This window comes from Micromonospora sp. NPDC049275, from assembly GCF_043197115.1.
In the GTDB taxonomy this organism is placed as follows: domain Bacteria; phylum Actinomycetota; class Actinomycetes; order Mycobacteriales; family Micromonosporaceae; genus Micromonospora.
This window is the reverse complement of sequence record NZ_JBICSN010000005.1, coordinates 427,953-475,077: the sequence shown is the minus strand read 5'-3', so window position 1 is coordinate 475,077 and position 47,125 is coordinate 427,953. Positions and strand designations below refer to the sequence as shown.

Genomic DNA, 47,125 nt, shown 5'->3' with positions numbered 1-47,125 from the left:
GGCGCGCCCCCCCCCCCCCCCCCCCCCCCCCGCCGCGGCCCGCCCCCCCCGCGCCCCCGCCCCCCCCCGCCCCCGCCCCCCCCCCCCCGCGGGGGGGGCGGGGGGGCCCCCCCCCCCCCCCCCCCCGCCCGCAGCACGTCGACGTGCAGGGTGATCCGGGCCGCCTGGCCGAACGACTCCCAGATGTGCCGGGTCATGCTTGTCGGATAGACAGGCCCGATGTACGGCGCCAGCACCGGCTCGTCGTGCACCACGTACGGCCGGCCGGACAGGTCCACCGCGGCCCGCACCAGCACCTCGTCCATCGGGACGGTCGCCGACCCGTACCGCCGGATGCCGGCCTTGTCGCCCAGCGCCTCGTCGAACGCGGCGCCCAGCGCGAGCGCCGTGTCCTCCATCGTGTGGTGCGCGTCGATCTCCAGGTCACCCACCGTACGCACGGTCAGGTCGTAGCCGCCGTGGCGGGCGATCTGGTTGAGCATGTGGTCGTAGAAGCCCACGCCGGTGCTGATCTCGGCGGCGCCGGTGCCGTCGAGATCGATCTCGACGAGGACCTTGGTCTCCTTGGTGATCCGCTCCACCCGGGCGGTCCGGCTCATGACAGTGTCTCCATCGCAGAAAGGAAGGCGTCGGTCTCGGCGGGGGTGCCGGCGGTCACCCGCAGCCAGCCGGGCAGACCGACGTCGCGGACCAGCACCCCCTGCTCCAGCAGGGCGCGCCAGGCGCCGCTCTGGTCGCCGCCGACCTCGAACAGCACGAAGTTCGCGTCGCTGTCGGCCACCCGCAGGCCGCGTCCGCGCAGCGTCGCGACGATCCGGTCCCGCTGTGCCATGATCGCGCTCACCGTACCCAGCAGAGCATCCCGGTGGGCGAGTGCCGCGCGGGCGGCGGCCTGGGTCAGTGCCGACAGGTGGTACGGAAGGCGGACCAGCTGCACCGCCCGCACCACCGCCGGGTCGGCGGCCAGGTAGCCCAGCCGGCCACCGGCGAAGCCGAACGCCTTGCTCATCGTGCGCGTGACCACCAGCCGCGGGTGACCGGGGAGCACCGCGAGGGCGCTTACCGTGCCCGGCCGGGCGAACTCGGCGTACGCCTCGTCGACGACCACCATGCCGGGCGCGACGTCGAGCACCGCGGCGACCACCGCCGGGGCCAGGGCCGTGCCGGTGGGGTTGTTCGGCGAGCAGAGGAAGACCACGTCGGGCCGGTGCGCGCGGACCTGAGCGACCGCCTCCTCGGCGGTCAACCCGAAGTCGACGCCGCGTTCGGCGGGCACCCACCGGGTGCCGGTGCCGAGGGCCAGCAGCGGGTGCATCGAGTACGCCGGCACGAAACCCAGCGCGGTGCGTCCCGGCCCGCCGAACGCCTGCAACAACTGCTGCTGGATCTCGTTGGAGCCGTTGGCCGCCCAGACGTGCTCGACGGTAAGGCCGTACCCCAGATAGTCGGCCAGGTCGGTGCGCAGCGCCACCGCGTCCCGGTCCGGATAGCGGTTCAGGTCGCGCAGCTCGGCCGCGAGCGCCTTGCCGATCGCGTCGACGACCGGCTCCGGCACCGGGTAGGAGTTCTCGTTGGTGTTGAGCCGCACCGCCACGTCGAGCTGCGGCGCCCCGTACGGCGACAGCCCGCGCAGGTCGTCGCGGATCGGCAGGTCGTCGAGCGAGGTCACGCCAACCCTCCCGGGAAGCGGGCCTGCACGGCCTGGCCGTGCGCCGGCAGGTCCTCCACGTTCGCCAGGGTGACCACGTGGGGGGCCACCTCGCGCAGCGCGGCCTCCGTGTACTCGATGAGGTGCACACCACGCAGGAACGACTGCACGGACAGCCCGGACGAGTGCCGGGCGCAGCCGCCGGTGGGCAGCACGTGGTTAGAGCCGGCGCAGTAGTCACCGAGCGACACCGGCGACCAGGCGCCCACGAAGATCGCCCCGGCGTTGCGCACCCGCAGCGCCCACTCCCGCGCGTCGACCGTCTGGATCTCCAGGTGCTCGGCCGCGTACGCGTCGACCACCCGCAGCCCCGCCTCGAGGTCGTCGACCAGGACCACGCCGCTCTGCTCGCCGGTCAGCGCCGTGGTCACCCGCTCGGCGTGCTTGGTGGCCGGCACCTGCCGGGCCAGCTCCCGCTCGACCGCCTCGACGAGCGCGACCGACGGGGTGACCAGCACGCTCGCCGCGAGTGGATCGTGCTCGGCCTGACTGATCAGGTCGGCGGCGACGTGCGCCGGGTCGGCGCTGTCGTCGGCAAGGATCGCGATCTCGGTCGGGCCGGCCTCGGCGTCGATGCCGACCACACCCCGCAGCAGCCGCTTGGCGGCGGTCACCCAGATGTTGCCCGGCCCGGTGACCAGGTCGACGGGATCGCACCGCAGCGCGCCCGTCGGGTCCACCGCGGCGCCGTACGCCAGCATCGCCACCGCCTGGGCGCCGCCCACGGCGTACACCTCGTCGACGCCGAGCAGCGCGCACGCGGCGAGCACCCGGGGGTCGGGCAGGCCGCCGTTGTCCTTCTGCGGCGGGCTGACCACCACCAGCGAGCGCACCCCGGCCGCCTGGGCCGGCACCACGTTCATCACCACCGTCGACGGGTACATCGCCAGGCCGCCGGGGACATAGAGGCCCACCCGGTCGACGGGCAGCCACCGCTCGGTGACCGTGCCGCCGGGCACCACCCGGGTCGTGTGGTCGGTGCGCCGTTGGTCGTCGTGCACCCGACGGGCGCGGGCGATCGACTCCAGCAGCGCGGCGCGCACGGCCGGGTCGAGCACCCCCTCGGCCTCGGCGATGGCCTCCACCGGCACCCGCAGCACCTCCGGCGAGATGCCGTCGAACCGCTCGCTGGCCTCCCGGATCGCCGGGTACCCATGCTCCCGGACCGCCTCGACGAGCGGCTTGATCCGCTCGACGGCCACCGACACGTCGAGCTGGGCACGGGGCAGCAGGCGGCGCGGGTCACCGAGACCGTCGCGCAGGTCGATCCGATTCAGCACCCTTGCGAGTCTAGGCGGCCCGCCCGGAGCCCACCCCAGCCGCCCGCTCGGCGGGACGGTGAGCCGGGCCACGCCGCCGCGGGCGCGATTGGTTAGGCTCGACCACGTGACCGCACGGCTGCCGGTGTTCCCGCTCGCAACGGTGCTCTTTCCCGGGTTGGTACTGCCGCTGCACATCTTCGAGGAGCGCTACCGGGCCCTGGTCCGGCACCTGGTCGACCTGCCCGAGGGCGCGTCCCGCGAGTTCGGGGTGGTGGCCATCCAGTCCGGCTGGGAGGTCGCGCCCGCCGGGCCCGGCGCCCGCTCGACGCCAGGCGTCGGCGACGTCACCCTGCACGAGGTGGGCTGCACCGCCGAGCTGCGCCAGGTCACCGAGCTGGCCGACGGTGGCTTCGACATCGTCACTGTCGGCCGGCGGCGGTTCCGCATCGCCGAGGTCGACGAGAGCACCGAGCCCTACCTGACCGCCGAGGTCGAGTGGCTGCCCGAGGCGGCCGGGTCCGACGAGGTGGCCGACCTGCTGGCCGCCCGGGTGATCGCGGTGTTCCGGCAGTACCTCGGGCTGATCCGGTCCGACCCGGAGGAGATCTCCGAGCAGCTTCCGGAGGACCCGACGGTGCTCTCGCACCTGGTGGCGGCCACCGCCGCGCTGACCGTTGACGACAGGCAGCGGCTGCTGGCGATCGACGACACCGCCGCCCGGCTCCGCGCCGAGCTGCGGCTGCTCAACCGCGAGGCGGCTCTGCTGCGCCAGGTGCGGGCGGTTCCGGTGCCGCTGTCGGAGCTGGCGTCCCCGCCGACACCCAACTGAAAGCCGCCGGGTCCGGCTCGGGCCGCAGGCCCGGCCACCGCGACCAGCCCGCCAGCAGGGTGTACGTGACCGCGGCGCCGAACGCCGGCAGCAGCAGGTTTCCGTGCGGCACCGGCACCACGCCGAGCAGCCAGTCGATTCCGCCGGCGCGCAGGTCGGCGGGCTTGGTGAACGCCTGTCCGGCCGGGGCGCTGTCCAGCAGCCGATCGAAGGTCGCCAGCCCGACCCGGCGCCCCACCTGCCAGGCCACCGGCGCGGCGGCGAGCGTGCCGAGCACCGCGCCGAGCAGACCGACCGGGCCGCGCCGGCGACGCAGCAGGAACCACAGGGCCAGCGCCGCGAGCACGCCGAAGGCCAGCCCGAGCAGGCTGAACCAGCCGTCGGCGGCGATCGGCTGCTCCGGCTGGGGATCGGCGTAGATCGCGCCCTCGGCGGTCTTGAGCACCGGGGTGTCCGGCGCGAGGACGGCCCAGAGCAGACCGAGCGGCCCGCCCAGCACGGCCAGGGCGACCACGACCCCGAGCACCGTCGTCACGGTCCGCAGCGGCCGGCGCGGCTCGTCGGGAGTCAGCTCCGCCTCGCCGGGGTACGCCGTCGGGGCCGCATCCTCGCCGGGGTACGCCGTCGGGACCGGACCCTCGCCGGGGTACGCCGTCGGGACCGGACCCTCGCCGGGGTACGCCGTCGAGGCGGCATCCTCGCCGGAGCCGTACCCGGACGGCGGCGCTGCGGGTGGCGGCACTGCCGACTCGCTCTCGGCGGGCGCCGCACCCGACGGTCGGGGTGTGGCGGGCCGGTCGGCGTCGTCGGCGTGCCGCTCAGGGTCGGGGTTGTCCGGGCTCACCCGATGATCCTCTCAGGCCCCGTGACGGGCCGGGGCGCCGGTGGCGGCGAACCAGCTCACCGGGCGAACGGCTCCGCCATCGCCGCGGCGGCGTGCAGCCACGCCTGCCGGGTCTCCGGCTGGAGCTGGTGGTACTCGATCGACGAGCCGGTCTCCAACGCCGGGTCGTACGGCACCACGGCCACCGCGCGGGTACGCGTGGCGAAGTGCCGCTCCAGGTCGTCCTGCAGGGGCGAGCGGCCGGGAGTGGGGCAGGAGATGAGGGTGACCGCGTTGTCGGCCAGCTCGCCCATGCCCTCCTCGTGCAGCAGGTCGAGCATCCAGTCGGCGCTGAACGCCGCGTCCTCGCGGGGCACGGTGGTCACCACCAACTGGTCGGCGGCCTGCATCACGGTGCGCCAGTTGGCGCTCTCCACGTTGTTGCCGGTGTCCACGCAGACCACGTCGTGCGTACGCCGCAGCAGTTCCAGCACCCGCTTGACTGTGAACTGGTCGAGCCGCTGGGCGAAGCGGGGGCTCTCCTCGCCGGCCAGCACGTCGTACGAGCCGTCGGAGGCGTGCCGCAGGTAGTCGTCCAGCCGCTCCAGCAGGGTCTCGCCCTCCAGGATCTCGATCTGGGCCAGGTCACCGATGAGGTGCCGGATGGTGCGCGCGTGCCGGGCGCTGCCGGCGCGCAGCCCCAGGGTGCCGCGCAGCTCGTTGTCGTCCCAGGCCAGCACACCCCGCCCGCGGACGCTGCCGACGGTGGCGGCGGCGAGCACCGTGGCGGTGGTCTTGTGCACCCCGCCCTTGGGGTTGGCGAACGCGAACACGCGAGGCGTGCCCAGATCGCGGCGGAGCACGCCTGTGGCGCGTTCCAGCTCCTGGTCGACGCCCTGTGGTCGCCACTCGATCCGGGCGGGGTAGCCGCGTTCGGCGAGGGCCGAGCCCGGTGCCGTGGCGATCGGCGGGGCGGGCGGCGGCGAGGCGGGCGGCGGCGAGGCGGGCGGCGGCGTGACAGGTGGCGGCGCGACCGCCGGGATCGGCGGGGTCGCCGGCGGCGCCTGCGTCGGGTAGCCGGTCTCCGGCTGGTAACCGGTCTCCAGCAGCGCGTACCGGGACTCCCCCGCCGGGTTGCCCTGCCGGTAGCCGTTGTCCAGGAGGGCGTAGCGCGACTCCGGCTCGGCCCGGCGCGACGGCGGCTCGGGCTCGGCCTGGTAACCCGGGTCGGCGCGGTACGTCGGCTCGGCCCGGTAACCCGGCTCGGCGCCGTAGGTCGGCTCGGCCCGGTAACCCGGCTCCGACCGGTATGTCGGCTCCGCGCGATGGTCCGGCTCCGCGCGGTAGTCCGGCTCGGCCCGGTACGAGGGCTCCGCCCGGTAGTCCGGCTCGCCGCGGTACGCCGGCTCGGCCCGGTAGTCCGGCTCCGACCGGTACGTCGGCTCCGACCGGTACGCCGGCTCGGCCCGGTAGTCCGGCTCGGATCGGTACGCCGGCTCGGCCCGGTAGTCCGGCTCCGACCGGTACGCCGGCTCCGCCCGATAGTCCGGCTCCGCCCGGTAGTCCGGCTCCGCCCGGTAGTCCGGCTCCGCCCGGTAGTCCGGCTCGGCACGGTAGGCGGGATCGACCCGGTAGGTCGCCTCGGCCCGGTAACCGGGCTCCTGGCCGTACGACAGATCGGCCGGATGCCCGATGGCCGACGCCCGCCCCGCGTAGCCGTTGGGGGCCGCGCGCCGCGGCAGTGGATCCGGCGGCGCCTCGTCGGCCCGGCGCTCGGGCTCGGGCTGCTCAGCGGCCCGGCCGCCCAGCCGGGCGCGGTCCAGCAATGCCCGCCACCTCGGCGCTGGTTCGGCCGGCCGGCCCCAGCCGGTCTCACTGCCCTCCACGGCCCGCCCTCCCAGCACCATCGATCTCTGTCTGACAGGCTACGAACCAAACCCTATTCGGACCACACCTGAGCACGCACACCACCCGGCGCAGATCACGACGGGGAGGGTGGCAGCAACCCGGCGCCTGTCGCGTCCGGGGAGGTGGTGACACTCGGCGGGGCCGCCTCGGTGGGCTCGGCCGAGCGCGACTCGGGTGACGGAATCGTTACGAGCGGTGCGGGTTCCGACGATTCGCCCATCGGCACCGGCGGCCTGGGCGTGCTCGGCGTCGACCAACCGCTCGCCACCGGCGTGGGCTGCGGACCCGGCCCGGTGTCGGCCGGCGGGCGGACCACGTCACGCTGCTCGGGCAGCGGCGGGTTGAAGACCGTACGGTCGAGGCGGTACACCTCGGGCGCCGGGTCGACGGCCCGCACGTCCGGACGGGAGGCGACGCCCCGCAGCACCGCCGGCGCCGCGCGCACCACCGCCGCGTAGACGCAGGCGCAGCCGGTGCGGTACGCCGCCGCCTCGGCGCTCGCCACGTCGGCGTCGGTGGCGTACCGCTCCCGCAGCTCGCGGTCGGCGGCGCCGGCGCCGCGCACCCCGGCGGCCCTGGTCCGGTAGTCGGCGGCCTCGCCGTCCTTGCGGGCGGCCACCCGCGCCATGCCGGCGACCACGTCGTCCGGCACCCGCAGGGCGGGGATCCGGACGATCTCGGTCTGCCGGCCGGGCAGCGGCACCCGTCCGAAGACCGTCGAGACCGACACGTCGCCGAGCACCGCGGGCAGCCGCTGCGGCGGCAGGTAGGCGTCGAGCACGACCAGGGCGTACGTCCCGTCCCCGGTGGCCGGGGCGGTCGCGCTCAGCGCGGCCAGGTCGGCCGCCGCCGAGCGCAGGTAGCCCGGGACGGAGTCGCCGTCGGCCACCCCGACGCGTGTCACCTCGCCCACCGTCCGGTCGCCCACCGGAGCGTCGTCGGTGGCCCAGACGGCGGTGCCCAGCACCGCCGCCGTGGAGAGCACGGCGGCCCAGGTGAGCACCCCGGAGCGCCCCGACCGGTCACCGAGACGGGCCACCGCCCGGGTCAGCGGCGGCAGCAGCCGTTGGTCCAGCTGCCGCAGCAGGTCGCCGGCGCGCACGGGCGGGATCCCCTCGTCGAATCGATGTCGGGTGGTCGCCGCTCAGTCACGCAGGATCTCAAGCGCACGTTCCAGATCGTCAGGGTAGTCGCTGACGAACCGGACCTCGTCCCCCGAACGGGGGTGCACAAAGCTCAGTTCGCGGGCGTGCAGCCACTGTCGGGCCAGGCCGAGTCGGGCCGAGAGGGTGGGATCGGCACCGTACGTGAGGTCACCCACGCAGGGGTGCCGCAGCGTGGAGAAGTGCACCCGGATCTGGTGCGTCCGGCCGGTCTCCAGCCGGACGTCGACCAGGCTGGCCGCCGGGAACGCCTCCAGCGTGTCGTAGTGGGTGATGCTCGGCTTGCCGCCGGACACCACCGCCCACCGGTAGTCGTGGGTGGGGTGCCTGTCGATCGGTGCGTCCACGGTGCCCCGCAGCGGGTCCAGATGCCCCTGCACCACCGCGTGGTAGCCCTTGTCCACCTCGCGGAACTTGAAGGCCCGCTTCAACGCCGTGTACGCCTGCTCGCTCTTGGCCACCACCATGATCCCCGTGGTGCCCACGTCGAGGCGGTGCACCACACCCTGACGCTCGGCGGCGCCGCTCGTGGAGATGCGGTGCCCGATCGCGGCGAGGGCGCCGATCACGGTCGGGCCGGTCCACCCCGGGCTGGGATGCGCGGCCACGCCCACGGGCTTGTCCACCACCACGATGTCGTCGTCGGCGTACACGACGCGCAGACCGGGCACCGCCTGCGGCACCACTGTCGGTGGGGCGACCGGGGCGGGCAGCGTGACGTCCAGCCAGGAGCCGGCCTTGACCTTGTGGGAGTTGGGCCGGGCAGCGCCGTCGACGAGGGCGTCGCCCGCGTCGACCAGGGCGGCGGCGGCGGTACGGGAGAGACCGAACAACCGGGACACCGCCTGGTCCAGGCGCATGCCGTCGAGGCCGTCGGGCACGGGCAGCGAACGGTGGTCGCCGCCGGCGGCGAACGCGGAGGTCATGCCCGCTCCCTCTGCTCGGCGTCGGCGGTGGCCTTCGCGTCGGCGGGGGCGCCGTCACGGCCGGCCCGCCGCCCGTCGCGCTGACGACCGGTCAGCTCCAACAACACGGCCAGCAGCACACCGCAGACCAGCGAGCTGTCGGCCAGGTTGAACACCGGGAAGTACTCGCCGTACGGCCCGAAGACGCTGATCATGTCGACCACGTGGCCGTGGAACGGGGCGGGCGCCCGGAAGATCCGGTCCATGAGGTTGCCCAGCGCGCCGCCGAGCACCAGGCCGAGGGAGATCGCCCACGGCAGGGACCGCAGCCGCAGCGCCATCCAGACGATCCAGCCGACCACACCGATGGTGATCAGGGGGAACACCCAGGTGTAGTTCGACCCGATGCTCCAGGCGGCGCCACTGTTGCGGGTCAGGCTCAGGTAGACCAGCCCGCCCAGCACCCGGACCGGCTCCCGGTCGGTGAGCGCGGCGAGCGCGAGGTGCTTGGTCACCAGGTCGGCCACCAGGGCCACCAGGGCCACCCCGGCGAGGATCGCGACGGCCCGGGGGCGGGGCTTGCCGCCGCCCGGGTCGGTGCGGCCGGGTTCGGCGGGCGGTGCTGCGGTCATGCGCTCCCCATCGAGGTGTCTCGGCGGTGATCGCTCACCGTCTCATCGCAGACGGGGAGCGGCCGTCAGCGCCGCTCCGCCAGCTGCTTGCACGTCACACACAGGGTGGCCGACGGGAAGGCGGCGAGGCGCTCGACCGGGATCGGGTTGCCGCACCGCTCGCACCAGCCGTAACCACCCTCGTCGAGGCGCTCGAGGGCGCGCTCGACCTGCGTGATCCGTTCCAGAATGCTGTTGGCGAGAGAGATCTCCTGCTCCCGCTCGAACGTCTTGGTGCCGGTGTCGGCCTGGTCGTCCCCGGCCGAGTCCGTCAACCGATCGCGCTGCAGCTCGGTGATCTCGCTCAGCGTCTGATCGTACTCGGCGCGAAGCTCGTCCCGCCGCGCCGCCAACGCCGCCCGGATCTTCTCGGTCTCCGCCGCGCTGCGGGTGGCCTTGGCCACCGGCTTGCGGCCGGCGGTCCTGGTGTCGGCTGGCTTCGCCATGGGTCGCTCCCTCGGCCGCGGAGCCGCGCGGTCGCGGCACCTGGTCAGGGGCGCCGACAAAGGCGTCCCCTGGGTACAAAAAGGGGCGCACGGCGACGATGGCCGCGCACTCCGGAGGTTGGCAAGAATACGGAACGTACAGGCGTCCGACAACGTGGCGCACCGTCGTACCACTCAACAGCCCCGAGCCCTGCCTAACTGGGGCAAAGGGAACGCTAGCAGATCAACGGTCCGCCTCATCCCCGTACTCGCCAAACCATCGGGCCAGCCGACCCCGTCGGCTGACCGCCCGCAGGCGCCGTTCGGTGGCGTCGCGTACCCCACCGGTGGCGACGATCAGCAGGCTGTCGCCGGTCTTCAGCCGGGTGTCCGGGCCGGGCACGAAGCCGACCCCGTCGCGCAGCACCAGGGTCACCGAGGCGCCCACCGGCAGCCGCAGCTCGTCGACGTGCACGCCGGCCAGTCGCGAGCCCTCCGGCACCTCAAGCTGGAGCAGGTCGGCCCGCATCCGCTCCAGCGGCGCGGTCTCCACGTGGATCTCGGTGGCCTCGGCCGGCGCGGTGGTCCCCAACCGGCGGGCGAACGGACCGAGCGTGCTGGTCTGCACCAGCGTGAAGATCACCACCAGTACGAAGACCGCGTCGAAGAGCCGCTCCGCGCCCGGCACCCGCTCCGAGAGCGGGATGGTGGCCAACACGATCGGCACCGCCCCCCGCAGCCCGGCCCAGGACAGGAACGCCTGCTCGCGCAGCCCGACCCGGAACGGCAACGCCGACACGGCCACCGACAGCGGCCGGGCCAGCAGCACCAGCGCCAGACCGGCGACCACCGCCGGCAGCACCGCCGCGTCCAACCGGCCCGGCGAGACCAGCAAGCCGAGCAGCACGAACAGCCCGATCTGGGCGAGCCACGCCAGCCCGTCGGCGAAGCCGAGGATCGCCCGCCGGTGCGACAGCCGGGCGTTGCCCAGCAGCACCCCGGCCACGTAGACGGCGAGGAAGCCCGAGGCGTGCAGCACGGCGCCGGCGGCGTACGCCAGGACGGTGATGCCCACCGCGGCGATCGGGTACAGCCCGGCGGACGGCAGCGCGGCCCGGCGCAGCGCCCACGTGCCGGCGACGCCCGCACCGACGCCCACCGCCGCGCCGACACCCAGCTCGTAGCAGACCAGCCCGACCTCGTACCACCACGGATGCGACCAGCCCTCGTGCGACAGCAGCACCACCAGCAGCACCACCGGGGCGTCGTTCATGCCCGACTCGGCCTCCAGCGTTGCCGTCAGCCGCGGCGGCAGCCGCAGCCGGCGCAGGGTGGCGAACACGGCCGCCGCGTCGGTGGAGGAGAGCACCGCGCCGTAGAGCAACGCCAGCCGCCAGTCCAGACCCAGCAACAGGTGTACGGCGATGCCGACCACCACGATGCTGACGACAACGCCCACCGTGGAGAGGGCGGAGGCCAGCCCGAGGACCGGGCGCAGCGTGCTCCAGCGTGCGGTCAGGCCGCCCTCGGCGATGATCACGATCAGCGCGCAGAAGCCGAGGGTCCGGGTCAACTCGACGTCGTCGAAGCGGATGCCCAGCCCGGCCTCGCCGATCGCCACGCCGAGCGCCAGGTAGACAAGCAGGCTCGGCACCCCGAGGCGACTGGAGAGCCGGACGGCACCGACCGCCACCAGCAGCACCGCCGCGCCGAGCAACAGCGCGATGTCCAGCCCGGGAGTCACTGTTGCCGGGCCCGGGGGGTCCTCACCCTGCGGATCCGTCGCGCAGTCGGTGCAGCACGTCGGTCAGCTCGGGGGCGGGCCGGTCGACGAGGAACAGCTTGTCCCGGCTGGCCGCGCCGGTGCGCAACGACACCGTTGCGGCCCGGACGCCCAACGCGTCGGCGAGGGCGCGGCGGGCCGCCTCGGTCGCACGGCCGTCCACAGCCGGAGCGTGGACCGCGATCATCAGGGCGGGGCCGTGCGGGCCGTCGAAGCGGCCGCCAACGGTGGTGCGGGAGGCGCCGGGCTTCACCCGTACCGCCACGGTGAGCGCGTCCTGCGGGGGCACGGGCACCGCGCTCAGATCGGCCGGGCGTCGGTGAGCAGGGCGGTGGCCGGCGCGCACGCGGAGCACGGCGTGAAGCCCAGCTCGACGGCCTCGGCGACCGGAAGGGTCTCGGGCACCCGGCCGGCCAGGTGCGGGCACCCGGCCAGGTGGTAGCGGGGTCGCCCGTCCACCACCTCGACGGGGTCGGGCAGCCGGGAGACCCGGGCCGCCTCGGCGGGGGTGATCGGTTGCTCGGTCGGCTCGTCGGCCAGGGCGTCGGCGGCCGTCGCGTCGGAGGCGTACGCCTCGTCGCCCCGGGACACGGTGGGCGATGCGGGGCTGACGGGCGAGGAGCGTGACCCGCCGTCGGCCGGCCTCACGAACGGCGCCTCGGGCTCGTACGGCGAGGCCGCATCGTACGGCGAGGCCGCGTCGGGGTCGGACGGCGGCTCGGGTGGTTGCCGCCACCCGGTGCCGCCGTTACCGACACTCGATGGTACGTGCTGGACCGGCACATCCGGCTCGGCCAGCGGTGGACCGTACGCGAAACCCGGCTCGGCCTGGCTGGCCCCGCGGAATGTCGCGCGGTCCCGCGGACCGGTCCGACCGGGATCCGCCGTCGCGCGGTTGGCGGCTGCCTGGCGGGCGCCCACCACCAACGCCACGGCGGCCAGCAGACTGGCCGCGATGGAAATGGTCAACAGAACGCTGGAGCCACCGGCCAGACCGAACACCAGCAGCACCACAGCGACGAGGATGAGCAGAAGACTCGCAACTATCACGGCTCACCCCCGCCGCGTCGTACCGTCCGAGCGGGGCCGGCGACCGTCACCATCTGCGGACAGCGATCGCCGGCCGGTGCTCAGCGTCCGGCTTCGAGGGCGCCGGAGCGCCCGCTGCCGTAGGAACCGGCGAGACCTGCCGCCGCCAGCCCGTTGCCGCCGGCGACCCGGCCCGCCTCGGAGCGGGTCATCTCGGCTTCGAGGCCCTGGCCGCGACCGTCGAGGTCCCGCAGCTGGCTCTCCAGGTACGCCTTGAGCCGGGTGCGGTACTCGCGCTCGAACTGCTTGAGCTCCTCGATGTGCTTCTGCAGGGCCGTGCGCTTGGCGTCCAGGCCGCCCATGGCCTCCTGGTGCCGCTGGCGGGCGTCCCGCTCCAGGGCGTCGGCCTTCGCGCGAGCCTCGCGGGTCACCTCCTCGGCCTTGCTGCGGGCCTCGGACAGCAGCTGGTCGGCCTCGCGGCGCGCGTCGGACACGTGGTCGTCGGCGGTGCGCTGGGCCATCATCAGCACGCGCAGGGCCTGCTGCTCACCGTCGCCGGTGACGCCGCCGGCCGGGCCGCCGGTCGCCCGGACCTGCTCCAGCTCGGCCTGCATGGCGCGGGCGGCCTGCTCGGCAGCGGACTTGTCGCGCTGCACCCGGTCCAGCTGGGCCTTGACGTCGTTGAGCTCCGCCGCCAGTCGGGCGTCGCCGCCGGGGCCGGCGGGGGCGCCGCCACGGCCGCCGCGCTCCACCTGGGCGCGCAGCTCGTTGTTCTCCTCGATGAGACGGGCGAGCTCGCGCTCGACCTCGTCCAGGAAGGCGTCGACCTCCTCCTCGTCATACCCCCGCTTGCCGATCGGCGGCTTTTTGAAGGCGACGTTGTGAACGTCGGCCGGGGTCAGCGGCATCGAAACTCCTCGGGTCAGTTGCGGCCGCGATAGCGCGTCGGTCATCAGGCGGTCCTGACGATCGACGGCTCTAACACGAACTCCATCAGCACGAACAGGATAACCAGGAGCACAAGGGAGGCCAGGTCGATGCTCACGGTACCAATTCGCAGCGGAGGGATCACACGCCTCAACGCGTTGAGAGGGGGATCAGTGACGCTCCACACGGATTCCAGTCCTGCCGCTGCGCCGCGCCCCGGCTGCCACCGACGGCCGTACTGGAGAACGGCGCTCAACACGAACCGGGACAGAAGAAGAAGCAGGAAGACATATAGGACCAGGTACAACACTTGCAGTAAGATCGACAACACGGTCAGCGACGTCCCTCGGTTCGGGCGGGGTCAACTCAGACTGAAAAATCCACCCTCAGCGATCTTGGCCTTGTCCTCCGCGGTGACCTGGACATTGGCCGGTGAGAGCAGGAACACCCGATTGGTCACGCGCTCGATCGTACCGCGCAGCCCGAACGCCAGGCCGGCCGCGAAGTCAACCAGACGGCGGGCGTCGGCCTCATCCATCTCGGTGAGATTGATGATCACGGGTACGCCGTCACGGAAGTGCTCACCGATGGTGCGCGCCTCGCGGTAGGTGGTCGGGTGCAGCGTGGTGATCTGGTACCGCTGCTCCTCCTCTGGCACGGCCACGCGCTCCCGCGTCACTGCCTGCGGCGCGAGGGCCAGATTGTCGCGCGTGTGGTAGCTCAGCGCCCCCGACGTGTCGCCGGACGAGGACCGCGTGATCGACCGCACGCTGGCCCGCTCGGCTCGCTCCGGACGCTCACCGTCACCGCGGTCGGACTCGCCACCCCGCCCGGTCGACCGCTCGGAGAGCCGGCCCCGCTCGCTGGCGCGCGGCCGGGGAGCCGGCGGCTCCTCGGCGTCGTCGTCGTCCTCGTCGGCGAACTCCTCGGCGTACCGGCTCTGCCGGTACCGCGAGTCGCGCGAGTCGCGGTAGCCACCCTTGTCGTAGCCACCGTCGTCGTAGGCCCGCTCGTCGTCTTCCTCGACGAGACCGAGCCAGACCCCCGCCTTGCGCAGTGCACCCATCCCGCGCCCTTCCGTCCGCCGTGCGGCACTCGCCCCCGTGCCATGTCGCCCGTCGCGAGTGGACAACCATGCCCATCGGACCGGAACGGCAATCCCCCTGGCGCGCGATTCGCGTCGCGCGTCACGACCCCCACAAGGATCCGCCGCCCCTGAAACAACACTGATGTAATTTGCCTGTCTCGCGGTCAGGCTACCGCAGCGTGGGACGCATTCCGAGCAACGCGCTACCGACGCGGACATGTGTCGCGCCATATCGGATCGCGATTTCCAGGTCGCCGCTCATTCCCGCCGACAACGATGTCGCTCCCGGATGGAGCGTCCGAAACGCCTCGGCGACCTCGGCCAACCGGGCGAAGGCCCGTTCCGGTTCCCACCCCAGCGGCGCCACCGCCATCAGGCCGGCCAACCGCAGCGCGGGCGCGTCGGCCACCGCCGCCGCGACCGCCTCCAGCCCGGCGCCCTCATCGGCCGAGTCGGGCAACGCGCCGCCGCGCGCCGGGTCGCCGTCGATGCTCACCTGCACCAGGGCGTGCAGCGGCCCTTCCCGCTCCGCCGCCGCACTGCCCAGCGCGCGGGCCAGCCGCACGCTGTCCACCGAGTGCACGACGTCGGCGTAGCGGACGACCGAGCGGGCCTTGTTGCGCTGCAACTGCCCGATGAAGTGCCAGCGTGGGCGCACCCCGGCCGCGGCCACCTCGGCGGCCTTGCCGGCCGCCTCCTGGTCGCGGTTCTCCCCCAGGTCGGTCACCCCGAGCCCGGCCAACGCCAGCGCGTCCCCGGCCGGGTACGTCTTGGTCACGGCGATCATCGTGACGTCGGCCTGGTCCCGGCCCGCGTCCGCGCACGCATCGGCGATTCGGGCACGCACCTGGGCGAGGCCGGCCGCGAGTTCGGCGCGCCGGTCCGGTCGTACCGTGGCTGAGCTGTCGGTCATCGGCGGGGCTCAGGAGCCGTTCTTGAGGAAGTCGGGCACGTCCACGTCGTCGAAGAGCACCCGGCGCGGCGACTGGGCCGGGGCCGGCAGGGTGGCCGGCGGCGGCACCGGGCTGCTCTGCGGCGCCGGCTGGTTGGTGTTGGTCTTGCGGGTCGGCTCGGCCGCCTTGTACGCCGGAGTGCCACCGTCGAAGCCCGCCGCGATGACCGTCACCCGCACCTCGTCGCCGAGCGCGTCGTCGATCACCGCGCCGAAGATGATGTTGGCATCCGGGTGGGCCGCGTCGGTGACCAGCTGGGCCGCGTCGTTGATCTCGAACAGGCCCAGGTCGGAGCCGCCGGCGATGGAGAGCAGCACGCCGCGCGCGCCGTCCATGCTCTGCTCCAGCAGAGGGCTGGAGATGGCCGCCTCGGCCGCCTCGACCGCGCGGTTCTCCCCGCGGGCGCTGCCGATGCCCATCAACGCGCTGCCCGCGCCGCTCATCACGCTCTTGACGTCGGCGAAGTCCAGGTTGATCAGACCCGGGGTGGTGATCAGGTCGGTGATGCCCTGCACACCGGAGAGCAGCACCTGGTCGGCCGTGCGGAAGGCGTCCATCATGCTGATGTTGCGGTCGCCGAGCGCCAGCAGCCGGTCGTTCGGGATGACGATGAGCGTGTCGCACTGGTTGCGGAGCTCGTCTATCCCCGTCTCGGCCTGCACCTGGCGGCGCTTGCCCTCGAAGGAGAACGGGCGGGTCACCACACCGATGGTCAGCGCGCCGAGCTTACGGGCGATGTTGGCCACCACCGGCGCGCCGCCGGTGCCGGTGCCGCCGCCCTCGCCGCAGGTCACGAAGACCATGTCGGCGCCCTTGAGCACCTCCTCGATCTCGTCGCGGTGGTCCTCGGCGGCGTTCTTGCCGACGTCCGGGTTGGCCCCGGCCCCCAGGCCACGGGTCAGCTCCCGGCCGACGTCGAGCTTGACGTCGGCGTCACTCATCAGCAGCGCCTGGGCATCGGTGTTGATCGCGATGAACTCGACGCCCTTGAGCCCAACCTCGATCATCCGGTTGACGGCGTTGACGCCGCCGCCCCCGATGCCGACGACCTTGATGACCGCCAGGTAGTTGTGCGGAGGTGTCATCTCCGGTCCTTTCCTTCGAGATTGGCTTCGGCCGACCGGGTACGGCGTGGCCAGACCAGCGGCCGACGACAGCTGTCACCAGCGAGAGCCAGGGGTAACCCTCACCCTCTACTAGAGGCTTACAGTTATGTCAACCACTGAACCTCTTCGGGGCAACGTAAGCGCCACCACGCGATGAGCCAAGGACCCGACCGGCGTGTCGCCGTCGGAGCGCGACTCGTCACGTCCGGAGCACGCTCACCGGTCAGCGGAAGGTCACCACGTCCGGAGCGCTCACGTCGATCCGGTCGCTGTCCTCACCGAGTAGCGCGGTGGCCACCCGGGCCTTGTCCGTACCCCGCGTGGCGTCGCCCCAGACCACCGTGCGGTCCCCGCGCAGCCGCAGGCTGATCCGCGCCAGGCCCTGCACACTCAGGTCCACCAACTCGGCACGTAGCTGCGGGGTCAGCACCCCGAGCACGTCCAGCGCGGCCCGGGTGTCCGGGTCGTCGGCCGCCGGCCGGGCCACCCGCACCAGCGGCAGCCCGGCGGGGCGGCGGGCCACCGTCTGGAACGCCACGCCGCTGCGGTCGACAATCGCGAACGCGTCCGCCTGCGGCACCACCGCCACCGCCGTCCGCTCGGTCACCCGGACCACGAGCGTGCCCGGCCAGTCCCGCGACACAGTGGCCCGCTCCACAGGCGCCAACGCGCCGACCCGACGCGCCGCGGCCGCCAGGTCCACCCGCGCCAGCGGCACGCCGTCCGCCACCCCCACCGCGTCGCGCACCTGCACGTCCGTGACCAGCTTGGCGCCCTCCACAGTCACCGCGCGGACCCCGAACAGCCCGGTACCGAGGACCGTCCAGGCCACCAGCCCGAGCAGGGCCAGCACACCGGCGGCCACCGCCCACGGCAGGGCCGCCCGCATCCGACGCTGCCGAGCCCGGGCCATGAAGCGGCGGGTCGACGGCGGCACCGCGTCGCTGCCGGCCCGGACCAACTGCCACCGCCGGACCGGACCGCGCCGTGGCGTACCGCCGTCGGCGCCGCTGGTCCGCCCTCGGGCGGGGCCGGGACTCATCCGGCCGTCGGGGCCGCGCCGTCCGGTGCGGCGGCGCCACCGAGGGCCGCTCCGTCGCCACCGGCCGTGGACCCGCCGGGCACCGGTTGGCCGATCGCCGGGGTCGTCGCCACCGGGTCGACGGCCGCGGTCGGGGCCGAGTCGGCGGTACGCGCACCCAGAGCCGCCAGCAGCTCGTCACCCATCAGCGAGATCGGCGGGGCGCCCATGGTCACCACCACGTCGCCCGAGCGGGCCCGGCGCACCACCTCGACCGGCGCGTCCTCCCAGGAGTCGACGAACACCTTCCGCTCGGCCGGCAACGCCACCGCCTCGATCAGCGCCGCCGAACCCTCACCGGGCTGGCGCAGCTCGCCCGGCCCGAAGACCTCCAGCAGCACCACCTCGTCGGCGATGGCCAGCGCCTCGGCGATCTCCGCCTGGTTGTCGCGGGTGCGGTACAGCCGGTACGGCTGGAAGACGACGATCAACCGCCCGTCGCCGGCCACCTCCCGCAGCGTCTGCATGGCAAGCGTCATCGACGTGGGGTGGTAGGCGTACTCGTCGTAGACCAGCACACCGTCCGCGACGCCCTTGCGCTCGAAGCGCCGCCGCACGCCAGGGAAGACCGCCAGCGCCGTCTCCGCCGCTTCGAGCGGCAGTTCCAGCAGGTACGCGGCAAGCACCGCCGAGGCGCTGTTGAGCCCCATGTGCCGGCCCGGCACGGGCAGCCGGAACTCGCCGAGCGACCGCCCGTCGATCGCGGCCAGGTAGCGCACGCCCCGCGCGGAGGAGACGATCTCGGTGAGCCGCAGGTCGGCGTCCTCGGCCGCGCCGTACGTGTGCACCCGCCGCCCCTCGGCGCGCAGGGTCGCCGCCAGCCGCCGGCCGCCCGGGTCGTCCGCGCAGGTGATGATGAACCCGTCCGGGTCGGTGAGCCGGGCGAACTCGACGAACGCCGCCTCCAGCGTCGCGTAGTCGCCGTAGGTGTTCAGGTGGTCCGCCTCGACGTTCGTGATGATCGAGACGTACGGGCGGTAGATGAGGAACGAGCGGTCGCTCTCGTCGGCCTCCACCACGAAGTACTCGCCGGTGCCGTGGTGCGCGCCCGAGCCGACCTCGGAGATCTCCCCGCCGATCACGAAGGACGGGTCGACCCCGGCCTGCTGGAGCACCATGGTCACCATCGAGGTGGTGGTGGTCTTGCCGTGGGTGCCGGCCACCGCGATCGCCCGGCGGCCGGTCATCGCCGCGGCGAGTGCCTCCGAACGGTGCAGCACCCGCAGGCCACGTCGACGCGCCTCCACCAGCTCCAGGTGGTCCCGCGGGATGGCCGAGGAGTAGACGACGGTGTCCACGCCGTCGAGGTTCGTCGCCTCGTGGCTCATGTGGATCGTTCCGCCCAGCGCCCGCAGGCCGGCCAGCGACGGCCACTCCCGCAGCTCGCTGCCGGAGGTCGGGATGCCCCGGGTGAGGAAGAGCCGGGCCAGTCCGCTCATGCCGACCCCACCCACCCCGATCAGGTGGATGGTGCCCAGGTCCTCGGCGGTGAGCGTGCCGGCCGGGGTGAACTGCGCCGTCATCGGGCCACCGCCTCGAGGACGAACGAGCGCAGCGCCTCGTCGCCGTCGCGCCGCCCGTACGCCGACGCCGCGGCGCCCATCGCGTAGAGCCGCTGCGGGTCGCGGATCAGCGGGATCACCGCGCGCTCCAGCCAGTCCGGGGTCAGCTCCGCGTCGTCGACGAGCAGCCCACCGCCGGCCTCCACCACGGGCAGCGCGTTGCGCTTCTGCTCCTGGTTGCTGTGCGGGTACGGCACGAAGATCGTCGGCAGGCCGATCGCGGCCACCTCGGCGACGGTCATCGCGCCGCCCCGGGCCAGCATGAGGTCGGCCGCGGCGTAGCCCAGCTCCATCTCGGACAGGTACGGCAGCGTCACGTACGGCACCGGCAGGTCGGTGGGGATCGGCACGGGCTCGTTGCGGGCACCCATCACGTGCAGCACCTGCACGCCGTTGCGGGCCAGCTCCTTGGCCGCACCGGAGACCGCCAGGTTGATCGAGCGGGCGCCCGACGAGCCGCCCGCGACGAAGAGCACCGGCAGGTCCGGGCGGAGCCCGAAGCGGGCGCGGGCCGCGTTGCGCAGCGCGTACCGGTCCAGCGAGGCGATGCTGCGGCGCAGCGGCACCCCCACCACTGTCGCGTCGCGCAGCGACTCGGCCTGGCTCGGCTGGTGCGGGAAGCCGACAGCGATGTTCTTGGTGAACTTCATGCCGAGGCGGTTGGCCACGCCCGGCGGCACGTTCACCTCGTGGATGACCATGGGCAGCTCGCGGCGCCACGCGGCCAGGTAGGCAGGCACCGAGACGTACCCGCCGAAGCCGACGACGGCGTCGGCGCGCACCTCGTCGATGACCTTGCCGGCGGCGCGGGCCGCGGTCCACATCCGGCCCGGGGTACGGACCAGGTTCATGTTCACCGAGCGGGGCAGTTGGTACGCCGGGATCTGCCGCAGGTCGTAGCCCTGCGGCGGGATCAGCTCGTTCTCCATGCCCTTGGGTGTGCCGAGGCAGGTGATCCGGACGCCCGGGTCGTGTCGGCGCAGGCAGTCGGCGAAGGCGAGCAGCGGGTAGATGTGCCCCCCGGTGCCACCTCCCGCGAGCACCACCGAACGCAGCGGACCCATCAGCGTCTCCTCTCGCTCGCCGTACCCTGGCGGCTCCGGCCCTGCCGGACACCGCGCGGTGCGGCCTGGTCTTCCTGGCGCCGCTCGCGGGACCGGGGCACGGACCCTCGGCCAGCCGGCGGCGTCGCCGGTCGGCGACGCCGGCCGGGAAGCGGCGGCAACGGGGCCCAGAGTAGTCGGACCCACCGGGCCGGCGGACGGGCATGCAGCGCTCTGGCCGCATCGGGTTCGGCGCGCGCGAAGGACGCCAGCATCCCGATCGCGGCCAGGGTCACGACCAGGGCACTTCCGCCGTCGGAGATGAACGGCAACGGCAGACCGGTGATCGGCAGCAATCCCACCACCCCGCCGATGTTGATCACCGCCTGGCTCACCAGCCAGGTCGTGACCGCGGCGGCGGCGAGCCGCCGGAACGGGTCGTCGACCCGCCGGGCGATGCGCAGACCGGTGTACGCGAGAACCGCGAACAGGCTGAGCACCACCGCGCAGCCGATCACCCCCAACTCCTCGGAGATGATCGCGAAGATGAAGTCGTTGTGGGCCTCGGGCAGCCAGTCCCACTTGAGGCTGCCCTTGCCCAGCCCGACGCCGAACCAGCCGCCGTGCTCGATGGCCAGTCGGCCCTGGTAGAACTGGAGGCAGCCGTCGAGCTTGCACTTCTCCGGGTCCGGTGGATTGAAGAACATGGCGAGCCGGGCGAAGCGATAGTTCTCCTCGTCGCTGTCACCCGAGCCGGCGCCCAGCGAGGCCACCGCGACGAGCAGGCCGACGCCTACCAGGCCGGCCGCCGCGAGGGTGCCGAAGACCCGCATCCGCACCCCGGCGGCCCACAGCAGGCCGACCACCAGGGCCAGCAGGCAGAGCATCGTGCCCGTGTCGTTGTAGCCGACCAGGACGAAGAGCAGGCCCATGACCGGAAAGAGCGGGGTGGCCAGTTCCCGCCACCAACCCAGCGCGGCGCCCTTGCGGGCGATGACGTGCGAGCCCCACAGCACCAGCGCGAACTTGGCCAACTCGGAGGGCTGCACCTGGATTCCGCCGACGAACAGCCAGTTCAGCCGCGCCTCGACCGGCCCGAACACGACCGACTTCAGATTGGCGAGCCGGCCGTAGGCCACCAGCAGGTTGAGCACCAGCAGCAGCGCCACCGACGTGTACAGCAGCGGCCGCCCCAACGAGCGGTAGGTGCTGGCGGGCAGGCGCTGACACACCCAGAACGCCCCGATGCCGATCACCGCGAAGATGGCCTGCTTGGTCACCGAGGCGGACGCGTTGCCGTCCTCGGCGTAGTCCTTCACGCTTGTCGCCGAGAAGACCATGGTCAGCCCGATGAGCAGCAGCAGGCCGGCACTGGACAGCAGCAGGTAGTAGGACGCCAGCGGCCGGTCCAGCAGGCCCCGCAGCGCGGCCAGCCCGCCGGCCGGATCCAGCCCGCGCAGCGGGACGGCAGCGACGCTCTCCGGCGCACGCGTCGCGCGATCGGGCTCACGCGCTCCCCGGCCCGGCTCGCGCGCCGCGCCGTCCGCCTCGCGAGCCGCGCCATCCGCCGCGCGGACCGCACGGCCGGACTCGCGGGCCGCGCCGTCGGTCTCACGCGCCACGCGCTCGGGCTCACGCCCCGCGCGGCCGGGCTCGGCCGCTCGCGCCGTGCCCGGTGACCGTCGCGGCCGACCGGCTGTCCTGTCCTCGGTGCCTGGTTCCTCCCCCACCCGGACATCATCACCGCTCGGCACGCCCGACAGGCCCACAACGACGCACCGGCGTGTCGGGATTCGTCGGCGACATGCACAGCGCACCACCCGGGCCGGCCGGCCGAATGGCCGACCGGACGGGGTGGATCAGGTCATGTTGGCGAGGAACTCGCTGTAGAACAGGCCCAGGGCGATGGCGACACCGATGCCGGCGATGATCCAGAACCGGACCACGATGTTGACCTCGCTCCAGCCGGCCAACTCGAAGTGGTGCTGCAACGGCGACATGCGGAACACACGTTTACCTGTGGTCCGGAAGGAGATGATCTGGATCACCACGGACATCGTGATGATCACGAAGAGCCCACCGATGATCGGCAGCAGCAGGATCGTCCGGGTGGACATCGCCATGCCGGCGATCAGGCCGCCCAGGCCCAAGGCCCCGGTGTCACCCATGAAGATCCGCGCCGGGGACGTGTTCCACCAGAGGAAGCCCACACATGCCCCGGCCGCGGCCCCGGCTATCAGCGCGATCTCCAGCGGGTCCCGGACGGAGTAGCAGTACGGCTGCTTGTAGCTCGGGTCGGCGCACCAGTGCCGGTACTGCCAGAACGCGATGAGCGCGTACGCCGCGAGGACCATCACCGATGCGCCGGTGGCCAGACCGTCCAGACCGTCGGTGAGGTTCACGCCGTTCGTGGCGGCCATCACCACGAAGATGAAGATGATCACCGCACCGATCTTGCTGACCTCCAGGGCGTCGATGTCCCGGATGAAGCTCAGCGTGGTGCTGCCCACCGTCTCGGTGTTGGTCTTCGCGCCCGTCGCGTCGGTCATCGTGCTCGGGAAGTACAGCGCCACCACGCCGAAGACCGCGCCGACCAGGATCTGGCCGAGCAGCTTCCCGCGCTTGTTCAAACCGGCGCTGTTGCGCTTGCGCACCTTGAGGAAGTCGTCGAGGAAACCCACCGCGCCGGAGAAGACCATCAGCCCCAGCAGCACAAGCGCGGTGATGGTCGGCTCCACCTGCGCGATCTGCAGGTCCGGCAGCGTGGTCAGCGCCAGGTGCCCGGCCACGTACGCGATCACCGTGGCCAGGATGAAGACCACGCCGCCCATCGTGGGCGTGCCCTTCTTGCCCTGGTGCATGGCCGGGCCGTCGGACCGGATCGGCTGGCCGGCCTTGAGCCGGGTGAACACCTTGATCGCGATCGGCGTGCAGAACAGCGAGACGAGGAAGGCCACCCCGATGGCGACGATTACCGCCCTCATCGGCTGGCCTCCTCGGCGGCATCGGCGCGCAGGGCGTCGGCCACCTCCCAGGTCCGATACCGGGAGCCCTTGACCAGGACGACATCACCCGGCCGTAGCTCGCCCCGCAGCACCTCGACGGCCGCCGCCTGATCGGTGAGCAGCACCGACTCTCCTCCCCAGTTCACTACCGCTGTCGCGCCTTCATGGATCGGCGCGGCCGGCTCGCCCACCACGAGCAGCCGGTCGACACCCAGCTCGGCCGCGAGTCGGCCGACCTCGGCGTGGCCGTCGCGCTCGAACGGGCCCAGCTCGGCCATGTAACCGAGCACCGCGACGGTACGCCGTTCCCGGCCGAGGCTGGCGAGCGCCCGGAGCGCCACCGTCATCGAGGCCGGGTTGGCGTTGTACGAGTCGTCGATGACCGTCACCCCGTCGGGCCGGTCGAAGACGTCCATCCGCCGGGTGGACTTCAGCCCCAGCGCGCCGAGCGCCGGGGCCAGGTCGGCCAGCGGCATGCCCAGCTCCCGGGCGACCGCGGCGGCGGCGAGGGTGTTGCCGACCTGGTGACGGCCTGTCAACGCGAGCCGCACCGGCACCCGCCCCTCCGGCGTGACCAGGGTGTACGACGGGTGCCCCCGCTCGTCGAGCGTGACGTCCTCGGCGCGCAGGTCGGCGTCCGGCGCCTCGCCGTAGCGGACCACCCGGGCCCGGGTGCGAGCCGCCATGGCGTCCACCCGGGGGTCGTCGGCGTTCAGCACGGCGAGCCCTTCGGCCGGCAGCGCCTCGACCAGCTCACCCTTGGCCTGGGCGATGTTGTCCTGGGAGCCGAACTCGCCGATGTGCGACGTCCCGACGTTGAGCACCACCGAGATGCGGGGCGGCACCAGCTCGCAGAGGTAGCGCACGTGCCCGATCCCGCGGGCGCCCTTCTCCATCACCAGGTAGCGGGTGTCCGGCCCGGCCAGCAGAGCCGTGTACGGGTGGCCCAGCTCGTTGTTGAACGACCCGGGCGGGGCCACCGTGGCGCCGAGGCGGGCGGTGAGCTGGCCGATCAGGTCCTTCGTGGTGGTCTTGCCCGAGGAGCCGGTCACACCGATCACGGTCAGCTCGGGCAGCCGGGCCACCGCCGCGCGGGCCAGCCGGCCCATCGCGGTCAGGGCGTCGTCGACGAGCACCATCGGCACGTCGGGCAGTTCGCGGGTGCCGAGCACCGCCACCGCTCCGGCCGCCAGCGCCGTCGCCGCGTAGTCGTGCCCGTCGACCTTCTCCCCAGGAAACGCCACGAAGAGCGAACCGGGCCCGACCTTGCGCGAGTCGAACTCGACCGAACCGGTGACGGTGGCGGCCGGGTCGGCGTGCACGAGCCGCCCGTCCACCGCTGCGGCCACCTCGGCCAGGGTCAGCGCGATCACCGCTGACCCGCCCGGTCGGAGAAGCGGGCCCGCAGCGCGTCGGCCAGCTCGGTGCTGTCGTCGAACGGGAACATCTCGCCCGCCACCTCCTGGCCCCGCTCATGGCCCTTGCCGAGCAGCGCGATCACGTCACCCGGCTCGGCCAGCCGGACCGCCTCGTCGATCGCGTCCCGGCGACCGGACACCTCGATGATCCGGGCGGCCGTGCCGGCCCGGTACGCCCCGGCGAGCACCTCGGCGCGGATCTGGGCCGGATCCTCGGTACGCGGGTTGTCGTCGGTCACCAGCACCACGTCGGCTCCCTCGGCCGCGGCGGCGCCCATCACCGGGCGCTTGCCCCGGTCCCGGTCCCCGCCGGCGCCGATCACGCAGATCAGCCGACCGGCGCTCAGCTCGCGCAGCGCGGCGAGCGCGGCCACGATCGCGTCGGCCTTGTGCGCGTAGTCGACCACCCCGCGCACCGGCCCGATGACGTCGACCAGTTGCAGGCGGCCGGGCACGCCACCGCAGGCGGCCACGCCGGCCGCCGCGGTCGTCGGGTCCACCCCGGCGCCCACCAGGGCGGCGATCGCCAGCAGCGCGTTGGCCACGTTGTGCCGCCCGGGCAGCGCCACCCCGGCGGTCAGCGCCAGGCCGTCCGGGCCGTGCGCGGTGAACCGCTGGGCGTACCCCTCGCCGTCGACGCCGTCGGCCCACCACGTCGCGGTCGGGTCGCCGAGCGCCGAGTAGCTGACCGTCGCCGGCTTGTAGAGCGGCTTGAGTGCCGGGTCGTCGTGGTTGAGCACCTCGACCGCGCAGCGGCCGTCGAAGAGCTGCGCCTTGGCGGCGAAGTAGTCCGCGCTGTCGGCGTGGAAGTCCAGGTGGTCGGAGCCGAAGTTGGTGTACCCGCCCACGGCGAAGCGCACCCCGCCGACCCGGCCCATGGCGAGGGCGTGGCTGGACACCTCCATGACCACGGCCGTGACCCCCCGCTCCCGGGCGGTGGCGAGCATCGCGTGCAGGTCGGTGGCCTCGGGGGTGGTCCGCACGCTGTCGATCACCAGGTCGCCGAGCCGGGTCTCCACGGTGCCGATCAGCCCGGTGGTGTGCCCGGCGGCGCGCAATCCCGACTCGACCAGGTACGCGGTGGAGGTCTTGCCGGCGGTGCCGGTGACGCCGATGACGGTGAGCGCGGCTGTCGGGTCGCCGTAGACCGCCGAGGCCAGTTCGCCGAGCACCGCGCGCGGGTCGGGCACGACCAGGGCGGGAAGGCCGCTCGCCGCCGCCAACTCGGCGCCGGCCGGGTCGGTCAGCAGCGCCACCGCGCCTGCCTCGGCGGCGCCGACGGCGAACTCCGCGCCGTGGCGGCGGGTGCCGGGCAGGGCCGCATACAGGTCGCCGGGGCGGACCTCCTGGCTGGCGTGGGTGGCACCGGTGACGACCACGTCGGCGGCGTCCGCCGGGAGGTCGACGGAGAGCCGGACGGCGAGGTCACCGAGCCGGACGCCGGTCACGGTACGTGGACGTGGATTGCCGGGCACGGCGTCAGACCCTACCCGGTCGTCCGGTTCCGGCCGCACAGCCGCCCCGGTGGTTCGTCGGCACTCACCGATGATGTCGCGCCCGCGCTGCTCAGCGCGGATAGACCACGAACTTGGGTGCGGAACCACTCGCGGACGGCGGCACGCGGTAGTGACGCAGCGTGAACTGCATCATGTCGCGGAACGCCGGGTTGGCGATCGCCGCGCCCCCACCACCTGGCGCGTACACGAAGACAGCGATCACGTACCGGGGCTTCTCGGCGGGAGCCATGCCGATGAAGGAGGACACCTCGCCCGGCTGCCTCTTGCCGTCGACCCGACGCCAGCCGGTGCCGGTCTTGCCGGCGACCCGGTAGCCGGGCACCGCCGCCAGGGTGCCGGTGGCGCCCTCGACAGTGGTGACCGCCTCCAGCATGGTGCGCAGGGCCGCCGCGTTCTGCGGGCTGAGCACCGAGCGGGTGACAGGCGCCGGCCCGGGGGTGCGCTTGCCGTCCGGGCCGATCGTCTCCTTCACGAGGTGCGGCTGCACGTACGTGCCGTCGTTGGCGATGGTGGCGTACGCGGCGGCCATCTGCAACGGGGTGGCGTCGACGCTGTGCCCGATCGGCACCGACCCGCGCGACGACTCGCTCCACTCGTCGGCCGGCAGCAGCCGCCCGCTGGCCTCGCCGGGCAGACCCTCGCCGGTGGGCTTGCCCAGCCCGAAGCGCTTCTGGTAGTCGATCAGCCGGTCCCGGCCGAGCCGGTCGCCGACGGTGATGGCGCCGACGTTCGACGAGTAGGCAAGCATCCCTGGCACGCTCATCTTCCGGCCGTTGGCCGGGTGGGTGTCGGGGAACCAGGTGTCGCCCTTCTTGATGGCGTTGGCGATGGGGAAGGTGGTGCCCGGCGTGATCACCCCCTCCTGCAGCGCCGCGGCGTAGGTGATGGCCTTGTGCACCGAGCCCGGCTCGATCACGAAGCTGGTCGCAGCGTCCTCCCGGGCGACCGGGTCGCTGTCTCCCGGCTTCGCGGCGTTGTAGGTGGGATCGCTGGCCTGCGCCCGTACCTCGCCGGTGGCCACGTCGATGATCACGGCGGCGGCTGTCGCGCCCCGCTGCCCCGCCATCCCCGCGCTGAGGATCTGCTGGGTGCGGAACTGCAGGTCACGGTCGATGGTGAGGGTGAGCGAGCTGCCCGGCTTGGCCGGGGTCGTCTTGCTGTAGCCGCCCGGGATCGGCGCGGCGAGGTCACCGAGGCCTGCCTCGTACACCCGCTTGCCGTCCTGCCCGGCGAGCAGATCGTCGTAGCGGGCCTCCAACCCCTCCAGCCCGACCATGTCCTGGCTGGTGAAGCCGATGAGGTTGGCCGCCAGGTCGTCGCCGGGTACCTCCCGGCGCTCGTCGCGGTGCACCCAGATGCCGGGCAGGTCCAGAGCCTGCACCTGCTTGGCCGTCGGGATCTCCACCCCCCGGGCCAGGTACTCGAAACGGGACTGGACGCCGTTCTCCAGCTTGCGGGGCTTCATCAGCTCGATGAGCTTCGACGCCGGAATGCCCAGCAGCGGAGAGAGCGCCTTCGCGGTGGCGTCGGCGCCGATCCACCCGGGTTTGGTCCGGTCCTCGATCAGGGTCGGGTCGGCGAACACGTACCGCGCCTCAACGCTGTGGGCCAGCGGCTCGCCCCGGAAGTCGTAGATCGCGCCGCGCGGCGCGGGCAACTCGACAGTGCGGGTCCGGTCGGCGACGCCACCACCGGCGTACGCCGGGGTGTCGACCGCCTGCAGGAAGATCAACCGCACGCCGATGACGGCGAAGAGCGTCAGGGTGAGCACGGTGCCCAGGCGCAGCCGCAGCCGCGGGTCGGCGAGCTTGGGCGGGCGCGGCGGCTTGCGGGACGGCCGGCGGGCCGCCGGTCGGTCGGCGCGGCCGGGCGCGCGCGGCGTGGTGCGGCGGCGCGGCGGCGGCTCGTCGCCGGCCGGGCCGCGCGGGGTGCGCGGCGCGACGGTCCGCACGACGCCGCCCCGGCCGGCCGCCGGCGCGTCCCGCCGGCCCGATCGGGCGGCGGCCCGGCCGCCGTCGAGCACCTGCAACGCCGGCCGGAACGGGTCGCCGGACCGGGTGCTACGGGGGGTACGCCGCTGCTCGGCGGCCCCACCGCGCGCCGGTGTGCCCTCGCGGACGGTCCGACCCCTCGGGGTGTACGCCCGGGCGCCGGAGATGCCCCCGATGCCCTGCTCGCCGGCCCGCGACTCATCGTCGGCCGAACCGGCCGCACGCGAAGAGCCGCGCCGGGACCCCGTGGGATCCCGGCGCGGCTCGTCCGACCTCGGTGACACCGGTCAGCCTCCCGCGCCCTGGCTGGTGACCGACGGCTCGCCGGTCGCCGGCTTCGGCACGCCGATGGGCTTGCCGTCCGGCATCCGGATGTACGCCGGCTCACCGGCGTCCACCAGGCCCAGGCGACGCGCCTCGGCGGTCAGGTTGCCCGGCGCCTTGGCGTCGGCGATCTGCTTGTCGAGCTGCTGCTTCTCCAGGTCCAGTCGGGACTGCTGCTGCTGCAGCTTCTCCAGTCGGAACGCGTTCTCATTGATCTTGGTGTTGACCGCCAGGATGCCGAGCACCCCGCCGACGACAAGCACCACGATCAGCGCCGCGAACGGCGCACGCGGCACCGACACCGGCGGCGGCGGCGCCACCCGCAGCCGGGGCGAGCGAGCGGTCGCCGCCGCGCCGGCCTTCTCGGCCGGACGCAGCGCGGCGCTGCCCTGGGTCGGGAACTCGCGCGCCCCCCGGGCGCGAGTCTCCCCCTGCCGGTTGACTCGATCGATGCGTGGCGTACCGTTCCCCACGCGCGGGGCTCGCTCCGCCGCGGTCCGGCCCCCCGACCGCGGTGCGCGCTGCCCGCCGCCGGTGACGTCCCGGCGGTCGCGCTTGTCAATGTTCATGTCCCCTCCCCCTCAACATCCGTCCCTCTACCGGGCCGGCGCCCCTGATCCCCCACGGATCAGGCTGACCCCGTGCCCGGCTGGTGCATCCCCTTCACCCTGCGGCGGGACCGTTCGCGGTCGGTCCGCCCCTGCTCTGTCGCGTTCGGGTCGAGTCGTTCCGCTGCCCGCAGCCGCACGGAGGCGGCACGCGGGTTCGCGGCGACCTCCGCCTCCCCGGGTAGTTCCGCGCCCCGGCTGAGCAGCCGGAACGTCGGACCGGACCCGGGCAGCTCGACCGGGAGGTCGATCGGGCCCTTACTGCGGACCCGGTCCGCGAGCGCCACCTTGGTGAGCCGGTCCTCCAGCGAGTGGTAGGACAGGACCACCATGCGACCACCCACGGTCAAGGCGTCGAGCGCGGACGGCAGCGCCGTCTCCAGCGCTGCCAGCTCTCTGTTTACCTCGATCCGTAAAGCCTGAAACGTTCTCTTTGCCGGGTGCCCGCCCGTTCGTCGCGCTGGTGCCGGAATGGAGTCCCGGACCAGCTCCGCCAGCCGCGCGGACGAGGTGATCCGGGTGCGCTCCCGCTCCCGGATGATCGCCGAGGCGATCCGGCCGGCGAACTTCTCCTCGCCGTACACCCGCAGCACGCGGGCCAGATCCGGATGGGCGTACGTGTTGACCACCTCTTCGGCGGTCACCCCCCGCGTCTGGTCCATCCGCATGTCCAGCGGCGCGTCCTGGGCGTAGGCGAACCCGCGGTCGGGCGCGTCCAGTTGCAGCGACGAGACACCCAGGTCGAACAGGATCCCGTCGATGCCCGGATAGCCCAGCCGCTCCAGCACCTCGGGCAGCTCGTCGTAGACGGCGTGCTCCAGGTGCACCCGGTCGGCGAACCGCGCCAGCCGGACCCGCGCGTGGGCGAGCGCCTCGGTGTCCCGGTCGAGCCCGATCAGGACCGTCTCCGGGTGCGCCTCCAGCACCGCCTCCGCGTGCCCGGCCAGGCCGAGCGTCGCGTCGACGTGCACCGTCCGGCCGCCTCGACCCAGCGCGGGGGCCAGCAGCTCGAGACACCGCTCGAGCAGCACCGGCACGTGCGTGCCGCGCAACTCCCCCATGTTGACCCCCACTGGTTGAAACGTCCGTTCTTCTCGCGCGCCTGCCGTGGCGACGGCGCTGCCGTCGTACCGCCAGATCCCCATCCGCTCCCGCCTGACACCGGACCGTCGCCCGATGACTGGATCGTGCGCCTGGCACCGGGGAAGGGGTGCCAGGAACTCGAAAGCGGCTGGAGATCTCGCAGTACGTCGGGCGCCGTTCCGCCCTACAGACCGCCGGGCAGCACCCCCTCCTCGATGTCGGCGAAGTCGTCTTCGCTCTCGGCGAGGTAGGTCTCCCAGGCGACCCTGTCCCAGATCTCCACCCGCGTGCTCGCGCCGATGACCACCAGGTCACGGTCGAGCGCGGCGTACTGGCGAAGATGCGCCGGAATCGTCACGCGGCCCTGCTTGTCCGGCACCTCGTCGTGCGCGCTGGCGAAGAAGACCCGGCTGTAGGCCCGGGCCGCCTTGTGCGTCATCGGCTGCGCGCGCAACTGCTCCGCGATCCGCTGGAACTCGGGTGTCGGAAAGACATAGAGGCAACGATCCTGCCCTTTGGTGACCACGACACCCCCCGCCAGCTCATCCCGGAACTTGGCCGGAAGGATCAACCGGCCTTTGTCGTCCAGGCGCGGAGTGTGGGTGCCGAGGAACATCCGGCCCTACCCCCTCGCCCTTGAGCGGCGTTCGCGGCGCCGCTGACCCCCCGGGCCGGTGAGCCCTCCCGGCCTCACCATTGGGCCCCACCTTACTCCACTTCCCTCCACCTGCAACCAGATTCGCCCGCGTGGCGCGTCCGATCCGCCTGCAAAACCGCACGTCACACGGGGTGGAGCGGAGTGGAGGGCGCCAGCGCCCGCCCGGCGTGGTCCGCTTTCCGACATAGATCGACTCCGTCCGGTGGAGCGCGATCCGCCTTCCCGCACGGATGCCACGGCCGAACGGTTCACCGTCGGCGGCGATCTGGTGAGGCGGGCGGTCCGGTAACCTCGCTCGCGTGACGGACGCGAAAATGCCCCTACGGGCCAAGGTGGCCAGCTCCGTGTCACGGACCGCCGCGGCGCTCTCCCGGGCCGCCGGCCGTGGCGACGGATCGGTGATCGGCGGATGGATCGGGCTGAAGATCGACCCGGACCTGCTGGCGCACCTGTCGGCCGGACGCGCCATCGCGCTCGTCTCCGGCACCAACGGCAAGACCACCACCACCCGGTTGACCTCCGCCGCGGTCGGCGTGCTCGGCCGGGTCGCCACCAACTCCTTCGGCGCCAACATGCCCAGCGGGCACACCTCTGCGCTGGCGAAGGCCGGCAGCACCCCGTACGCGGTGCTGGAGGTCGACGAGCACTACCTGGCCCAGGTGCTGGAGGCGACCGAGCCGCACGTGGTCGCGCTGCTGAACCTCTCCCGCGACCAGCTCGACCGCGCCAAGGAGGTCGCCATGATGGCGCAGCTCTGGCGCGCGGCCCTGGTCCGGCACACGAACGTACGGGTGGTGGCCAACGCCGACGACCCGCTCGTGGTGTGGGCCGCCACCCCGCCGGGTGACCCCGCCCGGGGCATCAACCCGCCGCACGTGACCTGGTTCAGCGCCGGCCAGCGCTGGCACGACGACTCCTGGGTCTGCCCGGAGTGCGGCTCCACGATCCAGCGCTCCGGCGAGCAGTGGTGGTGTACGGGCTGCGCGCTGCGCCGGCCGGAGCCGCACTGGGTCGTCGAGGACGAGGGCGTGCTCGACCCCACCGGCGCCTGGCACAAGGTCTCCCTCCAACTACCCGGCAAGGTCAACCTCGGCAACGCGGCGACCGCGCTGGCGGTGGCCGCCGAGTTCGGCGTGCGCCCGGTCGACGCGGTGTCCCGCCTCGGCATCGTCACCTCGGTGGCCGGCCGGTACGCGCAGGTCGACAAGGACGGGCGCAACATCCGGCTGCTGCTGGCCAAGAACCCGGCCAGTTGGCTGGAGGCCTTCGACATGGCCGACGAGGCGCCGACACTCCTCTCCATCAACGCGCGCGACCCCGACGGTCTGGACACCTCCTGGCTCTACGACGTCGACTTCGCCCCGCTCCGTGGCCGGCAGGTGTTGATCACCGGCGACCGGGCATACGACCTGGCGGTTCGACTGGACGTCAACGACGTCCCGTTCCAGCACGTCCGCACGTTCGACGACGCGCTCCGGTCGGTCCCGCCCGGGCGGCTGGAGGTCATCGCGAACTACACCGCGTTCCAGGACATCCGAGCGGAGTTGGACCGTGTCATCTGAGAGTCTGCGCATCGTCTGGATCTACCCCGACCTGCTGTCCACCTACGGCGACCGGGGCAACGCCCTGATCCTCGCCCGCCGGGCCCGCCAGCGTGGCATGCCGGTCGAGGTGCTGGAGGTCCGCTCCGACCAGCGGCTGCCCGCGACCGCCGACATCTACCTGGTCGGCGGCGGCGAGGACGGCCCCCAGGCGTTGGGCGCCCAGCGGCTGATCGCCGACGGCGGCCTGCACCGGGCGGTCGCCCAGGGGTCGGTGGTGTTCGGCGTCTGCGCCGGTTACCAACTGCTCGGCACCTCCTTCTTCGCCAAGGGTGTGCAGTGCCGTGGGCTGGAGCTGCTCGACCTGCGCTCCGACCGGGGCGAGAGCCGGGCCGTCGGCGAGCTGGCCGGTGAGATCGACCCCCGGCTGGGCCTGCCCCCGCTTACCGGCTTCGAGAACCACGGCGGTCGCACGCACCTCGGTCCGGAGGTCGCACCGCTCGCCCGGGTCACCACCGGGATCGGCAACGACGGCGCCACCGAGGGCGCGTGGCGCGGCAAGCTGCTGGGCACGTATTCGCACGGCCCGGCGCTGGCCCGCAACCCGGCCCTGGCCGACCTGCTGCTGCGCTGGGCCACCGGGGCACACCAGCTCCCCCCGCTGGACGACACCTGGTCGGACCGGCTGCGCAACGAGCGCCGCGCCGCAGTGGCCCCCGCCCGGGCATGATCCGAGCCGTCCGGCGGCTGCTCCGGCAGCCGTCGGCCGCCCGGTTCGCCCTGCTCGTCCTGCTGATCGGCGTCTGCGGGCTGCTGCTGCTCCTGGCGCCCCGGCCGGATCCGGCGCAGCTGCCGCTGCTGGCCGACCGGCTGGGTGACTTCGCCCCGGTGGCGGCGATCCTCGGGGGCGCGCTGCTGCTGGTGGCGCTGGTTCCCCGTACCTTCATCACGCTGGCCGCGGGCGCGATCTTCGGCCCGCTGGAGGGCGCCGCGTACGCCCTGGGCGCCGCGCTGGTGGCGGCGGCGATCGGGTTCACTGTCGGCCGGCTGCTCGGCCGGGAGTTCGTGGCCGAGCGGGTCCGGGGGCGCCTGGCCCGCCTCGACGGCTGGTTCGCCCGGCAGAGCGTGCTCGGCGTGATCACCGTCCGGCTGCTGCCGATCGCCGGGTTCGGGCTGGTCAGCTACGGCTACGGCACGACCGGCGCGCGGGTGCTGCCGTTCCTGGCCGGCAGTGTGATCGCCTCCGCGCCGACCGCGTTCGGCTACGCGGCGATCGGCGCGGCCGTGAGCTCCCCCGGCCACATCAACTGGTACGCCGCCGCCCCCTCCAGCCTCGGCCTGATCGCCAGCGTCGTGCTCGTCCACAAGTGGTGGCGCGGCGAACGACGCCGCCGGTCGATGCCGGTCTGACCATGCCCGACCCGACCGACCCGCCGGGCGAGCAGCGACTGGCTGGGGGCTTCATCACCGACGTGGTCCGGATCGGTGACACGGTGCGCCGTACGCCACCTGCCAACCTGGACTTCGTCGGCGCGCTCCTGCACCACCTGGCCGGGGTCGGCGCGGACCTCGCGCCTCGGTACCTGGGGGTCGACGCCCTCGGCCGGCAGGTGCTCAGCCACGTGCGGGGGCGGGTGCCGTGGCGGGACCGGGAGGACCGGGCCTTCTTCGCCGACCCGGCGCTGGTGCGGCTGGCCGAGCTGATCCGGCGGTTGCACGACGGCTGTGCGGGCACCGGGCTGGCCGGCGAGGCCGAGACGGTCTGCCACCGGGACCTGTCGCCGAAGAACACGGTGTACCGGGACTTCCCCGCCGGGCCGCTGCCGGTGGCCTTCCTCGACTGGGACCTGGCCGCCCCGGGCGGCCGGATCGACGACGTGGCGTTCGCCGGGTGGCACTGGGCCGCGTTGGGAGAGGGCGCCGACCCGGCCGAGCTGGGTCGGCGCTGCCGCCTGCTCTGCGACGCCTACGAGGCCACGGCCACCGGAGCGCGGCCGGTGTCGCTGCCCCGGGCCGAGCTGGTCGACGTGATGCTCGGCCAGATCGAGACCACCTGGCGGGGCATCGACGCCGGCGCCGACCGCGACGAGCCAGGCATGCGCCGGCTGCGCGACGCGGGCGTGGTCGACGGGGTACGCCGCTGGCAGGACTGGCTGCACACCCACCGCGCCGGAATCGAGGCGGTGCTCGACCTCCGCTGACCGACCCGGGAACGCAACCGACCCGCGGAACACAGGCCGGTTGCGTTCCCGGGATCCTACTTCGGTACCGGCGACGCGTAGCCGACGACGGCTGCCTCCCAGTTGGAGTGCAACACGTGGGAGACCGTGTTCGACTGGTTGCCGCCGACCACGTAGTGATTGCCGTCGGTGCTGGTGTCGTAGTACGAGGTCACGATGGCCACGTGGTCGAGGTCAGCGTCACCGTCCCAGTTGTAGACCGCGGCATCACCCTTGCGCGGGACGTAGCCGCTGCCCCGGGCGTGCCAGGTGCCGTTGTTGATGCCGTAAGTCCGGAAACTCGACGCGGCGGACGTGAGCCCGGTGTACTTCGCGCCGCCCCAGTAGAAGGCGAACTTCGCGAAGTCGGCGCACCACGCCCGGGCCCGCCACCTCACGTCGTCCCAGGTCTTCGACCCGTTCCGGTACATGTAGCCGGGGCTCACCGGACCGCAGGTACCGGTCCCCGAGCTGTCGTAGCGATCGTTGTTCGGGTCGGCCCAGAAGCCGGTGTAGAAGTTGCAGTCCGTGCCGCTGCGCTCCTTCAGGCGGTACTGCACATCGGTGTTTGTTGACTTGAGCTGTTCCCAGGCGATGTTGCCGACGTCGATGCCCAGTTGCGTGTCAGCGGCGTGCGCGATCCCCGGCACGACGAAGATGCTCGAGGCGGCGGCGACTACGGCCACCACGGCCATCCGGAATGATTTCAAGGGTTGCCTCCTGTGGGCAATCAGAGCCAGCCGCCGCAGCGGCGGTTGGTGTTGGCGTCACTGGTGCAGACCTTGAGGTAGACGCCGGAGCTGAAGGGGCCGTACCACTCGTCCTCGGCCCAGTCACCGACGCCTCCGGTCGCCTCGTCGAGCTTCACGCCGCCCGTTGACGTGCTCGGCGTTTTGATCCACACCTCGGCGCGGCGACCGTCCTTGGCCGTGTCTTCGAGGAAGTAGCTGAGGCCGGTGGTGAAAGCCTCGGGGCAGATCTGGTACGTCAGATCGGCTCCGGAAATGGTGGCCGTGCCGCTGCGGCATGCAGCCGCGGACGCGGCCGTTGGTGACAGGACCACCGCGGCGGTCCCGACAAGGCCGGTGGCTATGACGGCTCGAAGGCCGCGCTGCCAGGCTTGCTTCATGTGCCCTCCTCATCTGCTCGGACGCCGCTCTGTCGACGCCCGGTGGAGGCGCTTCGCCGCCCCCCCGTTGCGCACACTCTCCCGGCGCGCGGTGGAAGCAGGGTGGAAGCCGGGTGCGAATCCGGTGCACCATGGGATCCGTCGGGGTCGATATAATGCGTCCGAGTGGCCACGACGAGCACGGGGGATCTCGGATGGGGCAACTGCGGCTGAGCGTGCTCGGCCCGCTGGAGGCCGAACAGGCCGGCGCAGCGATCCGGCTCGGTCCGCGACAGGTGGAGCTGCTCTCCGTACTCGTCATCGAGCTCGGCCGCCCGGTACTGGCCCGCCGCCTGGTGGATCTCCTCTGGGGTTCCACCGCTGGCGACGGCGCGGCGACGACGCTTCGCAGCCATGTCTCGCACCTACGGCGTGCCCTCGGGCCCGGCCGGTCCGCGCCCGCCGAGGCCTCGATCGTCGCCACCCTCGGCACCGGCCCCGGCCTGGCATACCGGCTGAATCTGCCTCCCGACCGCGTGGACGCCCACCTCTTCGAACAGGAGACCACGCAGGGGCGGCGCCTGCTGGAGGGCTGCGACCCGGCGATGATCCCCCGCGCCGCCGAACTCTTCGGCGCCGCACTGGCCCGCTGGCGCGGGCCGGCCTTCGCCGACGTCGCCGACAAGCCGTTCGCTCTGCCCGAGGTGGCCCGCCTCGAGGCGTCGCGCCGGGCCGCGCGACGCGGTCATGCCGAGGCGCTGATCGCGCTCGGGCGGCCCGCCGAAGCCGTCAACGTGCTCACCGGCGCGGTTCTGGACGACCCGTACGACGAGGGTGCCCGCCACCTGCTCGCGCGTGCCCTCTACGCCGAGCAGCGGGTGGACGAAGCCGCCGAGGTCTGCCGACAGGGCACCGCCCTGCTGCGGGAACGGGGCATGGACGCGCCGCAGCTGCACCTTCTGCACGCCGCGATCCTGCGGCGCGACGAGCTGCCGATCCCGGCGCCCGCGGCGGTGGTCGGCGGAATCGCGCCGGTGGCGCCAGCATGCCTGCTGCCACCGGATCCGCCGCGCTTCGTCGGCCGGGCTGCCGAGCTCGATGCGGCCCGGCGGCACTGCCTGGCGCCGAACCGGCGGCAGAGCCTGCTCGTGACGGGTGCGGCAGGCGTGGGCAAGACCAGCTTCGCCGTCCGCCTGGCGCACCTGCTCGCCGAGGACTTCCCGGACGGATGCCTGTACGTCAACCTCCGCGGCTTCGACCCGGGCGGTACGGCGGTCGCCGGGGACGAGGCGGTGCGACTCTTCCTGGACGCGTTGCAGGTGCCACCGGAGCAGATACCGGCGAGCGCGGAGAGTCGGGCCGGCCACTACCGGAGGCTGCTGTCGGAGCGCCGCATGCTGATCGTGCTCGACAACGCCCGGGACGCCGGTCAGGTGCGCCCACTCCTGCCCGGCGCCGCCGGGTGCACGGTGGTGGTGACCAGCCGGCAGCAACTGCCCGACCTGGTGGCTGCCGAGGGTGCCCATCCGGTCACCCTCGACCTACTCACTGCCGGCGAGGCCCGCGAGTTGCTGGCGAGCCGACTGGGCAACGACCGGGTGGCGACGGAGCCGGGGGCGGTGGCCGGGATCATCGAGCGGTGTGACCGGCTGCCGCTGGCCCTGGCGATCGTGGCGGCCCGCGCGGCGACCCATCCACGATTTTCCCTCGCCGTGCTGGCCCGGGAACTGACCGAGTCCCGAGGCAGCCTCGACGGCTTCCCGGTGGGCGACCCGGCCACCGACCTGCGGTCGGTCTTCTCCTGGTCCTACCGCGCGCTCGGCGGGCCGGCAGCGCGGTTGTTCCGCCTACTCGGGTTGCATCCCGGGCAGGACATCTCGGTGTGTGCCGCCGCCAGCCTCGCCGCACTGCCCGAGCGGCAGGTACGCCCCGCCCTCGCCGAACTGGCCCGTGCGCAACTCGTCACGGAGCGGGCGCCTGGCAGATACACCTGCCACGATCTGCTCCGGGCGTACGCGGCGGAGCTGGTCGAGCTGGAGCCCGCGGAGGAACGCCACGCGGCCCTGCGGCGGATCGTCGATCACTATCTGCGCAGCGCCTGCACGGCCGACGCGCGGCTGTCCCCGCTCCGGGAGCCGATCACGCCGCCGCCGATGGAGACGGGCGTAACCCCGCAGGAGCCGGTTGACGGCGCCTCGGCGTTGACCTGGTTCGCGCAGGAGCACGGCGTTCTCATCCGGGTGGTCGAGTTGGCTGCCCGGCACGGCTTCGACAGGCACGTGTGGCAGTTGGCGTGGGCGCTGACCACCTTCCTGTCCCGCCGTGGCTGCTGGGAGGACCTGATCGCCGTACAGCACAGCGCGCTGGCCGCCGCCGAGCGCCGAGGCGACAGGGCCGCTGCGGCGCAGGCACACCGCGACGTCGTCGCGGCCTTCTCGGAGACCGGCCGGCTCCGGTCAGCCCGTGAGCACCTGCAGTCGGCTCTGACGCTGCTGGGCGAGCTCGGCGACCGGACCGGCCAGGCGCAGACGTTGCTGACCCTCGGCTGGATCAACGAAAAGGAGGGTGACCAGGCGACCGCCCTGCGCCACGACGAACGAGCACTGGCCCTCTTCCGGGCCGACCGGCACGAGGCGGGGGAGGCCCGGGCGCTCAACGCGATCGGCTGGGACCATGGCGTGCTCGGCGCGTACCGGGAGGCGGTCGGCTACTGCCAGCGGGCACTGGTCCTGCAACGCCGGCTCGGTGACAGGGTCGGGGAGGCGAACAGTTGGGACACGCTGGGCTACGCCCACCACCATCTCGGCCGCCACTCCCGGGCAGCCCGCTGCTTCAGGCGGTCGTTGGCGCTCAGTCGAGAATTGGGACATCGCTACAACGAGGCGTTGGCGCTGCACCACCTGGGCGACAACCACCAGGCCCTCGGCGACTTGGCGGCCGCCCACGACTGCTGGCTGCGCGCTCTGGAGATCCTCACCGGCATGGGGCATCCAGCGGCCGTGCAGTTGCGCGACAAGCTCTCCGCGGGCCACGGCCATCCCGGTCGCCGGCCGGACGTGGCGGCCGTCGTCCGCTGACGGCACGGCATCCCGTACCGGCACGGTCGACAGGCGGACCGGCCGGTACGGGACTAGAGATGCCAGGCGTTACATGACCACGGAGACCATTCGGCCCTGGACCACGATGACCTTGCGGGGTTCCTTGCCCGCCAGCACCGTGGCCACCGCGTCCAGGGCCGCCGCGCGGACGGTCTCCTCGGAGGCGTCGGCGGGGACCTCGACGCGGCCACGGACCTTGCCGTTGACCTGCACCGGATAGGTCACCGTCTCGGCCACCAGCAGCGCCGGGTCCGCGGTCGGGAAGTCCGCGTACGTCAGCGAGGTGTCGTGGCCCAGCTTGCGCCACAGCTCCTCGGCCACGTGCGGGGCGAACGGCGCCACCATCAGCACCAGCGGCTCGGCCACCTCGCGGGGCGTGGCCGACAGTCGGGTCAGCCCGTTGGTCAGCTCGATCAGCTTGGCGATCGCGGTGTTGAACCGGATGCCGTCCATGTCGCCACGGACCCCGTCGATCACCTTGTGCAGCAGCCGGCGGGTCGCCTCGTCGGCCGGGGCCTCGGTGATCCGCAGGGCGCCGGTCTGCTCGTCGACGACGGCCCGCCACACCCGCTGCAGGAACCGGTACGAGCCGACCACCGCCCGGGTCTCCCAGGGGCGGGACACCTCCAGCGGGCCCATCGACATCTCGTACACCCGGAAGGTGTCGGCGCCGTACGCGGCGCACATGTCGTCCGGGGTCACCACGTTCTTCAGCGACTTGCCCATCTTGCCGTACTCGCGGTTGACCGTCAGGTCACCCAGGTAGTACGCGCCGTCGCGCTCGACGACCTCCTCGGCCTGCACGTAGCTGCCGCGCGAGTCGGTGTACGCGTACGCCTGGATCATGCCCTGGTTGAACAGCTTGCGGAACGGCTCGAACGACGAGACGTGCCCCAGGTCGAACAGCACCTTGTGCCAGAACCGCGCGTACAGCAGGTGCAGCACGGCGTGCTCGGCGCCGCCGACGTACAGGTCGGTGCCCCCGCAGTCGCCCTCGCCGCGCGGGCCCATCCAGTACCGCTCGTTCTCGGCGTCGACGAACCGCTCGCTGTTGGTCGGGTCCAGGTAGCGCAGCTCGTACCAGCAGGAGCCGGCCCACTGCGGCATCACGTTGGTTTCCCGGGTGTAGCGCTTCGGCCCGTCGCCCAGGTCCAGCTCGACCTCGACCCAGTCCCGCCGCCGCGACAGCGGGGTCTCCGGGTTGGAGCCCGCGTCGTCCGGGTCGAACGTCTTCGGGGAGAAGTCGTCCACCTCGGGCAGCTCGACGGGCAGCATCTCCTCCGGCAGCGCGATGGCGGCACCGGTCTCGTCGTAGACGATCGGGAACGGCTCACCCCAGTAGCGCTGCCGGGAGAACAGCCAGTCGCGCAGCCGGTAGGTCACCGCGCCCGTGCCGTGCCCGTTCGCCTCCAGCCAGGCGATGATCGCCGCCTTGGCGTCGGCGATCCCCCGGCCGTTCAGGTCCAGGCCGCGCTCGGGCGCGGCGCTGTTGATCGCCGGGCCGTCCCCGGTGTACGCCTTGCCGTCGAAGCCCTCCGCCGGCTGCACGGTACGCACGATGGGCAGCTCGAAGACCTCGGCGAACGCCCAGTCCCGCTCGTCCTGCGCCGGCACCGCCATGATCGCGCCGGTGCCGTAGCCGGCCAGCACGTAGTCGGCGATGAAGATCGGGATCTGCCCACCGGTGACCGGGTTGGTGGCGTACGCACCGATGAAGACGCCTGTCTTCTCCTTGCTGTCGGACTGCCGCTCGACGTCGGTCTTCGCGGCGGCGGCCTTGCGGTACGCCTCGACAGCCGCCCGAGGGCTGGCGTGCCCGCCGGTCCAGGCGTCCTTGGTGCTCTCCGGCCAGGCGGCCGGCACCAGCGCGTCGACCAGCTCGTGCTCGGGCGCCAGCACCATGTAGGTCGCACCGAAGATGGTGTCCGGGCGGGTCGTGAACACCCGCACCGGGGCCAGGGCGGTCGGGAAGTCGATGTGCGCGCCCTGCGAGCGACCGATCCAGTTGCGCTGCATCAGCTTGATCGGCTCGGGCCAGTCCAGCGCGTCCAGGTCGTCCAGCAGCCGGTCACCGTAGGCGGTGATCCGCATCTTCCACTGCTTCAGGTTGCGCTTGAAGACGGGGAAGTTGCCCCGGTCGGAGCGGCCGTCGGCGGTGACCTCCTCGTTGGCCAGCACGGTGCCCAGCCCCGGGCACCAGTTGACCGGGGCCTCCGACACGTACGCCAGCCGGTGGTCGTCGACGACTCCGCGGCGCTCGGCGACGCTCAGCTCGGCCCAGGGCCGGCCATCCGGGGTGGGCCGGTTACCACCCTCGAACTCGGCGATCAGCTCGGCGATCGGCCGGGCCCTGCCGGCGTCGCGGTCGTACCAGGAGTTGAAGATCTGCAGGAAGATCCACTGCGTCCAGCGGTAGAAGTCGGTGTCGATGGTCGCCACCGAGCGGCGCTCGTCGTGCGCCAGCCCCAGCCGGCGCAGCTGCGTCTTGTACCGCTCGATGTTCGCGACAGTGGTGGTCCGGGGGTGGGTGCCGGTCTGCACCGCGTACTGCTCGGCGGGCAGGCCGAACGCGTCGAACCCCATCGCGTGCAGCACGTTGCGGCCGGCCATCCGCTGGTAGCGGGCGAAGCAGTCGGTGCCGATGTAGCCCAGCGGGTGGCCGACGTGCAGGCCGGCGCCGGACGGGTACGGGAACATGTCCAGCACGTACAGCTTCTCCGCCCCGGCCCGGGGGTGGCCCGGATCGGCCAGCGGACCTGTCGGGTTCGGTGCGTGGAAGGTGCCCTCGCGCGCCCAGGTGTCCTGCCAACGGGTCTCGATCTCGTCGGCCAGGGCCGCGGTGTACCGGAACGGGGGAATGTCGCCCGCCGGTGCGGCTGCCTCACTCATCGTCTCTCCTCGCTTCGCTTCGCTTCGTCTCGGCACCACCGGGCCGGACCGGCGGCGGGCACAAAAAAGCCCCTCGCGCAGGAGGGGCCGCCGTGCTGTCGCGCCTTCAGCGCATCAGCACGGCCCGGTAAGAAGCAGGAAGACTCCGGCCATGTTCGGCAGTGTACGCCCCCGATAGACCGGGCGTTGGGGCCTGGGGGCAGTCGGGCCTGATCCCCCAACTCGGCGAATATCCGCCCGTAAGCGGCGGACTACCTGCGGGGGTCGGCGATAACGACAAACATGGTTAGCCTGAGAGGCCAGTGAGAATCCTGCGGCATACGAGGCTCGACGTCGCGAACCCAACGGCGGGTCCAGGTGCTCTCTACAGAGCTGCCGTGACGGCGACGAGGAGGAGGCCCGTGACACAACAGACCTGGGACGAGGTGGGCGGCCGGTTGCCGCACGACGAGTTCCGCGCCGCCAGCGAGGCCATCGTGGCCAACATCGAGCAGGTCATCGAGGGCAAGACCGCCACCGTGCGGCTGGCCCTGGCCGTCCTGCTCGCCGAGGGCCACCTCCTCATCGAAGACGTTCCCGGCGTCGGCAAGACCAAACTGGCCAAGGCCCTCGCACGGTCCATCGACTGCACGGTGCGCCGGATCCAGTTCACCCCCGACCTGCTGCCCAGCGATGTCACAGGCGTCAGCGTCTACAACCAGGAGACCCACGACTTCGAGTTCCGCCCCGGGGCGGTCTTCGCCAACCTGGTCGTCGGCGACGAGATCAACCGGGCCTCGCCGAAGACCCAGTCGGCGTTGCTGGAGTGCATGGAGGAACGGCAGGTCACCGTCGACGGCGTGACCTACCAGCTGCAGACCCCGTTCATGGTCATCGCCACCCAGAACCCGATCGAGATGGAAGGGACGTACCCGCTGCCCGAGGCGCAGCGCGACCGGTTCACCGCCCGGATCGCGATGGGTTACCCGGACGCCGGCGCCGAGCTGGCCATGCTGGACGGGCACGGCGGCACCGATCCGCTGAACGAGCTTCGCGCCGTCTCCGACGCGGACATCGTCCGGCAGCTCATCGCCACCGTCCGGCAGGTGCACGTCGCGGACGCCGTCAAGCAGTACGCCATCGACCTGGTCACCGCGACCCGTGAGGCCCCCGACCTGCGGCTGGGCGCGTCCCCCCGGGCGACCCTGCAACTGCTGCGCACGGCACGGGCGGTCGCCGCGCTGGAGGGCCGCGACTACGTCCTCCCCGACGACCTGCAGGCCCTGGCGGTGCCGGTGCTCGCGCACCGGATCATCCCGACGGCCGACGCGCAGCTCGCCCGACGCACCACCGACGCGATCGTCTCCGAGCTGGTGCACCGACTGCCGTTGCCGCACGACAGGCAACGCAACCCCTACGACACCCGGCCCGCCACCGGAAACGGTCGCGCGCCCTACGAGCCGCGGAGGCCGTGACGTGCGTGCCGGGCTGCGCGGGCTGACCACCCGCGGGCGCTCGTTCCTGGCGGCCGCGATCGCGGCGGCGATCTCGGCCGTCATCCTGGGCGAGAAGGACCTGCTCCGGGTGGCCGTGCTACTGGCCGTCCTGCCGCTGCTGGCCGCCGCCTACGTGGGTCGCAGCCGTTACAAGCTGGCCTGCAACCGGTCGCTGGACCCGCACCGGGTTCCGGTCGGGGCCAACTCCCGGGTGGTCCTGCGGCTGCAGAACCTCTCCCGGCTGCCCACCGGCACCCTGCTGCTGGAGGACCGGCTGCCCTACGCGCTGGGCAGCCGGCCCCGGGTCGTGCTGGAGCGGCTGGGCGCGCACCAGGCCAGCTCCGTGGCGTACACGGTCCGCGCCGACGTGCGGGGCCGGTACGACGTGGGGCCGCTGGTGGTCCGGATGACCGACCCGTTCGGTCTCTGCGAGCTCACCCGGGCCTTCCCCAGCACCGACCACCTGACGGTCATCCCGCAGGTCACCCCCCTGCCGTCGGTCCGGCTCCCCGGGGAGTACGCGGGCAGCGGCGACAGCCGTGCGCGTTCGGTGGCCGTGCACGGTGAGGACGACGCGGCGACCCGTGAGTACCGCCGCGGTGACGACCTGCGCCGGGTGCACTGGAAGTCCACGGCGCGCACCGGCGAGCTGATGGTGCGCCGGGAGGAGCAGCCCTGGGAGAGTCGGGCCACTGTCGTCCTGGACACCCGCGCGTACGGCCACCGGGGCGACGGCCCGACGGCGAGTTTCGAGTGGTCGGTCTCCGCCGCCGCGAGCGTCGCCGTGCACCTGCGGCAGGCCGGCTACAAGCTGCGTCTGGTCACCGGTTCGGGTGCCGACGTGGACGCCTCCGAGGGTGGCGGCGACGGTGTGCTGCTCGACCACCTGGCCGAGGTGCGGCTGGACCAGCGGGCCGAGCTGGCCGAGTTGGTGCAGCGGGTCCGGCAGCGCGCCGACGGCGGCCTGATCATCGGGCTGTTCGGCACGGTGAGCGTCGCCGAGGCCGAGTTGCTGGCCGGGCTGCGGGGCAACGGCGCGACCTGCGTCGGTTTTCTGTTGGACAGCTCCACCTGGCTGAGCCTCCCGGAGAAGGCCCGCGCCGAGGCGGAGCACGCACACGGCGCTGCCGTGCTCGCCATGGTGCGCAGCGGCTGGCGGGTGGTCGGTGTCGACCACGGCAGCCGGCTGCCCGCGCTGTGGCCGCAGGCCGGCCGAGGATCCCAGGGCTTCGCCCTGCGCGCCGCGCTGGCCGAGACGGTCGCCGGCGGCGTGCGATGAACGGAAGGTTCCCCTCATGACCGCCAGCCGGAACACCGGCGCGGTGGCGGCCGCCGCGACACTGCTCGCCGCTGCGCCGCTGTCGGCCATCTTCCAGACCTGGACGTGGCTGGTCCAGTGCGCGATCACGGTCGCCGTCGTGGCCGGGGTCGCCGCGCTGACGCGGCTCGTCCGGGCCCCCCTGTGGGGCCAGGTGCTCGGCATGCTGGCCGCCCTGTTGCTCGCGTTGACCTGGCTGTTCCCCAGCGGCGGCGAGCTGCTGGCCTTCCTGCCCATGCCGGCCACGATCGGGCACTTCGCGGACCTGCTCACCGGCTCGATGCAGGACATGCGCTCGTACGGCGTCGAAGTTCCGGACACGGACCCGCTGCTGTTCATCACAGTGCTCGGCGTCGGCGGTGTGGCCGTGCTGGTGGACGTGCTGGCGGTGGGGCTGCGGCGGCCCGCGCTGGCCGGGCTGCCGATGCTCGCGATCTACTCGGTGCCCGTGGCCGTCTACGTGGACAGCGTCCCCCCGGTCCCGTTCGTGGTGGGCGCCGCCGGTTACCTGTGGCTGCTGGTCACCGACAACGTCGACCGGGTCCGCCGGTTCGGAAGGCGGTTCACCGGCGACGGCCGTGACGTCGACGTGTGGGAGGCGTCGCCGTTGGCCTCCGCCGGCCGTCGGCTCGCCGTGGTCGGCGTGGTGGTGGCCGTGGCGCTGCCGCTGGCGGTGCCCGGCATGACCGGCGGACTGTTGGACACGCTCTCCGGCGGCACGGGTAACGGCAGCGGCACCGGCCGGGGCGCGGGCGGCTCGTCCGGCCGGATCGACCTGTTCGCGTCGCTCGCCGGCCAGCTCAACCAGTCCGAGGTGGCCGACCTGGTCAAGGTGACCACGTCCGAGCCGGACCCCTTCTACCTGCGCTACGCGGTGGCCGACGAGCTGCGCCCGAGTGGCTTCCAGGCCCGCAGCCCCAGTGGCAGTCCGGCCAACCGGGATCTGCCGGAACCGAAGACGCGGCCCGGCCCGGGAGTGCAGCAGGCCCGCTACCAGGCGACCGTCGAGGTCACCAAGAGCCTCAACATGTCCCTCATGCCGGTGTACGCCGAGCCGGTTCGCACCAAGGACCTCAACGGCAACTGGCTCTACGACTCCGATCGGCAGGTCGTCTTCTCCAACCGGGAGAACTCCCGGGGTCGTAAGTACTCCTTCGACTACGTCCGCTCGACGTACACGCCGGCGGCGCTGCGGGCGGCTGGGCCGCTGTCTGCCGAGCACCCGGTCCGCCGCCAGTTCACCGCCACCCCCGCGCCGGTACCCGAGGTGGAGGAGCTGGTCCAGGGGTTGACCCAGGGCAAGCGCACCGACTACGACCGTGTGCTCGCGATCTACCAGCACTTCTCGGCGGACAACGGGTTCAGCTACCGGCTCAGCACCGCGAGCGGCAGCAGCGGCCAGGACATCGTCAACTTCCTCATCAACAAGGTCGGCTACTGCCAGCAGTACGCGGCGGCCATGGCCTGGCTGGTCCGTGCGGCAGGCATCCCGGCCCGGGTCGCGTTCGGGTTCACCAATGGCAGCAAGCGCGACGGCAACACGTACACGCTGACGAACCTCAACCTGCACGCCTGGACCGAGGTCTTCTTCGACCAGATCGGCTGGGTGCCGTTCGACGCCACCCCGGCGTACGGCGTGCCCGGCTCCACCCGGTCCACCTGGGCTCCGGACACTGACGCGCCCGAGCCGTCCACCCCGGAGACGGGCGCCACGGACAGCCCGACGGGTCCGGACTCGTCGGCGGGGCCGGCCGGCCCGGACAACGCCGACCGCGACACCGACTCCGGGCTCTCCCTCGGCGGCGAGAAGCCGGCCGAGCAGCCGCCGGTCTGGCCGTGGTGGACGGCGGGCGTGTTGGCCCTGTTGGCGCTGCTGGCGGTGCCGGCGCTTCGTCGACAGGCGCTGCGTCGACGGCGGGCCGGCCGGGCGGACGCCACGGCGGCCACCGCCGTCCCCGCCGACGCACAGCCGGCCGACGGCGGGCGTGTGATGGTGGTTGAGGCGGACGCGAGCCGCGCCCGCGCGGACGCGCACGCCGCCTGGGCCGAACTGCTGGACACTCTCGTCGACTTCAAGGTCCGGGTCGACCAGACCGAGACGCCCCGGGCTACCGCGGACCGGCTGGTCCGCGAAGCTCTCGCCGATGACACAGCGGCGGTCGGAGCGGCGCGGCTGCTCGGCCGCGCGGAGGAGCGGGCCCGGTACGCGCGGGACCCGCTGACCGGTGAGCCGCTGCCGCCTGCTCTGCGCGCGGTCCGGGGGGCGCTCGCCACCCGGGCGGATCGCCGGACCCGACTGATCGCCACCGTGCTGCCTCCGTCGGTGCTGCTGCGCTGGCGGATCACCCTGGCGGACACCTCCGGCCGTCTGGTGGCGCTGACCGGCCGGATCCGCTATCGGCTGCTGCGCTGGAACCCGCGGCGGATGCTTGCCGACCGGGCGGCCCGCTGACCGACGCCCGTCAGCTTCGGGGCGGCGGTCACCGACCGTCGCCCCGAACGGTTTGATCGACTCCAGATCGGCGATGTGAGTGGATCCGCCACGTCTGGATTCCCCCACATCGGTGCCTCGGAGTGGATCATCGCGCGCGGAGGGCGACGGGCGCGC

At 73.1% G+C, this 47,125-nt stretch carries 40 protein-coding genes; 9 read left to right on the top strand and 31 right to left on the bottom strand.

Features of this window, described 5'->3' with window-relative positions; genetic code table 11:
* The 3 genes from ACGFIE_RS19540 to hisD all read right to left on the bottom strand — a co-directional run.
* Positions 1-599 (bottom strand): imidazoleglycerol-phosphate dehydratase (locus ACGFIE_RS19540; RefSeq protein ID WP_393296380.1); only part of this gene is annotated, 599 nt, incomplete at its 3' end.
* Positions 596-1,669: a histidinol-phosphate transaminase gene (locus ACGFIE_RS19535; RefSeq protein ID WP_393296378.1), complete on the bottom strand. Its 1,074-nt coding sequence runs from the start codon at positions 1,667-1,669 to the stop codon at positions 596-598. The genes ACGFIE_RS19535 and ACGFIE_RS19540, both read right to left, overlap by 4 nt.
* On the bottom strand, positions 1,666-2,988 hold the full coding sequence (gene hisD / locus ACGFIE_RS19530; protein WP_363682970.1) for a histidinol dehydrogenase: 1,323 nt from the start codon (positions 2,986-2,988) through the stop codon (positions 1,666-1,668). Before hisD ends, ACGFIE_RS19535 begins: the two co-directional genes overlap by 4 nt.
* Positions 2,989-3,094: 106 nt before the next feature.
* Between hisD and ACGFIE_RS19525 the strand changes: the two genes are divergently transcribed.
* Positions 3,095-3,799, top strand: a complete 705-nt coding sequence (locus ACGFIE_RS19525) for an LON peptidase substrate-binding domain-containing protein (protein ID WP_363682972.1) — start codon at positions 3,095-3,097, stop codon at positions 3,797-3,799.
* On the opposite strand, the gene ACGFIE_RS19520 is transcribed toward ACGFIE_RS19525, so the two are convergent.
* The 25 genes from ACGFIE_RS19520 to mraZ form a co-directional block, all read right to left on the bottom strand.
* The gene (locus ACGFIE_RS19520) at positions 3,714-4,643 is read right to left on the bottom strand and encodes a DUF2567 domain-containing protein (protein WP_393296376.1); all 930 of its coding nucleotides are present in this window, start codon (positions 4,641-4,643) and stop codon (positions 3,714-3,716) included. The two genes, ACGFIE_RS19525 and ACGFIE_RS19520, sit on opposite strands and share 86 nt — an antisense overlap.
* 56 nt (positions 4,644-4,699) lie before the next feature.
* A complete protein-coding gene (locus ACGFIE_RS19515) occupies positions 4,700-6,529 on the bottom strand; it encodes an AAA family ATPase (protein ID WP_393296374.1) in 1,830 nt (609 codons plus the stop codon).
* Positions 6,530-6,603: 74 nt separating this feature from the next.
* Positions 6,604-7,632: a hypothetical protein gene (locus tag ACGFIE_RS19510; protein WP_393296372.1), complete on the bottom strand. Its 1,029-nt coding sequence runs from the start codon at positions 7,630-7,632 to the stop codon at positions 6,604-6,606.
* Between the two features lie 42 nt (positions 7,633-7,674).
* Positions 7,675-8,619, bottom strand: a complete 945-nt coding sequence (locus ACGFIE_RS19505; RefSeq protein WP_393296370.1) for an RluA family pseudouridine synthase — start codon at positions 8,617-8,619, stop codon at positions 7,675-7,677.
* Complete coding sequence (gene lspA / locus ACGFIE_RS19500) at positions 8,616-9,230, bottom strand: signal peptidase II (RefSeq protein ID WP_363682980.1); 615 nt, start codon at positions 9,228-9,230, stop codon at positions 8,616-8,618. The genes ACGFIE_RS19505 and lspA overlap by 4 nt, the downstream gene beginning before the upstream one ends.
* Positions 9,231-9,295: 65 nt before the next feature.
* Entirely contained in the window at positions 9,296-9,715 is a 420-nt protein-coding gene (locus ACGFIE_RS19495; RefSeq protein ID WP_334561368.1) for a TraR/DksA C4-type zinc finger protein, read from the bottom strand.
* Positions 9,716-9,938: 223 nt separating this feature from the next.
* Positions 9,939-11,438, bottom strand: a complete 1,500-nt coding sequence (locus ACGFIE_RS19490) for a potassium/proton antiporter (protein ID WP_393296368.1) — start codon at positions 11,436-11,438, stop codon at positions 9,939-9,941.
* A gap of 22 nt (positions 11,439-11,460) precedes the next feature.
* Entirely contained in the window at positions 11,461-11,772 is a 312-nt protein-coding gene (locus ACGFIE_RS19485) for a DUF167 domain-containing protein (protein ID WP_393296367.1), read from the bottom strand.
* Between the two features lie 5 nt (positions 11,773-11,777).
* Entirely contained in the window at positions 11,778-12,527 is a 750-nt protein-coding gene (locus tag ACGFIE_RS19480) for a hypothetical protein (protein ID WP_393296365.1), read from the bottom strand.
* 80 nt (positions 12,528-12,607) lie between these two features.
* Positions 12,608-13,414 carry a DivIVA domain-containing protein gene (locus ACGFIE_RS19475; RefSeq protein WP_363682988.1) on the bottom strand — a complete coding sequence of 269 codons (807 nt, stop codon included), beginning with the start codon at positions 13,412-13,414 and terminating at the stop codon, positions 12,608-12,610.
* A 44-nt stretch (positions 13,415-13,458) separates the two neighbouring features.
* Positions 13,459-13,764 carry a YggT family protein gene (locus ACGFIE_RS19470; RefSeq protein ID WP_393296363.1) on the bottom strand — a complete coding sequence of 102 codons (306 nt, stop codon included), beginning with the start codon at positions 13,762-13,764 and terminating at the stop codon, positions 13,459-13,461.
* A 30-nt stretch (positions 13,765-13,794) separates the two neighbouring features.
* Positions 13,795-14,499 carry a cell division protein SepF gene (locus ACGFIE_RS19465; protein WP_393296361.1) on the bottom strand — a complete coding sequence of 235 codons (705 nt, stop codon included), beginning with the start codon at positions 14,497-14,499 and terminating at the stop codon, positions 13,795-13,797.
* Positions 14,500-14,689: 190 nt separating this feature from the next.
* The gene (locus tag ACGFIE_RS19460; RefSeq protein WP_393296359.1) at positions 14,690-15,433 is read right to left on the bottom strand and encodes a YggS family pyridoxal phosphate-dependent enzyme; all 744 of its coding nucleotides are present in this window, start codon (positions 15,431-15,433) and stop codon (positions 14,690-14,692) included.
* A 9-nt stretch (positions 15,434-15,442) separates the two neighbouring features.
* The gene (ftsZ, locus tag ACGFIE_RS19455) at positions 15,443-16,558 is read right to left on the bottom strand and encodes a cell division protein FtsZ (protein WP_393296357.1); all 1,116 of its coding nucleotides are present in this window, start codon (positions 16,556-16,558) and stop codon (positions 15,443-15,445) included.
* 244 nt (positions 16,559-16,802) lie between these two features.
* Positions 16,803-17,621: a cell division protein FtsQ/DivIB gene (locus tag ACGFIE_RS19450; RefSeq protein ID WP_393296355.1), complete on the bottom strand. Its 819-nt coding sequence runs from the start codon at positions 17,619-17,621 to the stop codon at positions 16,803-16,805.
* On the bottom strand, positions 17,618-19,183 hold the full coding sequence (gene murC / locus ACGFIE_RS19445; protein WP_393296353.1) for a UDP-N-acetylmuramate--L-alanine ligase: 1,566 nt from the start codon (positions 19,181-19,183) through the stop codon (positions 17,618-17,620). Before murC ends, ACGFIE_RS19450 begins: the two co-directional genes overlap by 4 nt.
* Positions 19,180-20,286, bottom strand: coding sequence for an undecaprenyldiphospho-muramoylpentapeptide beta-N-acetylglucosaminyltransferase (gene murG / locus ACGFIE_RS19440; protein WP_344365962.1), 1,107 nt, complete (start codon positions 20,284-20,286; stop codon positions 19,180-19,182). The genes murC and murG overlap by 4 nt, the downstream gene beginning before the upstream one ends.
* Positions 20,286-21,698, bottom strand: a complete 1,413-nt coding sequence (locus ACGFIE_RS19435; RefSeq protein ID WP_393296424.1) for an FtsW/RodA/SpoVE family cell cycle protein — start codon at positions 21,696-21,698, stop codon at positions 20,286-20,288. Before ACGFIE_RS19435 ends, murG begins: the two co-directional genes overlap by 1 nt.
* A 426-nt stretch (positions 21,699-22,124) precedes the next feature.
* Positions 22,125-23,249 (bottom strand): phospho-N-acetylmuramoyl-pentapeptide-transferase, encoded by a 1,125-nt coding sequence (gene mraY, locus ACGFIE_RS19430; RefSeq protein WP_363683002.1) that lies wholly within the window; start codon positions 23,247-23,249, stop codon positions 22,125-22,127.
* Complete coding sequence (gene murF / locus ACGFIE_RS19425; RefSeq protein WP_393296351.1) at positions 23,246-24,643, bottom strand: UDP-N-acetylmuramoyl-tripeptide--D-alanyl-D-alanine ligase; 1,398 nt, start codon at positions 24,641-24,643, stop codon at positions 23,246-23,248. The genes mraY and murF overlap by 4 nt, the downstream gene beginning before the upstream one ends.
* A complete protein-coding gene (locus ACGFIE_RS19420; protein WP_393296349.1) occupies positions 24,640-26,202 on the bottom strand; it encodes a UDP-N-acetylmuramoyl-L-alanyl-D-glutamate--2,6-diaminopimelate ligase in 1,563 nt (520 codons plus the stop codon). Before ACGFIE_RS19420 ends, murF begins: the two co-directional genes overlap by 4 nt.
* A gap of 52 nt (positions 26,203-26,254) precedes the next feature.
* The gene (locus tag ACGFIE_RS19415) at positions 26,255-28,480 is read right to left on the bottom strand and encodes a penicillin-binding transpeptidase domain-containing protein (RefSeq protein ID WP_393296347.1); all 2,226 of its coding nucleotides are present in this window, start codon (positions 28,478-28,480) and stop codon (positions 26,255-26,257) included.
* A gap of 3 nt (positions 28,481-28,483) precedes the next feature.
* Positions 28,484-29,089, bottom strand: a complete 606-nt coding sequence (locus ACGFIE_RS19410; RefSeq protein WP_393296345.1) for a hypothetical protein — start codon at positions 29,087-29,089, stop codon at positions 28,484-28,486.
* 59 nt (positions 29,090-29,148) lie between these two features.
* Entirely contained in the window at positions 29,149-30,189 is a 1,041-nt protein-coding gene (gene rsmH / locus ACGFIE_RS19405) for a 16S rRNA (cytosine(1402)-N(4))-methyltransferase RsmH (RefSeq protein ID WP_393296422.1), read from the bottom strand.
* Positions 30,190-30,395: 206 nt separating this feature from the next.
* On the bottom strand, positions 30,396-30,827 hold the full coding sequence (gene mraZ, locus ACGFIE_RS19400) for a division/cell wall cluster transcriptional repressor MraZ (RefSeq protein ID WP_363683012.1): 432 nt from the start codon (positions 30,825-30,827) through the stop codon (positions 30,396-30,398).
* 356 nt (positions 30,828-31,183) lie between these two features.
* Between mraZ and ACGFIE_RS19395 the strand changes: the two genes are divergently transcribed.
* The 4 genes from ACGFIE_RS19395 to ACGFIE_RS19380 are packed head-to-tail and all read left to right on the top strand — an operon-like array spanning position 31,184 to position 34,611.
* A complete protein-coding gene (locus tag ACGFIE_RS19395; RefSeq protein WP_363683607.1) occupies positions 31,184-32,431 on the top strand; it encodes a MurT ligase domain-containing protein in 1,248 nt (415 codons plus the stop codon).
* Complete coding sequence (locus ACGFIE_RS19390; RefSeq protein ID WP_393296343.1) at positions 32,421-33,140, top strand: type 1 glutamine amidotransferase; 720 nt, start codon at positions 32,421-32,423, stop codon at positions 33,138-33,140. The genes ACGFIE_RS19395 and ACGFIE_RS19390 overlap by 11 nt, the downstream gene beginning before the upstream one ends.
* A complete protein-coding gene (locus ACGFIE_RS19385; RefSeq protein WP_393296341.1) occupies positions 33,137-33,820 on the top strand; it encodes a TVP38/TMEM64 family protein in 684 nt (227 codons plus the stop codon). The genes ACGFIE_RS19390 and ACGFIE_RS19385 overlap by 4 nt, the downstream gene beginning before the upstream one ends.
* A gap of 2 nt (positions 33,821-33,822) precedes the next feature.
* Positions 33,823-34,611, top strand: coding sequence for a phosphotransferase (locus ACGFIE_RS19380; protein WP_393296339.1), 789 nt, complete (start codon positions 33,823-33,825; stop codon positions 34,609-34,611).
* 56 nt (positions 34,612-34,667) lie between these two features.
* Here the strand turns inward: ACGFIE_RS19380 and ACGFIE_RS19375 are convergent, their stop codons facing one another.
* Together ACGFIE_RS19375 and ACGFIE_RS19370 are read right to left on the bottom strand one after the other, a co-directional pair.
* Positions 34,668-35,339, bottom strand: a complete 672-nt coding sequence (locus ACGFIE_RS19375) for a CHAP domain-containing protein (protein WP_393296337.1) — start codon at positions 35,337-35,339, stop codon at positions 34,668-34,670.
* Positions 35,340-35,359: 20 nt separating this feature from the next.
* A complete protein-coding gene (locus ACGFIE_RS19370; protein ID WP_393296335.1) occupies positions 35,360-35,758 on the bottom strand; it encodes a hypothetical protein in 399 nt (132 codons plus the stop codon).
* Between the two features lie 194 nt (positions 35,759-35,952).
* Between ACGFIE_RS19370 and ACGFIE_RS19365 the strand changes: the two genes are divergently transcribed.
* Complete coding sequence (locus tag ACGFIE_RS19365; RefSeq protein ID WP_393296333.1) at positions 35,953-38,814, top strand: BTAD domain-containing putative transcriptional regulator; 2,862 nt, start codon at positions 35,953-35,955, stop codon at positions 38,812-38,814.
* Positions 38,815-38,883: 69 nt separating this feature from the next.
* Here ACGFIE_RS19365 and leuS read toward each other — a convergent pair whose 3' ends face one another.
* Complete coding sequence (gene leuS / locus ACGFIE_RS19360) at positions 38,884-41,724, bottom strand: leucine--tRNA ligase (protein WP_393296331.1); 2,841 nt, start codon at positions 41,722-41,724, stop codon at positions 38,884-38,886.
* 401 nt (positions 41,725-42,125) lie between these two features.
* Between leuS and ACGFIE_RS19355 the strand changes: the two genes are divergently transcribed.
* Genes ACGFIE_RS19355 through ACGFIE_RS19345 form a run of 3 tightly spaced genes read left to right on the top strand, consistent with a single transcriptional unit; the run spans position 42,126 to position 46,969 of the window.
* A complete protein-coding gene (locus ACGFIE_RS19355) occupies positions 42,126-43,178 on the top strand; it encodes a MoxR family ATPase (RefSeq protein ID WP_363683020.1) in 1,053 nt (350 codons plus the stop codon).
* Position 43,179: 1 nt separating this feature from the next.
* Positions 43,180-44,478, top strand: a complete 1,299-nt coding sequence (locus ACGFIE_RS19350) for a DUF58 domain-containing protein (RefSeq protein ID WP_393296328.1) — start codon at positions 43,180-43,182, stop codon at positions 44,476-44,478.
* A gap of 16 nt (positions 44,479-44,494) precedes the next feature.
* A complete protein-coding gene (locus ACGFIE_RS19345; protein WP_393296326.1) occupies positions 44,495-46,969 on the top strand; it encodes a transglutaminaseTgpA domain-containing protein in 2,475 nt (824 codons plus the stop codon).
* Positions 46,970-47,125: the final 156 nt, after the last annotated feature.

What these genes read in the sequence shown, in the direction of transcription:
- mraZ (WP_363683012.1), bottom strand. Translation starts at nt 30,827, where the DNA reads ATGTTCCTCGGCACCCACACTCCGCGCCTGGACGACAAAGGCCGGTTG.
- ACGFIE_RS19460 (WP_393296359.1), bottom strand. Translation starts at nt 15,433, where the DNA reads ATGACCGACAGCTCAGCCACGGTACGACCGGACCGGCGCGCCGAACTC.
- lspA (WP_363682980.1), bottom strand. Translation starts at nt 9,230, where the DNA reads ATGACCGCAGCACCGCCCGCCGAACCCGGCCGCACCGACCCGGGCGGC.
- ftsZ (WP_393296357.1), bottom strand. Translation starts at nt 16,558, where the DNA reads ATGACACCTCCGCACAACTACCTGGCGGTCATCAAGGTCGTCGGCATC.
- ACGFIE_RS19370 (WP_393296335.1), bottom strand. Translation starts at nt 35,758, where the DNA reads ATGAAGCAAGCCTGGCAGCGCGGCCTTCGAGCCGTCATAGCCACCGGC.
- ACGFIE_RS19385 (WP_393296341.1), top strand. Translation starts at nt 33,137, where the DNA reads ATGATCCGAGCCGTCCGGCGGCTGCTCCGGCAGCCGTCGGCCGCCCGG.
- rsmH (WP_393296422.1), bottom strand. Translation starts at nt 30,189, where the DNA reads ATGGGGGAGTTGCGCGGCACGCACGTGCCGGTGCTGCTCGAGCGGTGT.
- ACGFIE_RS19505 (WP_393296370.1), bottom strand. Translation starts at nt 8,619, where the DNA reads ATGACCTCCGCGTTCGCCGCCGGCGGCGACCACCGTTCGCTGCCCGTG.
- ACGFIE_RS19475 (WP_363682988.1), bottom strand. Translation starts at nt 13,414, where the DNA reads ATGCCGCTGACCCCGGCCGACGTTCACAACGTCGCCTTCAAAAAGCCG.
- ACGFIE_RS19495 (WP_334561368.1), bottom strand. Translation starts at nt 9,715, where the DNA reads ATGGCGAAGCCAGCCGACACCAGGACCGCCGGCCGCAAGCCGGTGGCC.
- ACGFIE_RS19515 (WP_393296374.1), bottom strand. Translation starts at nt 6,529, where the DNA reads ATGGTGCTGGGAGGGCGGGCCGTGGAGGGCAGTGAGACCGGCTGGGGC.
- mraY (WP_363683002.1), bottom strand. Translation starts at nt 23,249, where the DNA reads ATGAGGGCGGTAATCGTCGCCATCGGGGTGGCCTTCCTCGTCTCGCTG.
- ACGFIE_RS19410 (WP_393296345.1), bottom strand. Translation starts at nt 29,089, where the DNA reads ATGAACATTGACAAGCGCGACCGCCGGGACGTCACCGGCGGCGGGCAG.
- ACGFIE_RS19450 (WP_393296355.1), bottom strand. Translation starts at nt 17,621, where the DNA reads ATGAGTCCCGGCCCCGCCCGAGGGCGGACCAGCGGCGCCGACGGCGGT.
- murG (WP_344365962.1), bottom strand. Translation starts at nt 20,286, where the DNA reads ATGGGTCCGCTGCGTTCGGTGGTGCTCGCGGGAGGTGGCACCGGGGGG.
- ACGFIE_RS19465 (WP_393296361.1), bottom strand. Translation starts at nt 14,499, where the DNA reads ATGGGTGCACTGCGCAAGGCGGGGGTCTGGCTCGGTCTCGTCGAGGAA.
- ACGFIE_RS19380 (WP_393296339.1), top strand. Translation starts at nt 33,823, where the DNA reads ATGCCCGACCCGACCGACCCGCCGGGCGAGCAGCGACTGGCTGGGGGC.
- leuS (WP_393296331.1), bottom strand. Translation starts at nt 41,724, where the DNA reads ATGAGTGAGGCAGCCGCACCGGCGGGCGACATTCCCCCGTTCCGGTAC.
- ACGFIE_RS19365 (WP_393296333.1), top strand. Translation starts at nt 35,953, where the DNA reads ATGGGGCAACTGCGGCTGAGCGTGCTCGGCCCGCTGGAGGCCGAACAG.
- ACGFIE_RS19345 (WP_393296326.1), top strand. Translation starts at nt 44,495, where the DNA reads ATGACCGCCAGCCGGAACACCGGCGCGGTGGCGGCCGCCGCGACACTG.
- murC (WP_393296353.1), bottom strand. Translation starts at nt 19,183, where the DNA reads ATGACGGCGCAGTTCACCCCGGCCGGCACGCTCACCGCCGAGGACCTG.
- ACGFIE_RS19395 (WP_363683607.1), top strand. Translation starts at nt 31,184, where the DNA reads ATGCCCCTACGGGCCAAGGTGGCCAGCTCCGTGTCACGGACCGCCGCG.